The 42,919-nt window shown below is 43.7% G+C and carries 36 protein-coding genes, 1 rRNA gene and 1 pseudogene; 19 read left to right on the forward strand and 19 right to left on the reverse strand.

Features of this window, described 5'->3' with window-relative positions; all coding sequences use genetic code 11:
• The first annotated feature begins 457 nt into the window (after positions 1 to 457).
• Complete coding sequence (locus tag O9324_RS04730; RefSeq protein ID WP_288139583.1) at positions 458 to 838, forward strand: DUF1830 domain-containing protein; 381 nt, start codon at positions 458 to 460, stop codon at positions 836 to 838.
• A gap of 8 nt (positions 839 to 846) precedes the next feature.
• On the opposite strand, the gene O9324_RS04735 is transcribed toward O9324_RS04730, so the two are convergent.
• A complete protein-coding gene (locus tag O9324_RS04735; RefSeq protein ID WP_288139584.1) occupies positions 847 to 3,474 on the reverse strand; it encodes a chloride channel protein in 2,628 nt (875 codons plus the stop codon).
• A gap of 236 nt (positions 3,475 to 3,710) precedes the next feature.
• On the opposite strand from O9324_RS04735, the gene O9324_RS04740 reads away from it, so the two are divergent.
• Positions 3,711 to 4,280, forward strand: a complete 570-nt coding sequence (locus O9324_RS04740; RefSeq protein WP_288139585.1) for an IS607 family transposase — start codon at positions 3,711 to 3,713, stop codon at positions 4,278 to 4,280.
• A 157-nt stretch (positions 4,281 to 4,437) separates the two neighbouring features.
• On the opposite strand, the gene O9324_RS04745 is transcribed toward O9324_RS04740, so the two are convergent.
• On the reverse strand, positions 4,438 to 5,028 hold the full coding sequence (locus O9324_RS04745; protein ID WP_288139586.1) for a Uma2 family endonuclease: 591 nt from the start codon (positions 5,026 to 5,028) through the stop codon (positions 4,438 to 4,440).
• A gap of 175 nt (positions 5,029 to 5,203) precedes the next feature.
• On the opposite strand from O9324_RS04745, the gene O9324_RS04750 reads away from it, so the two are divergent.
• Entirely contained in the window at positions 5,204 to 5,488 is a 285-nt protein-coding gene (locus O9324_RS04750) for a hypothetical protein (protein WP_288139587.1), read from the forward strand.
• Positions 5,489 to 5,558: 70 nt separating this feature from the next.
• On the forward strand, positions 5,559 to 7,115 hold the full coding sequence (locus O9324_RS04755) for an AAA-like domain-containing protein (protein WP_288139588.1): 1,557 nt from the start codon (positions 5,559 to 5,561) through the stop codon (positions 7,113 to 7,115).
• Positions 7,116 to 7,244: 129 nt separating this feature from the next.
• Here the strand turns inward: O9324_RS04755 and O9324_RS04760 are convergent, their stop codons facing one another.
• The 11 genes from O9324_RS04760 to O9324_RS04810 all read right to left on the reverse strand — a co-directional run bounded on the left by O9324_RS04760 (position 7,245) and on the right by O9324_RS04810 (position 17,253).
• The gene (locus O9324_RS04760) at positions 7,245 to 7,529 is read right to left on the reverse strand and encodes a hypothetical protein (RefSeq protein WP_002764782.1); all 285 of its coding nucleotides are present in this window, start codon (positions 7,527 to 7,529) and stop codon (positions 7,245 to 7,247) included.
• An 83-nt stretch (positions 7,530 to 7,612) separates the two neighbouring features.
• On the reverse strand, positions 7,613 to 7,909 hold the full coding sequence (locus O9324_RS04765; RefSeq protein ID WP_288139589.1) for a DUF4164 family protein: 297 nt from the start codon (positions 7,907 to 7,909) through the stop codon (positions 7,613 to 7,615).
• Between the two features lie 85 nt (positions 7,910 to 7,994).
• Positions 7,995 to 8,294 (reverse strand): DUF4164 domain-containing protein, encoded by a 300-nt coding sequence (locus O9324_RS04770; protein ID WP_271991946.1) that lies wholly within the window; start codon positions 8,292 to 8,294, stop codon positions 7,995 to 7,997.
• A gap of 67 nt (positions 8,295 to 8,361) precedes the next feature.
• Positions 8,362 to 9,426, reverse strand: a complete 1,065-nt coding sequence (locus O9324_RS04775) for a glycosyltransferase family 4 protein (RefSeq protein ID WP_002744764.1) — start codon at positions 9,424 to 9,426, stop codon at positions 8,362 to 8,364.
• A gap of 78 nt (positions 9,427 to 9,504) precedes the next feature.
• Positions 9,505 to 10,788, reverse strand: a complete 1,284-nt coding sequence (glyA, locus tag O9324_RS04780; protein WP_288139601.1) for a serine hydroxymethyltransferase — start codon at positions 10,786 to 10,788, stop codon at positions 9,505 to 9,507.
• 426 nt (positions 10,789 to 11,214) lie between these two features.
• Entirely contained in the window at positions 11,215 to 14,271 is a 3,057-nt protein-coding gene (gene ppc / locus O9324_RS04785) for a phosphoenolpyruvate carboxylase (protein ID WP_288139590.1), read from the reverse strand.
• Between the two features lie 287 nt (positions 14,272 to 14,558).
• Positions 14,559 to 14,747, reverse strand: coding sequence for a hypothetical protein (locus O9324_RS04790; RefSeq protein WP_002764790.1), 189 nt, complete (start codon positions 14,745 to 14,747; stop codon positions 14,559 to 14,561).
• Positions 14,744 to 15,031 (reverse strand): cell division topological specificity factor MinE, encoded by a 288-nt coding sequence (gene minE, locus O9324_RS04795; protein ID WP_002764792.1) that lies wholly within the window; start codon positions 15,029 to 15,031, stop codon positions 14,744 to 14,746. Before minE ends, O9324_RS04790 begins: the two co-directional genes overlap by 4 nt.
• A gap of 29 nt (positions 15,032 to 15,060) precedes the next feature.
• Complete coding sequence (gene minD / locus O9324_RS04800; RefSeq protein ID WP_002764793.1) at positions 15,061 to 15,861, reverse strand: septum site-determining protein MinD; 801 nt, start codon at positions 15,859 to 15,861, stop codon at positions 15,061 to 15,063.
• Between the two features lie 201 nt (positions 15,862 to 16,062).
• Positions 16,063 to 16,890, reverse strand: a complete 828-nt coding sequence (gene minC, locus O9324_RS04805) for a septum site-determining protein MinC (protein WP_002764794.1) — start codon at positions 16,888 to 16,890, stop codon at positions 16,063 to 16,065.
• 12 nt (positions 16,891 to 16,902) lie between these two features.
• Positions 16,903 to 17,253, reverse strand: a complete 351-nt coding sequence (locus O9324_RS04810) for a hypothetical protein (RefSeq protein ID WP_287630398.1) — start codon at positions 17,251 to 17,253, stop codon at positions 16,903 to 16,905.
• 177 nt (positions 17,254 to 17,430) lie between these two features.
• Here O9324_RS04810 and O9324_RS04815 point away from each other — a divergent pair, with 177 nt between their 5' ends.
• The 3 genes and pseudogenes from O9324_RS04815 (at position 17,431) to O9324_RS04825 (ending at position 18,225) form a co-directional block, all read left to right on the forward strand.
• Positions 17,431 to 17,589, forward strand: a complete 159-nt coding sequence (locus tag O9324_RS04815; RefSeq protein ID WP_002744779.1) for a hypothetical protein — start codon at positions 17,431 to 17,433, stop codon at positions 17,587 to 17,589.
• A 30-nt stretch (positions 17,590 to 17,619) separates the two neighbouring features.
• A pseudogene (locus O9324_RS04820) lies at positions 17,620 to 17,894 on the forward strand (type II toxin-antitoxin system RelE/ParE family toxin).
• Positions 17,895 to 17,910: 16 nt separating this feature from the next.
• Positions 17,911 to 18,225 carry a HigA family addiction module antitoxin gene (locus O9324_RS04825; RefSeq protein ID WP_002733868.1) on the forward strand — a complete coding sequence of 105 codons (315 nt, stop codon included), beginning with the start codon at positions 17,911 to 17,913 and terminating at the stop codon, positions 18,223 to 18,225.
• A gap of 181 nt (positions 18,226 to 18,406) precedes the next feature.
• Here the strand turns inward: O9324_RS04825 and O9324_RS04830 are convergent, their stop codons facing one another.
• Complete coding sequence (locus tag O9324_RS04830; protein ID WP_288139591.1) at positions 18,407 to 19,726, reverse strand: four-carbon acid sugar kinase family protein; 1,320 nt, start codon at positions 19,724 to 19,726, stop codon at positions 18,407 to 18,409.
• A gap of 150 nt (positions 19,727 to 19,876) precedes the next feature.
• Here O9324_RS04830 and lpxA point away from each other — a divergent pair, with 150 nt between their 5' ends.
• Positions 19,877 to 20,713 carry an acyl-ACP--UDP-N-acetylglucosamine O-acyltransferase gene (gene lpxA, locus O9324_RS04835; RefSeq protein WP_002764806.1) on the forward strand — a complete coding sequence of 279 codons (837 nt, stop codon included), beginning with the start codon at positions 19,877 to 19,879 and terminating at the stop codon, positions 20,711 to 20,713.
• A 194-nt stretch (positions 20,714 to 20,907) separates the two neighbouring features.
• The gene (gene lpxB / locus O9324_RS04840) at positions 20,908 to 22,110 is read left to right on the forward strand and encodes a lipid-A-disaccharide synthase (RefSeq protein WP_288139592.1); all 1,203 of its coding nucleotides are present in this window, start codon (positions 20,908 to 20,910) and stop codon (positions 22,108 to 22,110) included.
• A gap of 225 nt (positions 22,111 to 22,335) precedes the next feature.
• Here lpxB and gcvP read toward each other — a convergent pair whose 3' ends face one another.
• Both gcvP and O9324_RS04850 read right to left on the reverse strand, forming a co-directional pair.
• Positions 22,336 to 25,323 carry an aminomethyl-transferring glycine dehydrogenase gene (gcvP, locus tag O9324_RS04845; RefSeq protein ID WP_288139593.1) on the reverse strand — a complete coding sequence of 996 codons (2,988 nt, stop codon included), beginning with the start codon at positions 25,321 to 25,323 and terminating at the stop codon, positions 22,336 to 22,338.
• 108 nt (positions 25,324 to 25,431) lie between these two features.
• The gene (locus tag O9324_RS04850; RefSeq protein ID WP_288139594.1) at positions 25,432 to 27,057 is read right to left on the reverse strand and encodes an ArnT family glycosyltransferase; all 1,626 of its coding nucleotides are present in this window, start codon (positions 27,055 to 27,057) and stop codon (positions 25,432 to 25,434) included.
• A gap of 456 nt (positions 27,058 to 27,513) precedes the next feature.
• Between O9324_RS04850 and O9324_RS04855 the strand changes: the two genes are divergently transcribed.
• The gene (locus O9324_RS04855) at positions 27,514 to 28,323 is read left to right on the forward strand and encodes an aminotransferase class IV (RefSeq protein WP_002764810.1); all 810 of its coding nucleotides are present in this window, start codon (positions 27,514 to 27,516) and stop codon (positions 28,321 to 28,323) included.
• A 55-nt stretch (positions 28,324 to 28,378) separates the two neighbouring features.
• Here O9324_RS04855 and O9324_RS04860 read toward each other — a convergent pair whose 3' ends face one another.
• Positions 28,379 to 28,729, reverse strand: coding sequence for a single-stranded DNA-binding protein (locus O9324_RS04860; RefSeq protein WP_002731888.1), 351 nt, complete (start codon positions 28,727 to 28,729; stop codon positions 28,379 to 28,381).
• Positions 28,730 to 28,952: 223 nt separating this feature from the next.
• On the opposite strand from O9324_RS04860, the gene O9324_RS04865 reads away from it, so the two are divergent.
• The 3 genes from O9324_RS04865 (at position 28,953) to mreD (ending at position 31,378) form a co-directional block, all read left to right on the forward strand.
• Positions 28,953 to 29,990: a rod shape-determining protein gene (locus O9324_RS04865; protein WP_002764811.1), complete on the forward strand. Its 1,038-nt coding sequence runs from the start codon at positions 28,953 to 28,955 to the stop codon at positions 29,988 to 29,990.
• A 90-nt stretch (positions 29,991 to 30,080) separates the two neighbouring features.
• Entirely contained in the window at positions 30,081 to 30,830 is a 750-nt protein-coding gene (gene mreC, locus O9324_RS04870; protein WP_288139595.1) for a rod shape-determining protein MreC, read from the forward strand.
• Positions 30,797 to 31,378, forward strand: coding sequence for a rod shape-determining protein MreD (gene mreD / locus O9324_RS04875; protein ID WP_288139596.1), 582 nt, complete (start codon positions 30,797 to 30,799; stop codon positions 31,376 to 31,378). Before mreC ends, mreD begins: the two co-directional genes overlap by 34 nt.
• Here mreD and O9324_RS04880 read toward each other — a convergent pair.
• Positions 31,375 to 31,539 (reverse strand): hypothetical protein, encoded by a 165-nt coding sequence (locus tag O9324_RS04880; RefSeq protein ID WP_288139597.1) that lies wholly within the window; start codon positions 31,537 to 31,539, stop codon positions 31,375 to 31,377. The genes mreD and O9324_RS04880 overlap by 4 nt on opposite strands.
• A 29-nt stretch (positions 31,540 to 31,568) precedes the next feature.
• Between O9324_RS04880 and O9324_RS04885 the strand changes: the two genes are divergently transcribed.
• The 6 genes from O9324_RS04885 to O9324_RS04910 all read left to right on the forward strand — a co-directional run bounded on the left by O9324_RS04885 (position 31,569) and on the right by O9324_RS04910 (position 42,740).
• Entirely contained in the window at positions 31,569 to 34,019 is a 2,451-nt protein-coding gene (locus O9324_RS04885) for a transglycosylase domain-containing protein (protein ID WP_288139598.1), read from the forward strand.
• Positions 34,020 to 34,475: 456 nt separating this feature from the next.
• Positions 34,476 to 36,236, forward strand: coding sequence for a M61 family metallopeptidase (locus O9324_RS04890; RefSeq protein ID WP_288139599.1), 1,761 nt, complete (start codon positions 34,476 to 34,478; stop codon positions 36,234 to 36,236).
• A gap of 23 nt (positions 36,237 to 36,259) precedes the next feature.
• On the forward strand, positions 36,260 to 37,186 hold the full coding sequence (locus O9324_RS04895) for a branched-chain amino acid transaminase (protein ID WP_288139600.1): 927 nt from the start codon (positions 36,260 to 36,262) through the stop codon (positions 37,184 to 37,186).
• A gap of 420 nt (positions 37,187 to 37,606) precedes the next feature.
• On the forward strand, positions 37,607 to 39,127 hold the full coding sequence (kaiC, locus tag O9324_RS04900; RefSeq protein ID WP_002744832.1) for a circadian clock protein KaiC: 1,521 nt from the start codon (positions 37,607 to 37,609) through the stop codon (positions 39,125 to 39,127).
• Between the two features lie 73 nt (positions 39,128 to 39,200).
• On the forward strand, positions 39,201 to 40,031 hold the full coding sequence (locus tag O9324_RS04905) for an amino acid ABC transporter substrate-binding protein (protein ID WP_287630408.1): 831 nt from the start codon (positions 39,201 to 39,203) through the stop codon (positions 40,029 to 40,031).
• An 84-nt stretch (positions 40,032 to 40,115) separates the two neighbouring features.
• The gene (locus tag O9324_RS04910) at positions 40,116 to 42,740 is read left to right on the forward strand and encodes a DNA polymerase III subunit alpha (protein ID WP_287630409.1); all 2,625 of its coding nucleotides are present in this window, start codon (positions 40,116 to 40,118) and stop codon (positions 42,738 to 42,740) included.
• Between the two features lie 47 nt (positions 42,741 to 42,787).
• Here O9324_RS04910 and rrf read toward each other — a convergent pair.
• A 5S ribosomal RNA gene (gene rrf, locus O9324_RS04915) occupies positions 42,788 to 42,905 on the reverse strand.
• Positions 42,906 to 42,919 lie beyond the last annotated feature (14 nt).

Consider the following 42,919-nt stretch of genomic DNA (forward strand, 5'->3'; position numbering starts at 1 on the left):
TGAAATGGGGCGAAAGTCTGTGGACTCTGTGTAAGACAGTACATGGTTTTTTAACTGTGGTATGCGACGGTGGTGGAAGCAGAAACTTAAATCGTGAGGTTTAGGAATCGCCGCACTTTTAGGGCGGCGAGGATGTCAACAGCAAGAGGTATCTAACTTGACAAAAATTACCGCAGTTTCTATAATCCTGAAACCTTCAACAAAATTGAGCGATAAATAGCTGGGCAAAAAATCAAGAAAAACAGCAAAAAAACGTAGTTTCCCCCTTGACAAATAGCCAAAACTAGGCATTAGTTAAATTTAATGATTTTTTAATAAAAACCGCTTTCTATCACCAGAAAAAGCTATCGGTAGATTTTTATCAGAGTAATGTAATCATCTTTACAACTATCGGGGATCAAAGGATGTTACGGTGAAGGAGCGATGACAAACCCACTTTAAGATCACCCCAATTGCTATGGCACAGATTCTCGATCCCCTCCCCAACGGCAAGAAAAATAGTATTCTTTGTTGCTATGTCAATGCGACCAGTCATATTCAAATTGTTCGCATCACCAATATTGCTAACTGGTATTTTGAAAGGGTGGTTTTCCCCGGGCAGCGTTTAGTATTTGAGGCCCTATCGGAAGCTTTCTTAGAGATTCATACGGGGATGATGGCCAGCGCCATCCTTTCCGATAACATCCCCTGTGAGCGCCTTTATATCAGCGATGGGGATGACGATGACTCCGACGGTCAACTAGACGGGGAAATATTTTATCCCCATTCCCTAGAGGAAAGTCAAGGGGCGAAAATTGACAACACCGTACCCTTCGGTTTAACTTTAGCTTCCGCCTAGCTCATAACCTAATCTGATAATTCCCCTCGCACGAGAATCACAGTGCAATTAACCGCACGGGCAATCGTCGAGGGGATATTGCCATTTAAGAACTGATTGAGCAAACTTTCCCTAGATGCACCCAAAAGCACCAAAGAACAATCCTCCGATTCTACCAGATTAATTATTGCCTCGGCCGGAGAGGCCGAAGGAATCGGTAAAGGCACAATCGGCTGTGCGATCGCTTTTGGTAAAGATGCTTGTAAAACTTCCAAAATAGACAGATCTGGCAGTAACTCCGTCGGAGAATAGATTTTACATAACCAAATTTCGGGATGATCCGAAGACTCGGACAAAGACAGCAAACTAGGCAATAATGCTAAAGCTCGTTGGGCATTGGGACCGCCGGCGGTGGGAATCAGCCAAATCCTTTCCCGATTAAGATCGTTGGGAAAACAATCCTTTGTTCCCAATTTTACCAAGATAGTTTCACAGGGAGCTTGGGCGATCAAAGTATCGACTAAAAACCCAAAAATCGCCCCAGTAGTCGATTTTTCCCCCGTCCAACCCATAATTAATAAATTGCTGTGTCGTTCGCGAATCGTGGCCAAAATCCCGTCGGCGATATCCTGAGCCACAGAAATTTGTGTATGAACAGAGATATTCTGCTGTCGGGCTAATCTTTCCAGACGATGAAGTAATTTGCGTCCTTCCCGCGTATCTACCTTTACTTCCGCCGGAGAACTAAGACGAGGCACGGTAATCACATAGAGACAATCTATCTCATAATTGCGTTCACGGGCGATTGCGGCGGCAATTTTAAACAAAGCGGTAGCGGTGTCGGGATTGGCAATAGGTAACAAAATCCGGCCTATTCCCACAGCCGGGGAACGAGTTTGATAAACCACATAGGAAGGAGTACTGGGTTGGGGCAGTTGACAAACCCCCCCCAATTGATCAGCTTCCACCCGGATAATATCGGTGCGGGTGATGATCCCCACCAGTTTTTGACCGTCGGTAACGGGTAAACGGGAAAGCTGATAGCGATTTAAGAGAAATAAAACATCGCTTAAAGCTGCCTGGGGGGCCACCGTAATCGGATTGGGAGTCATGATCTCCCGCAGGACGGTTTGACTGTTTTTTGATCGCCATTTATCCAGATCACTTTGGGTAAAAATCCCCAATAGTCGCCCCTGTTCCACCACGGGAAAACCGCGATGATGGGAACGGGACATAATTTTCACCACTTCCCCCAGGGGTAAATCCGCCGGCAGAATTTCCACCTGGGATTGCATCACATCTATAGCCGACAGATGGGCCAGCACATCATTAGCAGGGGTTTCCTCGTTGAGAATAATACCACTAGCGGAAAGTAAATGCTGATAGAGAGAACCGGGTAGAATGCTTTCGGCAGTGATATAAGAAACGGCACAGGTCAACATCAGGGGCAGCACAACATTAAAATTGTGATGCAGTTCAAAGACAATCACGATCGCCGTTACTGGAACCCTGACTACTCCCGTAAAAAAGGCCCCCATACCGGCTAAAGCATAACTAGGTTCGCTGCCGAAACCCATCATTTTCGTCTCGATTCCCCCCACCAGAAACCCCAAACAGGATCCCAACACCAAAGCGGGGGCGAGGAGTCCTCCCGGTGCGCCAGAACTATAGGAGATCATCGTCAGGAAAAAATAGACCACAAAAGCGAGGGCGGTATTCTGCCAACTTAATTCCCCTGCCAGCAAAAATTCGCGTAAACCCGTATTATCTCGAAAAAAGTCGGGTAAAAAAGCCACTACCGTTCCCGATAAGCAACTGACCAGACCGATGCGCCAAGCTAAAGATAACCGCCAACGCCGCTGCATCTGACTACAAAAAAGGATGCCTTGATTGAATAAAGCCCCCAATAAGCCCGCTAAAGCCCCCAAAAGGCAATAAATGGGTATTTCTTGGGCAGAGAAGCTAATATTGGCATATTCAGTGATAATCGAGGGGGTATTCTGCAGCATCATCGAAACCACGGCCCCGGTAAAGGAAGCCACGATCGCCGTTTCTAGGGTCATACTGGAAACATCGCGCATTAATTCCTCGATCACAAAGAGGACGCCGGCGATGGGAGTAGTAAAACCGGCCGCTAACCCAGCAGCTGCCCCGGCTGCGATCATCTGACGACGGTGATCGGGACTGGTGGGCAGCCAGACGCTTAATTGGGCTGCTAGGGCTGCTCCGATGTGTACCGTGGGGGCCCGACGACCAAGGGTTAAACCACCGCCAAGGATCAGGATCGCCCCGATCATTTTTACTAGGGCGACGCGCCAAGACAGGGGCAAAGGATATTTAGCTAAGGCCGCTTTTACTTGGGGAATACCACCCCCGGCGGCCGCGGGGGAGAAGTGTTCGACAATCCAGCCGGCGCTGTAACCAAGCAGAAAACCGCCGAGGGGCAAAACTAGGAAAGGAGAGGAATTGGCTACTAGATGCACCCGCCAACCACCTAACCAACCGATGCCCAATTTCAGAATAATAGCGGCAAGGGCGGAGAGAATTCCGATTAAACAGGCTACCAGTAAAGCATAACGACTATCGGTCGCGCTACGTCCGAAGTGTTGGGATTTAAACCACTGATGGAGGTTTTGGTGACGGGCAAAAAGTCCCATAATTATCAGGGAGAATCAAGGCAAGCGAGGATTTATTTAGGGTTCTGATTCCTCGTTTCTTTAATCATAGGCCGTTAAGTTCTGTCACCGTTCACCTTGTTGCTACCAGTGGCCCTAATAGTAGTTTTTCTATCGATGGGCTAGGATCAAAGGTTGTCCCTGTCTTTGAGCGGAGGGTATTGTAAAGTTTCAAGACAAATATTGTCAGATATAGTCAAGCATGGTAATACATAGACATGAAACTATCAGACTATGCAAAAAAAGCAGGAATAAGTTATCGAACGGCTTGGAGATGGTGGAAACAAGGGAATCTAACAGGTTATCAATTGCCTTCTGGTACAATTATCATAACGGATGACAACCCTTCAAAACCCGACTTGATAGCTTGCATTTATGCAAGAGTTTCCAGTGCTGAAAATAAAGACAATCTAGATAGACAAGCTGACCGATTAAAAGATTATGCTGTTGCCAGAGGCTACAAAATCTACAAAGTTGTCAAAGAAGTAGGCAGTGGATTAAACGATAATCGCCAACAATTAGCCAAAATTCTAGTTGACCCCAATTATAATGTTTTAATTGTTGAACACAAAGACCGTCTAGCCAGATTTGGGACTAATTATCTAGAAATCTTGTTAAAAGAACTAGATAAAAAATTGGAGATTGTCAATGAAAGTGAGGATAACCCAGATGAGTTGATGTCAGATTTAATAGCCATTATTACCTCTTTTTGTTCTCGAATTTACGGATTAAGAAGGTCGAAAACAAAGACAGAAAAGATTATAGCTGAGTTAAAAGACAACGAATAATAATGTTAGTAGCAGAAAGACACATTATCAAGAAAGGACATCCATTTTGGACTGAGATAGATAATTTATCTTGGCAGTCTAAAAATCTTGACAACTCAGCCAATTATTTAATCCGACATAATCTTTAGATAGGCGGGAAAACCACCATTTTATATTGTTATGTTGGTTCAATAATTTTTATCCCGGCTCTAAATTCTCGCAGGGCTTGAGCATGATTTTCTATATTAATACAACGCAGCAATAAACCTACATCTAAACTTGGTAAAAGTTGCGATTTACTAACAGCATCATAACCATCATTTCCTAAGCTATAAAACAATAACTCATCATTCATCCAAAACCAAACTTCGGGAATTTGTAACCGTTTGTATGCTTCCAGTTTATTAATTCCTCCACTACTAACAACCACCTCAATCACTAAATCAGGATGTTTTCTATTTGCTCCCAACTCATAGGATTTATCACCTTCTTTTTTAACCTTTTCAAATTCATTTTCTAAGGTGACAGAACCAGTAGGAGTAAAATCTAATCCCAAAAATTCCAAATAAATTTCTACTAAAGAAGCAATACGTTTTTTGATAGTTTCGTGTTTTTTCCTTGGCATTTTTCTAATCTCCAAAACTCCATCTAAAAAAGATAACCTTAACCATGGGCGCTCAATTAGCTGTTCAACAGCTTTAAATTCTCTCCAGGTTAAGTCACTAATTAAAATTGGTTCTGCTTCCCGTTCAATTAGTGTAGTTATCATAATTTAAACCCAAATTTAGAGAGTGAATTTTGATCAATATGATATCATCTAAAAATAGATTATCATAAAAACAGGACTTACGCAAAAAAGACCGAAAGTAGGGGTAATTCATGAATTACCCCTACGCAAGAATAAGGCGTTCAGCCACGTCTTGCGTAAGTCCTAAAAAAACATCATGCAAGCATACAAACTCAAAGGAAAAATTGATCAATCTGGTAAGTTGCTGATTACCGAACCCCTGAATTTACCCCCCAGAAACGTGGAAATTGTAGTTTGGGCAGCCACAGACACCCTTGATCATACCACAACCCCAACCACTGAACCAGCACCAGAAACACCAAAAAGAAAATCTAGGATCAAAGCATTTCAGGGTTTATTTGAAAATGCCCCTGCCATTCCAGCAGACTTTGATCCAGAACCAGCTAAATATGAATATTTAAGGGAGAAACATAACCTATGAAAATCTTGCTTGATACCAACATAATTATAGATAGTGTAAACTTAAAGAGTTCACCTATTACCAAAATTCTATGACTCGCTGGTTTAATATTGCCGGTCCCTGTTCCAACGATATCCACTATATGCTCTCTCCCGCAGTCAGATTACCAGATTTAGAGGAGCTAATTCAACAACGTAGTTATTTTGTCCTTCACGCACCACGACAAACGGGGAAAACCACAGCCATGTTATCCCTAGCAAAACAACTTACCGACATCGGAAATTATGCCGCAGTCATGGTATCCGTAGAAGTAGGAAGTGCATTTAATCATGATCCTAGTGCCGCAGAATTGGCAATTTTAGGAACTTGGTATAATACAATTCAAGATAGTTTACCTGAAGATTTCCAACCACCTGTTAAACAATGGCAACAGGAAGAACCAGGAAGCAGAATAAAGGCTTTTTTAAGAGGTTGGGCAAAAGCTATCAATCGTCCCATAGTATTATTTATAGATGAAATTGACTCTTTACAAGACCAAACATTAATATCAGTTTTACGACAGTTAAGAGATGGTTTTCCTAACCGTCCAGAAAATTTTCCCTCATCAGTAGGATTAATTGGTTTACGAGATGTGCGAGATTATAAAGTAGCATCGGGAGGTAGTGATAGATTAAATACATCTAGTCCTTTTAATATAAAAGTTGCTTCTCTTACTATGCGAAATTTTAATCTTGCAGAAGTGGGAGAATTATATCAACAACATACAGCAGCAACTGGACAAATTTTCACACCAGAAGCAATAGAAACAGCTTATGATTTAACCCAAGGACAACCTTGGTTAGTCAATGCTTTAGCTAAAGAAATTGTAGAAAAAATGGTAAAAGATAGAAGTATTGCTATTACTAAAGAACACATTTTAACAGCCAAAGAAATATTAATAGATCGTCAAGATACTCATTTAGATAGTTTAGCGGAAAGACTCAGGGAAAAACGAGTTAAAAACATTATTGAACCGATTTTAGCAGGGCAAACATTACCCGATACCCTAGCAGATGATCGCCAATATTTAATAGATTTAGGATTATTAAGACGTGATCCGATGGGGGGATTAGTTATTTCTAACCCCATATATCGTGAAGTTATTCCCCGCGTTTTAGTCCAAGGAACTCAGGACAGTTTACCTTTAATTATTCCTAGTTGGTTGACTACAACAGGTGAATTAAATATAGATGGTTTATTAACAGCATTTATCAAGTTTTGGCGACAACAGGTCGAACCATTATTAAGTAGTGCTGCTTACCATGAAATTGCCCCCCATATTGTATTAATGGCTTTTTTACATCGTGTGGTTAATGGTGGGGGGGTTTTAGAAAGGGAATATGCAATTGGTAGTGATAGAATGGATTTATGTTTGCAGTATAAAGATGTAATTTTAGGGATTGAATTAAAAGTATGGCGGGATAAAAAACGCAATCCCCAAGCTGATGGAATTGAACAATTAGAATCTTATTTAGCACGTTTGGGTTTAGATTTTGGTTGGTTATTTATCTTTGATAGACGGAAAAATGCCTTACCAATGGAAGAAAGGTTATCAACTGAAGTTGTGGTGACAGAAAATCAATATAGAATTACTGTGATTAGGGCATGAGTTTTATATTTTTTGTTTGACGCAGAGGCGCTACAGTCGCAGAGAGGAGAACGGAAAGAGGGATTTTTGCAGATCATTTTTCTCTGTATCCTTGAAAATTGTAGAGTAAACAAAGACTAAGGACAACTTTTAGGGATTAGGGAAAAAGACGATTTTTCCCAGAATGCCTAGTATTCCTGTCACCAAAATTCCGACAATGCCAAGAAATCCATTAGTGGTAATATTCACCCGTGCATTCAGGTCATCAATACGCTTTTCTATTTCCATAACTTTAGAATCTAGGGCTTTAATATCCCCTCTTATTTCTGATTGTCCTATCTCTAGCTTATTAACATCTCTTTGTAAAGAGTCGATTTTTCCCTCAATCCTTGTCAGGACTGCTTCTAGGGAATAAGTTACGGTTTCGTTAGACATTGTGCTAAACTCCTACTTTTGCTGATTTTTTCTCTAATCGACAAGGCATCAAAATTGCCGATATGCAAGACTAAGGATAACTTTTAGGGATTAGGAAAAAAGACGATTTTTCCCAGAATGCCTAGTATTCCTGTCACCAAAATTCCGACAATGCCAAGAAACCCATTATTGGTAATATTCACCCGTGCATTCAGGTCATCAATACGCTTTTCTATTTCCATAACTTTAGAATCTAGGGCTTTAATATCCCCTCTTATTTCTGATTGTCCTATCTCTAGCTTAGTGAGACGCTCATTAACATCTCTTTGTAAAGAGTCGATTTTTCCCTCAATCCTTGTCAGGACCGTTTCAAGGGAATAAGTTACGGTTTCGTTAGACATTTGCTAAACTGCTACTTTTGATAACTTTAATTAGGGTTTGCTGAAAAAATAAGATAGGAAAAATTTATGATGCTAAGGGCAACTTCTAGGGGTTGCCAATAAACCCAAAAAGTTTAGCTGCTCCTCCTAAAATAGCAACAACAAGGGCGATCAAAATGCCTCGATTAGTAAACTCTTGATAGGCAACTCTAGCGGTCAATCCGTCAATTTTTGTGCTTAGTCGCTCATCTAAAGCTTTAATTTCTCCTTTAAGTTCTGCCTGTCCGATTTCTAATTTTGTCAGACGTTGATCGATTCTATCAGCTTTGTGGTTGACTTCCTTGATGCTGTCTTTGATTTCCTTGAGGACCGTTTCAAGGGAATAAGTTACGGTTTCGTTAGACATTTGCTAAACTCCCAGAGTTATCCTGCCGCTATCTTAATTATTAATCTTTTTTCTAGTTTAAGATGGCTTACGGTTCACTGCCACGATTGCGCCAGACTTGCCAACCGACGTAACCGAGGAGGAGAGTCGCACCAAAGGCAAAACCCCAACCACTGGGAACATTGGAAAAACCGAGGGCTAAACTGCCCACCCAGAGAGTTAGGGCGTAGATAAATAACACTGTCAGACGGTGAGAGATACCAGCTTTCAGTAAACGATGGTGTAAATGACGTTTATCAGCCACAAAAGGGGATTTTCCGCGTTTGAGACGGGAAATAATCACCGTGGACATATCGAGGAGAGGAACCGCGAGGATGAGATAGGGTAGTAAGACGGCGGTAACGGCAACAGTAGTCACAGCAGTGGTTTTAGCCAATCCAATCACCGCCACACCCGCCAGGGTAAAACCCATAAAATAGGCCCCACCATCCCCCATAAAAATTTGAGCGGGGTTAAAATTGTAACGCAGAAAACCCAAGGCCCCACCCGCTAAAGCGGCGGCGATAATAGCGGCGGCCGGTTGTCCCATCACCAAAGTTACAATCAAAATAACCACGGCAGATATACCCGAAACTCCCGCCGCTAATCCATCTAAACCGTCAATCCAGTTAATCGCATTAGCCATCCCCACTAACCAGAGGAGAGTAATCGGTAAACTTAGCCAATGAATTTGTAATAAATCGCCGAAGGGAATAGAGAGAAAATCGATCCTAACGCCGGCTTGCCAAGCTAGAAAAGCGACGCTAAACTGCATTACCAGACGATTGAGGGGCGAAAGATTAAAAAGATCATCCGCTAAACCGATGAGGAAAAAACCCAAACCGCCTAGGGTTACGCCCCACACTTCCCATTCTCGATCGCTGTTTAAACCAGCAAACCCTCCCAACCACCAAACGATCAGGAGGGCAGTTAAAGCGCCGACAAAAATCGAAACTCCCCCCAGTCGAACCATAGGCCTTTCATGGACCTTCCTTTCGTTGGGTTTATCGACGTAACCGCTTTTCAGTCCGACGGTTCTGACGAGGGGCGTACTCCAAAGTACCACGGTATGGGCGATCAGAAAAGCAATTAGATAGTATAAATCTCCGGACATGGGAATTGGGGGGCGATTTAATTCACAATTGGCCACTGACAGGCAATCGCCAATTATGAATTTTTATTATCTCTCGTTTTAGGCCAAGGCGGGGACGGAAATATGGAGATGGGGATAGAGGGGGAAGCTTTCACAGAGTTTCCCTACCCGTTGACGGCAAGCAGTTCTCAGGGCTTCATCACCGGGATTAAGGAGAATATCGGCGATAATGTTGCCAATCTCGATAAATTCCGTTTCTCCTAGTCCTCTGGTGGTCATAGCCGGGGAACCCAAGCGCAGACCACTGGTAACAAAGGGAGACTCGGGATCGAAGGGAACAGTGTTTTTATTAGCGGTAATATTGATCGTACTCACCAAGCGATCGGCTTCTTTTCCGGTCATGCCCACGGATCTTAAATCGAGTAACATCAAGTGATTATCCGTACCATCAGTGACAATTTTAATCCCTCTAGCCTTCAACTGACCTGCCAAAGCTTGGGCATTAGCGATTACTTGGCCCGAATAGATTTTAAACTCCGGTTTCAGGGCCTCCCCAAAAGCCACCGCTTTCGCCGCAATCACGTGTTCTAGGGGTCCGCCTTGGCTACCGGGGAAGACGGATTTATCGAATTTTTTGCCTAATTCCTCGTCTTTGGTCATAATTAACCCCCCCCTAGGGCCGCGCAGGGTTTTGTGAGTGGTGGTAGTGACCACATCACAGTGGGGTAGGGGATTAGGATGATGACCAGTGGCCACTAAACCGGCAATATGGGCGATATCTGCCATCAGGTAGGCCCCCACTTCGTCAGCGATGGCGCGGAATTTCTCGAAATCAATCCGGCGCGAGTAGGCAGAATAACCGCAGATAATTAGTTTGGGTTTTTCCTTGCGGGCGATGTCAAGGATGAGATCGTAGTCAAGGCGTTCGCTTTCGGGACTTACTCCGTACTGTACTACTCGGAACCATTTCCCAGAAACGTTAACGGGGGAACCGTGGGTAAGATGACCACCGTGGGAGAGATCCATGCCCATAATCGTATCGCCGGGCTGCAAGAGGGTCAGGAAAACGGCGAAATTAGCTTGGGCCCCGGAGTGGGGTTGTACGTTAGCGTGGTTTGCCCCAAATAGTCTTTTAACCCGATCGATCGCTAATTGTTCCGCTTCGTCAATGTATTCGCAACCGCCATAGTAGCGTTTTTTTGGCAGTCCTTCCGCGTATTTGTTGGTTAAAACCGAACCCTGGGCGGCCATGACCGCAGCCGAGGTAAAGTTTTCACTAGCGATTAATTCTAGGTGATCTCTTTGACGTTGCAGTTCTTTTTGCAAAATCCCTGCGATCGCTGGATCCGTCAGGGATAGTATATCTAAGTTCGTATCAGTCACGGTTACTCGATCCTTTTTTAAACAATTTACCTGTAATCCTTGGGTCACTTTCTCCATTTTGGCACAATCTCTAATCTTCCGACACACCAGTGAGCTTAATTGCTTCTCTTCGGGGTCGATGATCAATTGTCAACTGTTAGCGGTAAAATCTTTATTTTTAGTCAATAAGTGATAGTAATATTAGCCAATAGAACCCCCCAAAAGCTTGGATTGAGTGATAAAATCGGAAGTAATACTAAATCTGGTTATTAAAGACTGATTATTTATTCCCCTTTTTGCATGAGTGCATGAGTAGAAAACGGGTTTCTCCGAGAAACCCGTTTTCTGTGCGTTACTCAGAAGTTCTACAAAAAGTTGACAAATCACAAAAATAGGGTGGATTACCTTCAAGATAACCACCCGAAAACTACCATTAACTATCTGTAATCAACCGGTATTTCTCATCCCTGCGGCAATACCATTAATCGTCATTAAAGCGCCCCTTAACAACTCCTCTTTAGAATAGCGGAAATGAATCACACCGGATTGAGCTTGACTATTGTATTGACGTAAACGTTTCAGGAGAGACACCTGTAGGAAACCGAGGGGAACGATCGAACCGTTGCGTAACTGCACCGAGCGCTGTAAACTCGGATCATTATCTAATAAATGTTTCTCGCCGGTGATCTGGAGAACAATCTCGCTGGTGCGATTATATTCCTCTTTGATCCTTTCAAACAGACGTTGAAAACGTTCTCGATCTTCCTGTTTAGAAAGTTCACTGACGTAGTGATAGGCCATCTGTAGGTCCACCTTCGATAGAGTCATTTCTGCCTTAGAAATCACCATCTGGAAGAAAGGCCACTTGTGATAAAAATGGCGTAACAATTCCAAATTTCTGCTAGGAGAATCATCGAGAAACATCTGTAAAGCTGTCCCTAAACCATACCAAGCTGGTAAAAGAAAACGGGTTTGGGTCCAACTAAATACCCAGGGAATTGCCCGCAGGGTACTTAAATCCTGTTGACCACTTTTCCGGCGCGCTGGTCGGGAACTAATCTGTAAAAGACTAATTTCAGGAATGGGAGTTACGGACAGAAAGAAGTCTAAAAAGTCCGGTTCTTCATAAATCAAACTGCGATAGGTTTGCCGTGAACGGGTGGCCAACTCCTCCATGATGCGATTCCAGGGTTCGAGATCATCAAAACCACTGCCCAGTAAACTTGCCTGTATGACTGCCGTTACGGCCGTTTCGAGGTTATACAAGGCCAATTCTGGTAAAGAGTATTTCGAGGCTAAAACCTCGCCTTGTTCGGTGATTTTAATGCGACCGTTAATCGTTCCCCGGGGTTGGGCGAGGATAGCGGCGTAGGCCGGTCCACCACCCCGACCGACGGAACCGCCCCGGCCATGAAAAAGACGTAGATCCAAGGCGTATTGTTTAGCGGTTTTTTGTAAAGCTTTCTGGGCTTTATGAATTTCCCAATTACTGCTTAAAAAGCCGGAATCCTTATTACTATCGGAGTAACCCACCATAATCTCCTGTAAATTACCCGGTTCGAGGATGGCCGGTTCCGGGGTCACTTCCTCCCCGTTTAAAGCCCCTAAATGGTCGTAACCGCCGGCTAGGGCTGCCCGGTAGAGAGGCAATTCAAACAAAGTCTGCATGATGCCGGGGGCGTGTTTGAGGTCATCGACGGTTTCAAAGAGGGGAACAATGCGGAGGGAACTGCGGCTAGTGGCGGGGTCGTATAAACCGGCTTCTTGGGCTAATAACAGCACTTCTAGCACATCGCTGGCCTCGTTGGTCATGCTGATAATGTAGGTTTGGCAGATTTCCAGACCAAATTCCCCTTGCAGACTTCTTAAAACTCGCAGGGTTTCAATGGTTTCGCAGGTTCTTTCCGAGAAGGGCATTTCCCGGGGAATTAGCGGCCGACGGGTTTTTAATTCCGCCACTAACCAGGCGATTTTTTCTGATTCGCTTAATTGGCCGTAGGGTTTGGGTAAAACTCCGAGATAGGCGGCGATTTCTTCGATACATTCGGCGTGACGGGTGGATTCTTGCCGAAAATCTAACTGAGTCAGGACAAAGCCAAAAATCTCCACTTGGGCGATCAGTCGATCGAGTTCTTGACAGGAAAGACCGGTTTGCAAGAGACTGCGCTGTAATAGCTGTAATTCGGCTAAAAACTCGGAACCGGAGCGATAGATGTTGGTTTCGTTGAGTTTAGTTAATAATTGTCGTTCTTCCGGGTCATTGAGGCGATTATTGCGATCGCGTGTATTTTCCAGACGTTTTTGAATAAAGGCCAATTTGAGGCGATAGGGTTCCTGACGGTAGCGGATTGCTAACTGGCTATAGATTTCGGGCATTTGCTGTTTATCTCTGTCCAGGGAGTCCAGCAACTCCGGCAAGACGTGACACCAGTGCAGGGAGGCACTTAAAATACTGGTCAGGTCGCGAATAGCATCAAGATATTTTTTAATAACCAGATTGCGCTGATAACAGCAGGTTTTCCAGGTGACTTCGGGGGTAACGGAGGGATTGCCATCCCGATCCCCCCCCACCCAAGAACCGAAGCGACAGAAGTTATTTTTCGGCGCTTGTAAACGGGGAAAGGAGGATTGTAGGCTTTGCTGCAGACGCAGGGTTAACTGGGGTAGGGAATCGAAGAGAACTTCATCGAAGTAGTGGAGGGCATAATCCACCTCATCGACGACAGTGGGTTTAAATTGATGTAGTTCATCTGTTCGCCACCAGAAACGTATTTCTTCTTTTAACTGTTTGGTGACTGTTTGTGCTTCTCTGGAGTTAGTTAACCCCATACTGCGAAAGATTTCTTCTGCTTGGTCGAGTTTTTCGAGAATGCCCGAGATGCGGCGCTGTTTAATGCGAATGGTGTGACGGACAATTTCTGTGGGGTGGGCCGTGAAAACCAGACGAATATCTAACTGATCGAGAAGACGCTGGATTTCCTGGGGGGGGACGTTCACCTGTTTGAGATAGGGAAATAACCAGTGAAATAGTCCCGATTTTGGGCCGGAGTGATCGGACTCGTTCAGGGTTTTTTCTAGCCAATCAGCCCCAACAATGGTGGCTAAAAGGCTTTTTTGCGGTGGGTCTGTCTTGGGACTTTCGTTTTCTTCCCCGATCACCGTCCGTCGCAGTAGTTGCTGATCCCTTTGTTCGTAGTGTTGTTCGATTATATTTATTAACTGGAAATAGAGGGCAAAAGCGCGGGTAACTTTGATCGCTTCCCCTAGTTCCAAGTCTTCGATCATTTTGGCGATCATTGCTTCCGGACTATCATCGGTCACTTGTCCTTCCTCAGAACAGAGATGGCGCAGTAATTCCAGTAAATCGACTAATTCTTGACCACATTCGGAGACTAAGACTTCTTTCCATAAATCTTCGATTAATTTCAGTCTTTGCTGCAGAAACAGGTTGGAAGTGCTGAAAATATCCTGTTCGGTTTCGGTTGAGGGGACAAGGACGCTCATAATTTCAGTAATCAGTAATCAGTAAACAGTAAACAGTAATCAGTAATCAGTAATCAGTAAACAGTAATCAGTAAACAGTAATCAGTGAAAATAGGGATTAACTGCCTTGAAATGAAAAACTCTATCAAACCAATAACTGATCACTGATCACTGATAGATCGGGATTAGTTCTTTAGGGTTGGTCAAAAATGAGATTATATGCCAAAGAATCACATTTTTTCCGATTTTTAACAAAAATTTCACTATTATTGCCTCTTTTCAGGGGGCAAAAGGATTTTTTTCTTGGATTATTGGTCACTGTTGACCGGTAACTGATCGGGAATATTGAGAAGGGGCAAGCGATCGCCGCGAAACAATTCCTCACTTTCCCGGCCCAATTCAATTAACCAATGATTGAGGGAACCCAGGGTCAGATAGGATAAAAGAAAGGGACTGACCGCTAGACTAAGCCAAAGCTCGATCGGTTGAGTTTTCATGGCAATTTCTCGGTTAAAGGACGGCGTTTGATGCGACGAATCGGAAAATTAGCAATCAGGGCTGTAGTTCGTTGGTCACTTTCTAGGAGCAACTCGGTTTCCTCGGTGTCGATATCAAGATAACGACTGACCACTTCTAAGATTTCTTGACGCATCATATTGAGAATTTCGGGACTAAGATCGGCGCGATCATGGGCCAGAATAAGTTTTAAGCGTTTTTTAGCTTGGTCGCCACTTTTGCCCGAACCGCGCCATGCTAGAAGTTTATCGATCAGGTCATTCATAGTAGGTTAAGGGATTGAGATGAGAGAGTTTAAGGCCCAAACAAGCGACGACGCAGACGAGTAAGAAAACCTTCTTGACCGGCCATTAAATCTAGAAACGGCACATCGCGACCCTGTAAACGCTGGGCAATGTTTCTAAAGGCCATGGAGGGGAGAGAAGTCTTCTCCTCTAATACTAATGGTTCCCCTTTATTAGTGGAAATAATAATTCTTTGATCGTCGGGAATAATCCCTAACAGGGGAATTACCAATAAGTCGAGAATGTCCTCGACGCTGATCATCTGGTTAAGTTGGATCATTTCTGGCCGCAGCCGGTTGACAATCAGACGGATACTCTTAATATCCTCGCTTTCTAGTAATCCCACCACGCGATCAGCATCTCTCACCGCCGACATTTCTGGGGTAGTAACGATGATCGCTTCCTGGGCAGCAGCGATCGCATTGCGAAAACCCATTTCAATTCCCGCTGGGCAATCAATCAATACATAGTCGTAACTTTTTGACAATTGGGCGACTAAATCCTTCATTTGATCGGCAGTAATCGCCTCTTTAGTGCGATTTTGTGCTGCTGGTAATAAAACCAGATTTTCCTGTCTTTTATCCTTAACTAAAGCTTTGTCAAGGCTACAATCTCCCGCCACCACATCGAGGGCAGTATAAACGATACGCTGTTCTAATCCTAACAATAAATCGAGATTTCTTAGTCCGAAATCGGCATCGACAAGGGCGACTCGACAGCCTAATTGAGATAAAGCTGAACCTAAGTTCGCCGTTACCGTCGTTTTACCGACTCCTCCCTTTCCCGATGTCACCACAATTACACGAGCCATAATTTATATCAGTTATCAGTTATCAGTTATCAGTTATCAGCTATCAGTTATCAGTTATCAGCTATCAGTTATCAGTTATCAGTTATCAGTTATTGGTTTGATAGAGTTTTTCATTTCAACGCAGTTAATCGCCATTTTTACCAGTCACTGAATCACTGTTTACTGATCACTGGTCACTGATCACTGTTTACTGGTCACTGGTCACTTTTTTTCGACCCATCCCACTTGATCTTTAAAGGTGTAGGTTCTGGAAAAATTATAAGCCCCAATGATGCGGATTCCTCCTTCGCTGATACAGGCGATTTCTGGTTCCATGCGATCGCTTTTTAAAGCCGGGGCCCGTGCCACTAATTCCGCGATCCTCAGTTGAGTTAAATCGATTCGCAGGGCCATAATTACCGCTGCTCGATCGCCGCGGAATCCCGCATGGGCCACACCGCGTAAACTCCCCCAAACTAATATATCGCCATCAGCGACGATCGATCCGCCGGGGTTGATATCGCCCATGACTATAACTGTACCCGGGTGACGGATTTCTACACCCGATCGCAGGGTGGTTTTTAAGTACAAAGGTTCGGCGAGGAGGGATGGCAGCGGTTGCTCGTCCCCGAAAACCGTGGCATTCGCTCGCATTTGTTCGACGTTGTAACCCATAGTTGCCGCTGCCACTGCGGTTTGTCTTCTTTGGGTTTGGATGGTATGTAGGGGTAATTCGGCGCTGTCTAAAATTGTGGCGATCGCTTGTAGTTGCCGGGTATCCATCAGGCGATCGCTCGCCCGTAGGTGTACTGGTGTTCTAGCTGGGCAGTTTTGACCGCTATTACGGAGATAATATTTCAATCCTGTCAAGATATCTGTCCAATCCTGACTTGTCTCCCCGGCGCCAGTTTTGGGTAAAATTAGCACCAATTTCTCGCCCTCACTTTTTAAGTGAATTTGGGCGTATCTTTCCATGACCGAGGCTGATGGCTCAATTTTTTCGGTTTCTAGGTCGATTTCTTGATTTATTTCGGTTTTAGTTTCATCCATAAAGATAATTTTTTACTTAAAAAAGACAAAGCGCAAAATAGCGATCAGCAAACCGACGGAAGCGGTAATCAGTGAACCGCCTAAAATGGTTATTAATGCCCAAATTTGATTTTTTTGACTGCCCTCCACTATTTTGAGGCGATTATCCATCCCTTCGACTCTTTCGGTTAATTTTGCCTGTCCTATCTCTAGGGATTTAACATCTTGCTTGATTTCCTTAATATCAGCTTTAATTTCGCCAATATCAGCTTTAATTTCGACGATACTATTCTCGATCGCCGTGAAACGAGTTTCGATCGCTTTTTGTCCGTTGATAATTAAGTCTTCTAGCCTTTTCAAGTCCTTATCGGCAACAGTTTTCATAAAAATTAACTGGCTATCAGTATAGATGTTTCTTTAATTATGAACCTTGAGCAGCCAGCAGCAGTGGGAATTATGAATTATGAATTAGGAATTGCGGCTGATGTGAGATAGAGAGGTTTGTAAAATCAAAGGGAGGCGTCACGATAAAGGTAATCACTCCAAAGCATGAGGCCTCCCATGAATAGGATAGATGCTCCCACCCTCTTGACTATTATTTATGTCCTGGTGGATGACTGGTATCAAGAACAGGGATATCGCTTGACTCCCATGCTGCCTGGACCTGAGCCTAGTTTCAGTGATAACGTTAGCATGAGATCGATGATCGCACTAAGATGATATGATAGTAGTGCATTTTGCTAATTATTGATGATTAAGAGTTTTGCATCTAAGGAGACAGAGCAAGTATTCAAACGTAAATTTTCACGAAAATTACCTCAAGATATTCAACGAAATGCTCGGAGAAAGCTAGAAGTTTTAGACGCGGCCGAAACTTTACAGGATTTATACATTCCTCCATCTAATCGGTTGGAAAAACTCTCAGGAGATAGAAAAAATCAGCATAGTATCCGAATTAACGATCAGTGGCGGATCTGTTTTATTTGGAAAAATGGCAACGCCTAGAAATAGTCGATTATCATTAATTGTTACTCAATAATCATGACTGAGAAAAAATTATTAGCCCCCATTCATCCTGGTGAGATTCTGTTAGAAGAATTTCTCAAACCGATGGAAATTAGCCAAGAACGTTTGGCAGAAGATCTTAATGTACCAATAGAGCAAATCAAGGAAATTATCGAGGAAAAGCGAGGAATTACTGCTGATATTGCCTTAAGGCTTTCCCGTTATTTTGGTATGTCTGAAAGGTTCTGGATGAATCTTCAAACAAGGTATGATATTGAAGTAGAAAAAGATAGGCTCAGAGAACGTTTAGAGAAGGAAGTAAAAGTCTATGCTGCTTCACAAGCATTGTAGCATAACCGAAGAAATAGGGGAAGAATAATAATTTTAACCCCCCGTAGGGTGGATTAGCGCAGCGTAATCCACCATTAAATCAATTATTGAATAACCATAGATTAGGTGCGTTACACTTCGTTAACGCACCCTACAAGAACCTACAAGAACTCATATCTGCTCACTGATCACTGATTGCCTCCTATTGACACAAACGTTGATAAACTGTGGCTAAAGCTTGGACATCACCAACGTTACCCGGGAAAAGAACCACAGGTAAATTAGGAAAGAGGGGATGATCAGCTGCTGTGCGGACCATGGAGACACCGGGGAGAATCTGACCGAGTAAACGGGCCGATTGCAGGCTTAAACCCGTACTTAAGACATCATTAGAGGTAATTCCGCCTTTACTGATTAAAAAACTGATATCACTGGGTAAACCCTTAACAATGTCCATTAACAGGGTGGAGACGGCAACCCCAAAATCAAGACGTTTCTGCACAGAAGCAAAGGTTAACTCTTGCCGACTGGTATAGATAACGGGGGTTTGTTTATTTTTGTGAATAAGCTTGACTTTTTCCAGAGCTTGTGCTAGGAGTTGATCTCGTTGATCGGGACGATCGCGCAATGCCGTCACATCGATTTCGACTCCGACGGTGTTGGGTTGTTGAAGCAGTTCATCTAATTGTTGGCTAGTTTTTTTGACGTGGGAACCGACGATAATTGCCCCGGCTTCCCCCGTGGGCTTATACTTACCCATAGATTCGGGTGCGATCGGTTGAGTTCCTAAATTAGCCAAAGAAGTTAGAATACTGGCGGCACTACGGAATAAAAATTTTTTTCCCTCCCCTGCGGCGGTTAAAATATCTTCAGCAAAGCGATCGAGATCCGCTTGAGTTTCCCCATCTACCACCCCACATTGATTATTTTTGAGCTTTTGCAGTCGTTCTAAACTACCTTGACGGATATCTGCCAGTAAAAATTTCTCTACATCATCTGCTTTAATTTTCCCTTGCGTTTTCTCCTCCACATAATCCGGCAGATAACTATAGTGGTAGGCAAAAACCGAATCCCGAGCAAATTCCGTCTCGTGGACGGGAGTGGGAACGCCATCGATGATTAAATAGTGAATACTATCGCGAGTGATTCTACCCCCCTCAAAAAAGGCTGGAATCAGGAAATGTGCATCAAAACCGCCCAATTCTTCGGCAATAACATCAGTTTCGATCGGATAATGCCCGCGCAGGGTAGAATCGGAACGACTAACCACCAAAAAATCCTCGATTCCCTCTTTAGTTAAGGCAGTTTTCAGGTTATGACAGACTTCTCTGGTGACAGACTCGGCTTTTTCGGGGGTTAAAGCGCGAGTATTGGTCAAAACAAAGAAAATTGGCGCATTATCTGCCAATCCCAAGCGGAGAGTATCTTCATCCCACCGCATCAATAACAGACAACTATGGACTGTTTGGGAACCTGTCGGGTCATCATCTAAGACTATAATTTTAGGTCTATTATTGCTCATATATTTTTTATCAGGATGGGAGGGACGAAGGAATCAAGAGAATCTGGTTAATAGTTTAACGGGTTCTGGTTCCCCATTAAAGTCGTCCCCTCCCTAAGCAACCGCTATCAATCTTGATCACAATCTGTCCAATATAGGATAAGCTATACCATGATTCATACAGTGACGAAGTTGAGCGCGGGAGACTTCCCTTTGAATACGTTAATCCACCCCACTGCGGTTATCCATCCGTCGGCAAAACTTGATCCCAAGGTTAAAGTTGGTCCCTATGCTGTGATCGGGGCCAATGTGGAAATTGAAGCTGATACAATTATTGATGCCCATGTGGTCATTGAAGGTCCGACCAAAATTGGCAAGGGTAATCATATTTTTTCCGGGGCTGTTATTGGTAATGAACCACAGGATTTAAAGTATAAAGGGGGCGAAAGTAGCGTAGAAATTGGTGATCATAACCAAATTCGCGAGTTTGTCACGATTAATCGCGCCACAGATACGGGAGAAGTTACCCAAATTGGCAATAATAATTTATTAATGGCCTATGTTCACGTTGCCCATAATTGTATTTTGCAAGATAACATTATTATCGCTAATAGTGTCGCCTTGGCCGGTCATGTCCAGATCGAATCAAAAGCAGTTATCGGGGGGGTTTTAGGAGTACATCAATTTGTTCATATTGGCAAAATGGCCATGTTAGGAGGAATGAGTCGTATTGATCGCGATGTTCCCCCTTTTACTTTAGTGGAAGGCAATCCCTGTCGCGTGCGAACTCTTAATTTAGTCGGTTTACAAAGGGCCGGTTTTACCGATGAAGATCTAGCTTTACTGAAAAAAGCTTTTCGGATTATCTATCGTTCTAATATAAATCTTCAGGAGGCTTTAGAACAAGTTTCTCTCCTAACCGATAACCCCCATGTTCAACATCTCTGTCAATTTTTACAATCCTCTACCACAGGAGAAAAACGTCGCGGTTTAATTCCAGGGAAATAATTTCTTGATTGAGGAACAGTCTGTGGGGTGTGGGGTGTGGGGAAGTGGGGAAGTTGGGAAGTGGGGAAGTTGGGAAGTGGGGAAGTGGGGAAGTGGGAAGAATAAATAAAAATAATCTCCTGTCTCCTGAATCCTGACTCCTGACTCCAGCAATCCTATCTCCTGAAGTCTTTTATTATCAAATAATTATCCAAATGCGTATATTTATTAGTACGGGTGAGGTATCGGGTGATTTACAGGCAGCGATGCTGATTGAATCCCTTTTTAAACTAGCTAAAATTCAGGAAATTGAGTTAGAAATTTTCGCACTAGGTGGCGATCGCATGGAGATAGCTGGGGCAAAAATGTTGGGTAAAACCACTCGACTGGCTGCCATGGGATTAATTGAATCTATCCCCTTTATTTGGCCAACTTTACAACTACAAAAACGAGCAAAAGAGTTTTTTAGAGATCATCCCCCTGATATCATTATTTTAATTGATTATGTGGGGGCAAATGTGGCGATCGGTCAATCAGCTAAAAAAATTATTCCCCAAGTGCCAATAATTTATTATATTGCCCCACAGGTGTGGATTTGGTCAGAAGAAAATATCCCCTCAGCTAAACTCAGGGCCACAGCAGAAAAGTTATTTAATACGGAAAAATTAATCGCCATCACTGATAAATTATTGGCAATTTTTCCTGCCGAAGCTCGTTTTTTTGAAACAAAAGGTTTACCAGTAACTTGGGTGGGACATCCTTTAGTTGATCGTATGGCTAATGCTCCCAATCGGCAAGAAATGCGGCAAAAATGGGCAATAAAACCCGAAGAAACGGTTATCGCTTTGTTACCTGCTTCCCGTCAACAGGAGTTTAAATATCTCGTGCCGACGGTGTGCGCTGCTGCCCAAAAATTACAGGAAAAAATACCCGATATTAAGTTTTTAATTCCCGTTCCCCTAGCTTTATACGAACCAAAAATGCGAGAATTAGTCAAGGAATATGGATTAAATGCCGTGATTATGGAACGAGATCAGACTTTAGAAGCAATTGCCGCGGCAGATCTGGCTGTGGCTAAGTCTGGTACAGTTAATCTCGAAATTGCTTTATTAAATGTGCCGCAGGTGGTAGTTTACCGTTTAAGTGCAGTTACTGCTTGGATTGCCCGCAATATTATGAAGTTTTCTGTACCATTTGTCTCACCGGTAAATTTAGTTTTAATGCGAGAAATTGTTCCCGAATTATTACAAGAGGAAGCTAACCCGGAGAGAATTATGCAGGAATGTCTAGATTTATTATTAAATCAGCAACGTCGCCAAAAAATGTTAGATGAATACGCAGAAACCACAGCCGGTTTAGGAACAGTAGGAAGTTGCGATCGAGTGGCACAAGAGGTGTTTAAAATAGGCCTTTGTTAGGGTTAGGAGCCAGTCGTCAGGAGTCAGGAGATAGGAGATAGGAGATAGGAGATAGGATTCAGGATTGCTGGAGATAGGAGATAGGAGTCAGGAGACAGGAGATTATTTTTATTTATTCTCCCCACACCCCACACCCCACACCCTACACCCTACCTGCCCCCCCGATGTCGGGGGGGTTGGGGGGGGTCACACCCTACACCCAGGAAAAACTCTTTGCCGCAAACCCTACTTATAAGCGTCCATCCCCTCACAGGAACAAACCAGATTTCTGTCCCCGTAGGCATTATCAACCCGTCCCACTACCGGCCAGAATTTATAATCTTTTAGCCAAGAAAGCGGGTAAGCTGCCTGTTGACGGGAATAGGGACGACTCCAATCATCGGCAGTTAAAACTGCAGCTGTGTGGGGGGCATTTTTTAAGGGATTATCGTGGATATCCATGCTGCCATTAGCGATCGCTTGTACTTCTTGATAGATAGTTAACAAAGCTTCACAAAAACGGTCTAATTCCCCCAAAGATTCGCTTTCCGTGGGTTCCACCATCATTGTACCCGCCACAGGCCAAGAAACCGTCGGCGCGTGGAAACCGAAATCCATCAAGCGTTTTGCCACATCTTCCACCTCGATGCCGGCCTGTTTTTTCAGGGGACGTAAATCAATCACGCACTCGTGGGCAACCGTTCCCGCGCTACCCTTAAATAACACTGGATAGGCCGACTCCAGACGAAAAGCCAGATAATTAGCGTTCAAAATTGCCACTTCTGTCGCTTTTTTCAAGCCGGCTGCCCCCATCATAGCGATATACATCCAAGAAATCACCAAAATGCTGGCACTACCCCAAGGCGCGGCCGAAATTGCGCCAATTGAGTCCTGATGCTTACCGTTAGCGGTTTCTGGGGATAATTTCGCCAAAACTAGGGAAACATCGGGCAGAAAAGGCACTAAATGGGATTTTACTCCGATTGGTCCCATACCGGGTCCGCCACCACCGTGGGGAATACAGAAAGTTTTATGGAGATTCAAGTGACAGACATCAGCGCCAAAATCCGCCGGACGACATAAACCCACCTGAGCATTCATATTCGCGCCATCCATATACACTTGACCACCGTATTGATGAATCAAGGCGCAAATTTCGCTAATTCCCTGTTCAAAAACGCCGTGAGTGGAAGGATACGTCACCATCAAAGCCGCTAGATTATCCTGATGCTTCTGGGCCTTAGTTTTCAGGTCATCAATATCAATATTGCCCCGAGAATCGCAATTAACCGCCACTACTTTCATACCACACATAACGGCACTGGCAGGATTAGTCCCGTGAGCGGACTCAGGAATTAAGCAAATCTGACGATGACCTTGACCGCGACTTTCATGATAGGCTCGGATCACCTGTAAACCGGCATACTCTCCCTGAGAACCGGCGTTCGGTTGTAGGGAAATGCCATCAAACCCGGTAATTTCCCCTAACCACGTCTCTAACTGTTGAAAGAGCAGTTGATAGCCTTCTGCTTGGTCAATCGGAGCAAAAGGGTGTAATTTGCCGAATTCTGGCCAAGTTACCGGAATCATCTCCGCTACGGCATTGAGTTTCATCGTACAGGAACCGAGGGGAATCATGGAAGTATTTAAGGCTAGATCCTTTGTTTCCAGACGGTGCAGATATCTGAGTAATTCCGTTTCCGAGTGGTAACGATTGAACACCGGTTCGGTAAGATAGGCACTGGTACGGGTTAGATTAGCGGGTAATTCTAGACTAATTTTCTCGACTAATTCCGCCGTGGTAAAGGGTAATTCCTCCGTTGCGGCAAAAATTTGCCATAAATCCCACACATCCCTGAGAGTGGTGGTTTCATCGACACTAATTCCTAGATTATTCTCATCAAAATAACGCAGATTAATCTTATGGGTTTTTGCCTTCCCAAGGATGTCCTTAACTCCCGTGGATACCGTAACTTTGAGCGTATCGAAGTGCGGTTCTTTCCCCACCTGATAACCCAACTGTTTTAAGCCAGTTGCCAATAAAGCGGTTAATTTCTGCACTCTTTGGGCGATTTTCTTGATTCCTTCTGGTCCGTGATAGACCGCGTACATGGAAGCAATCACCGCTAGTAACACCTGTGCGGTACAAATATTACTGGTGGCTTTATCCCGGCGGATATGTTGTTCCCTGGTTTGCAAAGCTAAACGCAGTGCGGGTTTACCCTGACTATCCTTCGATACCCCGACAATGCGCCCCGGAATACTGCGTTTATAGACATCTTTGGTGGCAAAATAGGCGGCATGGGGACCCCCATAACCCAAGGGAACCCCAAAGCGTTGACTGCTACCCACAGCAATATCAGCCCCCAATTCGCCGGGGGGAGTCAACAGGGCTAAACTGAGAATATCGGCGGCAACGGTGACTAAAGCCCCATTTTCCTGCGCTTTGCTGATAAATTCCCGATAGTCATAAATTACGCCATCGGTGGCTGGATATTGTAATAATGCGCCAAAAATCGGCGTTTGGAAGTCAAAGAGACGATGATCCTCGATAATAATGTCAATACCTAAAGGAATCGCTCTGGTTTTAACAACTTCAATCGTTTGGGGATGGCAACTACTGGAGATAAAGAAAGCATTGGCTTTAGTTTTACACAGTCCGTAACTCATACTCATCCCTTCCGCGGCTGCTGTTCCTTCATCGAGGAGGGAAGCGTTAGCAATTTCCAGACCGGTTAAGCTAGTGATGAGAGTTTGGAAGTTTAAGAGAGCTTCTAAGCGTCCTTGGGCGATTTCCGCTTGATAGGGAGTATAGGCGGTGTACCAACCCGGATTTTCTAAGATGTTGCGGAGAATTACCGGCGGGGTGATACAGTCATGGTAGCCCAGGCCAATAAAGGAGCGAAATACCTGATTTTTCGAGGCAATCGCTTTTAATTGGGCAAGAGCGGCGTATTCACTCAAGGCAGGTGGTAGATTAAGGCTTTTTTGTAAACGAATTCCTGACGGGACAGTTTTAGCGATTAATTCCTCCACGGTAGCAACACCCAAAACCGCCAGCATTTTCTCGATTTCCGTCTCCGTCGGCCCAATATGACGGTTAACAAAGCTATCGGTACAGTCTAGCAGGTCTTGCAGGTCAGCAGGAGCGAATTCCTCGGTTTTCTCGGCCGTAATTGACCTATTTAGCATATTAATCTCGGTTTCAACAATTACAAAAGTGCTGCGTTTCATCGCTAGGGGTGATTTTAACGCAACTGGTAAAATTTTTGTAATATTTCAAGTCAGCAAGATCAAGCCTAAGCTAATTTGCTATCGAAAGTATGCACAAAATTAACCCCACTACTGCTTTGTCACCAAAAACCAACCGGAATTCGTAGATCCGATCGCCTTTAATCCTTCTAAATCAGTAGCTTCTTTGGTTTGACGATCGATAATTAGGTAAGGTTGCTTGTGACTTTGCCAGTGATTGATTAATTCTTCAGTAGCAAGGGGAAAAACCCGACGACCACTATAAAAATTTAACGAGGGGCGCTCGTAGGCAAAAGCAATATAAACAGGGTGATCGGCTGGCACATATTTCTGTACTAAACTCGCCACCGGTTTGACGGGGAAATTCTCATTTAATTCCCAGATCCACAGGGGAGAATTAACAAAAATAAACAAAGAAATAAACATTCCCCAGAGTAAAACCACGATGAATTGTTGCGAGCGCCGGGCTAACAAAATCGCCGTTGTCACCATGGTCAAGGACAGTGACAATAAGGTTAAAAGAATTAAGGGATGGAGAGGTTCAATAGCGGCAAAATTACCCGGAAAATAGGCTATTAAAGCTAATAAACCCGCCCCAACGCCGATAATACCCAGAATAATTGACCAGATTGGATTATAGGGGCGATCGATGGGAAGATTACCCACTTGCGCCAAGGCATAACCGGCCGCTAAAGCCAAGGCCGGGTAGATCGGCAGAATATACCAAGGCAACTTCGTCGCCATTACCGAAACCATGAACAGATAAACACCCGTCCAAACTAACAGTAACTTCGCCCAACTGTAGAGATATTCCTGACGAGCTAAACGTAAACCCCAAACCGAGAAAATTAACCAAGGCCAACTATATTTAAGAATTTCCAGCAGATAATACCAAAACGGTCCGCGATGATTGTCCAGATCGTCACTAACTCGCTTTAACTGTTGAACAAAAAGGGAATCGAGAAATTCCCGCTCGTAGTGCCAAAATTGGGCGGCATACCAAGCAAGAGCGGGAGTTGCTCCCAATAACCAACCCGACCAAAAATAGGCAGAAGTTAATAACCGGGGGGTATCCCAGAGCAGAAAAATCAAGCCGATACCCGCCAATAATAGCCCCATAATCCCCTTCGTCAGACAAAGGAGGGCAAATCCTAACCCCGCCCCCAGAGACCAGCGTAAATCGCGTCGTGAGCGCAGTAAACCAACAAACATCAGGATTTCAAAACATAATACCGCTCCATCCAACATGGCTAAACGGCCATGACGCACCACCGGCAAAAGAGTTAAATAAATCAAGGCCGACAGTAAAGCTGGCAAACGAGCCGGAAAAATTTCTCGACCGAGAAGGTAGAGGAGCGGCACCGATAAAGCTGTAAAAAAAGCGGGAATTAGTCTAGTATTGGCCTCATTGATGCCCCAGAAATGGTAGGTTAGACCAATTAAACTATGAATCAACGGCGGTTTATTCAGGTAGGGATCACCCCAAAGACTAGGAAATAACCAGCGCAATTGTTCCAGTGGGGTTTGGCTAATTTCCTTGGCCACCTGAGCGATTGTTGCCTCATCCCAATCCCGCAAGGGTAAATTCCCTAATCCCACTAGATAGATAATTAAGGCCGCTATTAATAATCCCAGTAAACACAGAAATTCTTTAAAATTTTCTCTCTGACGCAATTTATAACTAGAATATCCCCAGGTAAATTTTTGACGGTTCATAAGCTAGATCAGTTATCAGTAAACAGTTATCAGTAAACAGTTATCACTGGACTTATATCTAATATTATCTCAAGAATAAAATTTTGTCTATACAAGCAAATTAACCAAATAAAATAATTTTAATGTTCCCAGATTTTTTCGGTTAAATTGAATTAGCAACGACAGATAAGTAGGGAGGCACAATTATTTGTAGGATGGGTTAGCGGTAGCGTAACATAATCGGGCGTTGGGTTTCATGCTTCAACCCAACCTACGTTCATCTTATATTTAATTCCACCCACCTACTTATATATTTCAACATCGAACTATTCATTAGTACAGGGCAGCAAAGCAAGCTCTGATTGAGTTATAATTTTTGGATATGTCTAATCAACTGAAAACTCACATCTGAAAACTCACATCTGATAACTGATAACTGATAACTGATAACTGATAACTGATAACTGATAACTGATTATGTATTGGTATAATGGCGAATTAATCGAGAATGAGCGAATAAGTCTGGGTATTGATGATATTGGGCTGCTTTATGGAGCGACAATATTTACTACCCTGCGTGTCTATCAACAAAGCTTAGATCATCCCCTGACCCATTGGCAAGAACATCTCAAACGTCTGCACTCTAGTTTACAAGTTTTCCACTGGTCCGCTCCCGATTGGCGGCGAATTCGCCAAGGAGCCGAAAAATTATCCCGATTCTATCCTGTCCTGAGAATCACAATTTTTCCCGATGGTAGGGAGTGGATTAAAGGCAGATTTCTCCCCGAAGATTTAAACCTGAGACAAGAGCAAGGAATTATTGGCTGGGTAATAGATAATCCCGCTTGGCAACGGGTTTTAGGAGAGCATAAAACTGGTAATTATTTAACCCCTTGGTTAGCGTCACAAACTGCTCAAAAAAAAGGGGCAAAAGAAGCGATATTAGTTGATAGATTGGGGAATTGGTTAGAAACTAGCACGGGTAATTTATGGGGATGGAAAGATAATTGCTGGTACAGTCCCCTGCTGACTGCTGATATTTTACCTGGGATCGGGCGCTCGGCTTTGATCGGCTGGTTAAAAAAACAAAATATTTCCCTGCAAGAAAATCTCTGGACTCCTGAATTTGTCAGGACTTTACAAGCGATCGCCTATAGTAATTCCCTGGTGGAAATTATCCCTTTTAATTCTATTCTTGGCTGTAATCTAGAGATAAATACAGCTATTTATAGAGAAGTTTTACCAGATTTACAGCAATATTTTTCCAGTCAATTAGAGAATAAATAAGGGTGTGTACTAGAGGCTAACACACCCAAAATCCAGAAATAATGCAGCTCAAGCTTTAAAATTCTCGCTCGGAATTAGCCTCACTATCGCGTTTAGAACCGAGTAAATCTAATTGATCGACGAGAATCACCGGTTTAGAACGAGCTAATCCCGTGTTTTTATCATTCCAGGTATCCATTTTTAAAGACCCTTTAATCCCGATTAAACCGCCTTTTTTCACATAATTAGCGGCCACTTCCGCCGTTTTGCCCCAAATTTCCAGATCGAACCAATCCGGCTGATCGCTATTTTTAGAGCGACGATTAACCGCTAAAGTTAAAGTACATAAAACCTTACCCGACTCGAAATACTTGGTTTCTGGGTCTCTCCCCGCTCGTCCCACCAAATGAACCAGATTTACACTCATGGTCTTAAATCCTCAATTTAGTACAATAGTATGTTTATTTTAGCCCGAAACCTCGGCCTTGACCGGTGGGCAGCCAGAAAATTAGGGCAAAGACCTGCGTAAATCTGGAGAGAAAGAAGCGATAATTAACTAGACTTGAGAAACAAAACGTAATAAAATCCAAGTCGATTCGATCGAAAGTCTAGCTATAGCAACGTTGTTATCAGAACAGGAGTGAAAACAAGTGGGTTTTTTTAGAGGACTAGGCTTATCAAGGGACATAGGTATAGACTTGGGTACAGCAAACACCCTCGTCTATGTGTCAGGAAAAGGCATCGTTTTAGAGGAACCATCGGTAGTGGCGATCGATCAAGATCGTAACCCGGTCGCTGTCGGGGAGGAGGCCAAAAAAATGCTCGGTCGCACTCCAGGCCATGTCACCGCGCTGCGACCCCTGCGCGATGGGGTAATCGCCGATTTTTACAGTTGCGAGATCATGTTAGCGGAATTCATCAAACGAGCGCTCGATGGCACGATTGGCAATCCCCGCATGGTAATCGGTGTTCCCAGCGGGATTACCGGAGTAGAAAGACGCGCGGTGGTGGATGCGGCCAAAAATGCCGGCTCCCGAGAAGTGGGGTTAATTGATGAACCGGTTGCGGCAGCCTTGGGTGCCGGTTTACCCGTCTCGGAAGCGACGGGAAATATGATCATCGATATCGGTGGTGGCACCACGGAAGTGGCGATTCTCAGTCTTGATGGGACCGTGATCAGCGAATCGGTGCGCGTCGCTGGGGATGAACTCACGGAAGCAATTATCGCCTATCTGAAAAAAGTCCATAACCTGATTATCGGGGAACGTACGGCCGAAGATATTAAAATTCGCCTTGCTTCCGCTTATCCCACCCCCGGAGATGAATTTCCTCCTCTGGAAGTGCGGGGATTGCATCTCATGTCCGGTTTACCCCGCACCGTGACCATCAAAGCGGAAGAAGTGCGGGAAAGTATGGATGAGCCACTTTCCGTGATCGTTGATGCGATCAAACGTACCCTAGAAAAAACTCCCCCCGAATTAGCTGCCGATATTATCGATCGCGGCATCATGTTAGCGGGAGGAGGTGCTTTATTACGGGGACTCGATCGCCTAGTCAGTCACGAAACCGGTATCGTTACCCATGTCGCTGAAGATCCCCTGCGCTGTGTGGTCAAAGGCACGGGAGAAGTGTTAAAAAATCAGAAACTCTTTGAGCGGATCGTTAATGAAACAACTCGCAATGTCTAAAGGTCACTAGGATCGGTTAGCCGTTAGCCATCAGCAGCGGAAAAATGGACGGATTCTCACTCTACACAGTCAAGAGGTTTTTAATCGCTCATGTATTCAGCACGACGAAAATGGACACAGCAGGGATGGCGACTTTTGCTGCTCGCTGCCGCTTTGGGGGGAGCTTGGTACATTCGCACCTATCAAAGTGGGGCGATTTTAGAATTGTATGGTTTATTAACTCGTCCTTTTCAGGGAGAGGAAACTAATCTGCAAGAGCAACTTCTGGCCGATCAACGGGTGCGAGAATTACAAAATCGTTTAAGTGAAGTCGAATATCAAAATCAACAATTAAAAAAACAGCTTGGTTATTATCAAACCCAGAAAAAACCCCTGATTTCTGCCCCAATTATTGGCCGCAGCGCCGATGATTGGTGGCAACAGGTAATTATCGGTCGGGGTAGCGCCGATGGTGTGGAAGTGGGTGCTTCGGTGACGGGAATTGGGGGTTTAGTGGGACGGATTACGGAAGTTACTCCCCACACCAGCAAAGTTTTATTGGTCAGTAATTCCCAAAGTCGCATCGGAGCAACGGTGAATCGTAGTCGGGCCATGGGTTTAATTCAAGGTCAGAATTCCCAAGTCGCCACCCTGCGCTTTTTTGAAAAAGCTCCCGATGTCAAACCGGGAGATGTGGTGACAACTTCGGCTTTTAGTAGTCTTTTTTCGCCAGGGTTGCCCATCGGTCGCATAATTTCCCTTAATTTACAGGAAAATCCCGCCCCCACCGCCAAAATTGAATTTACCGCCACCGTGGACAATCTCGAATGGGTGTTCGTTCACCCGCAACTCCAGCGGTGAGAGGGGGAATTATGCTGAAATTAAGCCGTTTATCAGCCCGTTCTCGTTTTATCCTGAATATTTTAGTCACTGTCGCTTCGCTGCTTCTCTGTACCTTTCTTTCCTTAATGCGGCTACCTGGGATGGAGATTTTAGGCATCGCTCCCAACTGGTTACTGATTTGGTTGGTTAGTTGGAGTCTCAATCGCTCTTGTCTCGATAGTGTGGTGGTCGGATTAGCGATCGGCGCTATTCAAGATAGTTTAACCTCTAATTATCCTTCCCATATCATGGTTTTTGGTCTGATCGGCTTCCTCACTTCCCGTTTACACCGACAACGTTATCTCAAAGAAGAATTGATCGCCGTGGTCTTAATTGTCTTTGTTATGACTTTAATCGCCAATGGTGCGATCGCTTTTCAATACTATCTACAAGGAGGCAAAAATCTCGCCGATCTTTGGCTCGATTATCAACGCATTGGCCTCACTTCTGCTCTGCTTAGTAGTCTCTGGACTCCCCTCGTCTATTATCCTCTCCAGCAATGGTGGCGACAATTTAGCGATCTTTAGGGAAATAGGGATTTAGGGAAATAGGGAGATGGGGAAATTTCAGCTAAATTCCCCACTTCCCCACTTCCCCACTTCCCCCCCGATGTCGGGGGGGTTGGGGGGGTCACACCCCACACCCCACTTCCCCACTTCCCCACTTCCCTACTTCCCCACTTCCCCACTTCCCCACTCCCTCACCCGCTCAATTAACATGAAATACAAACAAAAACTTAGTCAATTTTTTCATAATCTTGCTAATAAATTAGAAAATTCCGAGCAACCACCTAAAGTCGATTCTATCGACTCTAAATCTGCGCCAGTTGCGGGTGAAAAGCCAGTAGAAACCGCTTCCGAAGAAAAAAAGGTTAATTTAGTCTCCCAAACCAGTAGCAAGGCTCTAGAGACGTTAAAACCCCTAAAGAACAAATTTACTACCCTGATTGATAATTCCCCCTTACCGCAATGGCGACAACATCCCCGCTTTGGCTTGTACTTGGGATTGGGATTAGGGGTGACAGGGGGCTTTTTGGGGGTAGGTTGGGGCATTTATCGCCTTGAAACCTCTTTACCGCAAAATATCGCCGATATACAAACCTATACTCGTCCTGGCACCCTAACCATTCAAGCCGCTAATGGGGAAATCCTCAAACAAAATGGCCCTAGTACCTACGAAACCGTAAAGATTGCTCAAGTTCCCCAACTGGTACAGGAGGCCTTTATCGCTAGTGAAGACCGCCGTTTTCGTGAACACGGGGGAGTGGATGGCCAGGGTATTGCTCGCGCTCTCTTTTCTAACCTGAGAGCCGGGGGAGTGGTGGAAGGAGGCAGCACCATCACCCAACAATTGGCCCGGATTGTCTTTTTATCCCAAGAAAGGAGTTTTGATCGCAAATTACGGGAAATGCGTATCGCTCAGAAAATAGAAGATAAATATACAAAAGACCAGATTTTAGAGCGTTATTTTCACCTAGTTTATCTCGGTTCCGGGGCCTACGGTCTTGCCGATGCCGCTTGGTTATATTTCAGTAAACCCGTCGATAAATTAACTCTAGCCGAAGCTGCCACCCTTGCAGGCATTGTTCCCGCTCCTAGTCTCTATTCTCCCCTCGAAAACCCTAAATCTGCCCTAGAACGGCGTAATATCGTCCTCAAAACTATGGCCGAGGTGGGATTTATTACTAACGCTCAAGCCGAACTGGCGATCGCATCTCCCCTAGGCCTTAAAACCAGTCCCCTAAAACGTCTGCAACGGCAAGCGGCCTATTTTACCGATTATGTGGAAAAAGAACTGCCGCAACTGGTTCCCGCTAAAACCCTAGAAGCGGGGGGATTGGTGGTAAAAACCACCCTTAATCCTCGTTGGCAAAGCGAAGCGGAGGAAGTGGTAGAAAGAGCGGTTTCTCGTTATGGCCAGTGGCAGAACTTCCAACAGGCGGCTTTAGTGGCAATTGACCCCAAAAATGGGCAAATTAAGGCTATGGTTGGAGGAATTGACCACGATAAGAATCAATTCAATCGGGTGACACAGGCAAAACGTCAGCCGGGATCTACTTTTAAACCTTTTGTCTATGCGACGGCGATTGCGGCGGGGAAATCCCCCTATTCTAGTTATAAAGATGCTCAGTATGTGGTGGATGGTTATAAACCGGAAAACTACGGTGATAGGTATAGCGGCCGCCAGGTGTCCATGCGCGATGCTTTGACTTCTTCCCTGAATGTGGTGGCAGTTCAGGTGTTAGTGGCTGTGGGTTGGAATCCGGTGATTAAATTAGCTCAAGATATGGGTATCCAGTCGAAACTTTTACCCACTTATTCTTTGGCTTTGGGTGCTTCGGAAGTCAATCTTTTAGAATTGACCAGTGCCTACGGGACTTTTGCTAATAATGGTGTGCATCAACCAGTTTACGGTATTAATCAGGTACTCGATCGCCATGGTAAAGTAATTTATCAAGCCAATTTTAAACCGAAAACTGCTCTCAATCAAAACACGGCAGCGACGATGACTTGGATGCTAGAGGATGTGGTTAATTCGGGAACGGGAACCCCCGCACAAATTGGTCGTCCGGTGGCAGGAAAAACCGGCACTTCTGATAAAGCTCGCGACCTTTGGTTTGTCGGTTATATTCCCCAATTAGTCACGGGAATTTGGCTCGGTAATGACAATAATCAACCCACCAATGGAGCCAGTACCATGTCCGCTTGGATGTGGCGACAATTTATGTTAGAAGCAATTAAGGATATTCCCTATCAAGGTTTCCCAGAACCGAATTTAGGCAAACGTCCAGTGACATTAAAAGCGGAACCAATTAAACCCCGACGTACCTACTTTACCCAAACTACTAACAATCGTTTAGCCAGCAGCGATGAGGGTTCCCCCACCGAAGGACCCATCCGCAGACGGCGACGGGTTCGGGTAAGTCGTGAGCAAACTATCGTTCGTTCTAATACTAGCGAACCGGGCCAACGCCGTTCTAGTCGTCGGCGTACTACCGTCGCTCCTACCAGTGCCGCTGCTCCTAGTCCTCAAAATACGGCCCCCGCAGCAGCCGAACCGATTACCGTTCCCGTCACTGTGGCAGCTCCCGAAACTCGTTCGGTTCCCCTACCGGTAACTCCTCCCCCCGATGTGGCTCCTCCCGCACCCCCAGCAGAAAGACGCTGAATCGGCAAAAAACCGTAGGATTTGCGGGGGTTACAGTTCCAAAACTGCTCGGCCAAATCTTGGAAAACCATCGGATTTTTCGCACCGCTATAATACGGCCATCCGTTGAGTATAGGCTACAACATATCAGGAGAGGCACTCCCGCAAGTGCAGTGACTCTTAAATTATTACAGATATATCAGCAGCCGTCCCCCAACGGGGGGTTTGGGTAGGGTTGATTCATGAATCAACCCGACTATCAATCAACCCGACTATCAATCAACCCGACTATCAATCAACCCTAGGGGTTTGGGGGGTTCTACCCCCCAAAGGCTTGGATTGAGTGATAAAATCGCAAGTAATACGGCCATCCGTTGAGTATAGGCTACATATCAGGAGAGGCACTCATGCAAAAGGGGGAATAAATAATCAGTTTTTAATAACCGGACTCAGTAGAATAACTAAAAAGCTTGTTTAATGCCGATGACCAGTCTTATTTCCCCCGCTACCATCTCCTCAACTCGTTTAAATCTCAGCTATCAAGTGGCTATGTCGGAACCGACTTCACACCTCTTTGAAGTCACTCTACAGATTACCGGTTGGCAAGCTCCGATTTTAAACCTAAAAATGCCTGTTTGGACTCCCGGTTCCTATCTGGTGCGGGAATACTCCCGTTTAGTCCAAGATTTTCAAGCTGTTAACCTCAACAGTCGCAAAGTTGCTAAAAATCACTGGCAGATTGACAATGGTGACAGTTCCGAAATAACGGTCAAATATCGCGTTTTTGCCCACGATTTAACCGTCAGAACCAACCATCTTGATGATACTCACGGTTACTTCAACGGGGCTGCTTTATTCTTCTATATCCCCGATTATCAAAAACATCCCCTCACCCTGACAATTATCCCCCCCCATGGCGATTGGCGCGTTACCACTGCCTTAAAATCTTTACCCGGACAGAAAAACACCTTTCAGGTTCCCGATTTTGATACCCTAGTGGACAGTCCCGTGGAAGTGGGGATTCATCAGTTATACGATTTTGTCGTCGAGGGAAAACCCCATCAATTAGCTATCTGGGGACGGGGAAACGCCAATCCTAGTCAAATTATCGCCGATACCACTAAAATTATTCAAACCGAGTCGGCTATGTTCGGTGGACTCCCCTATGATAATTATCTCTTTTTGCTACATCTTTCGGCGGCTGGTTACGGGGGACTAGAACATAAAAATTCCTGTACCCTTAACTATGCGCGTTTGGGATTGCGAGATAAGGATAAATATCATCGTTTTTTGCAATTAGTCGCCCATGAGTTCTTTCATCTCTGGAATATCAAGCGTATTCGCCCAAAAGCTTTAGAAAGCTTCGATTATGATGCAGAAAATTATACTTCTTCCCTCTGGTTTGCCGAAGGAACCACCAGTTATTACGATATGATAATCCCTCTACGGGCGGGAATATACGATAGTAAGACTTTTTTAGAGCTTTTAAGCAAGGAAATCAGCCGTTATCTCAATATACCCGGTCGTCTTGTCCAACCGCTAGGCGAATCGAGTTTCGATGCTTGGATAAAACTCTATCGACGGGATAGCAATAGTGATAATAGTCAAATTTCCTACTATCTCAAGGGGGAATTATTGTCGCTGCTTCTGGATTTACTAATTCGCACCCACACCGATAACCGTCGTTCCCTCGATGATGTTTTACGCTCGATGTGGCAACATTTCGGTAAAGAGGAGATTGGTTATACCGATGGGGAATTGCAGGCAATTCTCGAATCGGCTGCAGGGGTGGATTTAAGCGACTTCTACCAGCGTTATATCGACGGTTTGGCAGAATTACCCTTTAATCAATATCTTGAACCTTTTGGACTCTATCTGCGGGGTGTTGACAATGGGGAGACGATACCTTATCTGGGAATGCGGGTACAGAGTGAAGCGGGTAAAGAAATAATTAAATTTGTCGAGATGGGTTCCCCTTGCCAAAAAGCGGGAATTAATGCTGATGATGAATTATTGGCTATCGATGGATTGCGGGTGACGGCGGAACAGTTAAACGAAAGATTAAAAGACTACCGCGCAGGTGATATTATTCAGATAACAGTCTTTCATCTCGATGAATTGCGAACCCTTGCTGTTCCACTGGCCACCCCGCAGACGATTCGCTATGAAATTATCAGGGTAGAAAATCCTTCTAATAGCCAGAAACAAAATTTTTCTGCATGGGTAAATCCCGTTTAGTTCTTGGTTCAATCAACAAAAAAATGTCTATTACCGCCGAAATTCCTTTCCTTCCTCTCGCCTATTTTGAGAATAAATTTATCCCCTTTAGTGAGGCAAAATTATCCGTTGCTACCCACGCACTACACTACGGAACTGCCGCTTTTGGGGGTTTAAGAGGTACTCCCGACCCTAACAATCCAGGACAGATATTATTATTTAGATTAGAACGTCATTGTCAGCGTTTAAGTCAAAGTGCTAAGTTTCTTAATTACGAGATTCCTGCCGATAAAATCTATCAAATAATTATCGATTTTGTTAAAAAGAATCAGTGTAATCGACCTTTTTATATTCGTCCCCTTGTCTATAGTTCCGGGTTGGGAATTGCCCCGCGATTGCATGGTATCGAGAAGGATTTTCTGGTCTATGGTCTAGAAATGGATGATTATTTAGCAGCCGATGGGGTTAACTGTCGGATTAGTTCTTGGTATCGTCAAGAGGATAGAAGTTTCCCGTTGCGAGGTAAAATTAGCGCCGCTTATATCACTTCTGCTTTAGCAAAAACGGAAGCGGTAGAATCCGGGTTTGATGAGGCAATTTTAATGAACTCTCAGGGTAAAGTCTGTGAAGCGACGGGAATGAATATTTTTATCATCAGAAATGGTCAGCTAATTACTCCTAGTTTTGACCAAGATATTCTAGAAGGGATTACTAGAGATAGTGTTTTAACTATCGCGCGGGATTTGGGTATTCCGGTGATTGAAAGACCTGTAGATAAGACGGAGTTATTTATCGCTGATGAGGTGTTTTTAAGTGGCACTGCCGCAAAAATTACTCCGATTAAAAAGATTGAAACTTTTTCTTTACCTGATGCTAAACCGATTACTTATCAGTTAAAAGAAAAGTTAAGTTCTATCGTTCTCAATCAGGAACCAAAGTATCAAGATTGGATTACTAAAGTTCCTTTATAGTTAGAGAAATTTACTTGATTTTTCCTTGAGATACGCCATCATTTGACGCATCTCAAGGAACCCTGAAATAAACAGAATTTATCTATTTTTCGGTTTGGCTCCTTCCTGTGTTAATTGTGGCGGAGATTTACCTGCTTATACTAAATCCAGTTATTAAAAACTGATTATTTATTCTCCGTTTTGCCTTTTTCATGAGTAGAAAACGGGTTTCTCCGAGAAACCCGTTTTCTGTGCGTTACTCAACGGATTTAGTATTATCTAGTTTCCATTTATTCTTGGGTTAAGCTGTCCGGCATTTAAACTATGTCTTGGAAATTTTATTACCAATGCTGAAACTCTCAAACTAGGGATGAATTTCTGGTATCACTGGTCACTGAAATAGGTACAATAAACAGTGGCTCGTTTTCATAGAGAACTTAAATGACGCAAAATAATCCCCTAGAGTTGATTGAGAAGTTAGAAACAGGAATCCCCGGCTTTGATTTTCTTTCGGAAGGGGGATTACCGAAAGGAAGAGCAACTTTGATAGCGGGGACGGCAGGAAGTGCTAAAACGGTCTTTGCCTGTCAATTTCTCGCAGAAGGCATCAAAAATGGAGAAAATGGCGTTTTTGTCACCTTTGAGGAGCCACCCCACGCACTCAGAAAAAATATGGGTGGTTTTGGTTGGAATATCCGGCAGTGGGAGGAGAATCGTCAGTGGGCCTTTGTCGATGCTTCCCCCCAACCGGAAGAAAAGCCGATGGTGACAGGAGAATACGACCTAGGCGCATTAATCGCTCGCATTGAATTTGCTATCCGCAAAAATAAAGCTAAACGGGTGTCTATGGATTCTTTAGGCGCAATTTTTAGCCATTTAAGTGATAGCGCTCAAGTGAGAAGTGATCTTTTTCGTCTGGCAACCGCTTTGCGAGAATTGGAAGTAACAGCGATTATGACCGCAGAAAGAACCCAAGAATACGGCGAAATCAGTCGTTATGGGGTGGAGGAGTTTGTGGCCGATAATGTGGTGATTTTACGCAACGTTTTAACCGATGAGAAAAGAAGAAGGACGATCGAAATTTTAAAATATCGCGGAACCGATCACCAAAAAGGAGAATTTCCTTTTACAATTATTCCCAATAAAGGGGCCGTGATTATTCCTTTATCAGCTATTGAATTAGAACAAAAATCCTCTAATATTCGTATTACTTCTGGCAGCCTCGAACTCGATAGAATGTGTGGTGGTGGTTTCTTCCGCGATTCGGTTATTTTGGTTTCAGGAGCCACGGGAACGGGAAAAACCCTGATGGTGACAGAATTTATGGCCGGGGGAGTAACCAATGGGGAAAGATGTTTAATTTTTGCCTTCGAGGAAAGTCGCGAACAGTTATTTAGAAATGCTACCGGTTGGGGGGTGGATTATGACCGCATGGAAAAGGAAGGTAAATTAAAGGTAGTCTGTCGTTATCCCGAAACTACGGGTTTAGAAAATCATTTAATTATGATGAAGGAAATTATCGAGGAGTTTCAACCGAATCGAGTGGCAGTAGATAGTTTATCTGCTTTAGAAAGGGTTTCTAATCTGAAAGGATTTCGGGAATTTATTATCGGGTTGACTTCTTTTATTAAGCAAAAAGAGGTGGGAGGATTATTTACTTCCACCACTCCCACTTTATTAGGAGGTTCTTCAATTACAGAAGCACATATTTCTACAATTACTGATTCAATTATTCTGCTGCGTTATGTGGAAATGTACGGAGAAATGCGCCGCGGTATCACTGTTTTAAAAATGCGCGGTTCTATGCACGATAAGGATATTCGTGAGTTTTCGATCGATCATCAAGGTATGCACATTGGTCAACCTTTCCGCAATGTTACTGGAATTCTGGCCGGAACTCCTATGTACACAGCACAAACAGAAGTAGAACGTTTGAGTGGATTATTCGAGGATCGTAGTTAAAATATAGCGGCACTTGCTAATCGCACGTCGGTGGTTAGCTTTTTTCTCCCTATCTCCTTCTTGGTTTCTTGATATGTCTAAAAACTTTGGGTTGATTTTTCTAGGTCTTTTACTGATAAATAACCTACATTTATCAGTCTTAGCAGAAACAGTTTTACAAAGAATTGCTCGCACGGGAGAATTAAAAGCGGCAGCCAGAAAAGACGCTACTCCCTTTAGTTATATCGATGAGAAAACGGGACAATGGACAGGTTACGGAGTGGAATTAATGCGCTTAGTCCAACGTCGATTAGAACAAGAATTAGGTAAACCGATTACAATAAACTTTACAGAAGCGACGACTAATAATCGTTTTCAGCAAGTGGAACAGGGCCAAGTAGATTTATCCTGTAATGTGGCAACAATTACGGAAGAAAGACTAGAAAAGGTTAATTTTTCTATTCCCTATTTTATGACAGGAGCGCAATTTTTAACTAAAAGGGAAAATGTTGATAAAATAGATATTAATAACACTTTAGCGGCAGTTGCGATCGCCTATATTCCCCACACCACCACCGATAATATTATTCGTTATATCTATCCTCTGGCTAATTGGCAAGCTGTCAGCGATCGAAGTGAGGCAGTGGCAAAATTACAAAGGGGAGAAGTAAACGCAGTGGTTAGTGATGGAATTCTTCTGCTGGGGGAAATCGTTAAACAAGGACATGATCTGCGACAATTTGTGCTACTACCCCGTCAACCGATTACCACCGAACTTTATGGCTGTATTTTACCCAAAAACGATCCCGAATGGAAAAAATTTGTTGATACTGTTGTCGGCAGCAATGATAACCGGAAACTGCGAGAACAATGGTTTAATTTAGAACAAGGTTTTTTCCCCTATACGATTCTCAATCAACCCTAAAAATAGACTGTAATTGCTGAAAATTCAAAGTAAGTAAATTCTAGTTTTTTTCTTTTTCCTTGTCACTTTTTTCTGAAAAAAATTATGTCTTTTGTCGGTTTACATATTCACAGTGATTATAGCTTACTTGATGGTGCTTCCCAATTACCGTCACTAATTGATCGAGCGATCGAATTGGGACAACCAGCGATCGCTTTAACCGATCATGGAGTCATGTATGGTGCGATCGAATTAATTAAAACCTGTCGTAATCAGGGAATAAAACCAATTATTGGCAACGAAATGTATGTAGTTAATGGCGATATTGAAGTCAATCTTCGCCACCGAAAATATCATCAAGTTGTTTTAGCCAAAAACACCCAAGGCTATAAAAATCTGGTTAAATTAACTACTATTTCTAATCTGAAAGGTATTCAAGGTAAAGGCATTTTTGCTCGTCCTTGTATTAATAAAGAGTTACTCCAACAATACCACGAAGGATTAATAGTTACCAGTGCTTGCTTGGGTGGAGAGATTCCCCAAGCAATTTTAGCTAATAATAGAAAATTGGCTAAGGAAACTGCTAAATGGTATAAAAAACTTTTTGGTGATGATTTTTATTTAGAAATTCAAGACCACGGTTCTAAAGAAGATCGGATTGTTAATGTAGAAATAGTTAAAATTGCTAAAGAATTAGGAATTAAAGTAGTCGCTACTAACGATTCTCACTTTATTTCCTGTTACGATGTAGAGGCACACGATGCCTTACTTTGTATTCAAACTGGCAAGTTAATTACTGAAGACAAACGCCTCCGTTATAGCGGCACAGAATACTTAAAATCTGCTGATGAAATGCGTTTACTTTTTCGTGATCATCTGCCAGAAAATGTGATTGAAGAAGCGATTAATAATACCTTAGAAGTAGCAGAAAAAGTTGAACCCTATAACATATTTAATGAACCAAGACTCCCCAATTATCCAGTTCCTGCGGGACATACTGCTGATAGTTATGTAGAAGAAATTGCTTGGTTAGGATTACTAGAAAGATTAAAATGTCCTTCTCGTCACGAGATTGAAACTGTTTACAAAGAAAGGCTTGAATACGAATTAAAAATGTTACAGAAAATGGGATTTTCTACCTATTTTCTCGTGGTTTGGGACTATATAAAATATGCTAGAGATCATGATATTCCCGTCGGTCCAGGACGCGGTTCTGCGGCGGGTTCTTTGGTAGCATATTCTTTAAAAATAACTAATATTGATCCCGTTCATCACGGTTTATTATTTGAGCGTTTTCTCAATCCTGAACGAAAATCTATGCCTGATATTGATACGGATTTTTGTATCGAGAGACGGGATGAAATGATCCAATACGTCACGGAAAAATACGGGGAGGCTAATGTTGCCCAAATCATTACTTTTAACCGTATGACATCAAAAGCTGTCCTAAAAGATGTGGCGCGGGTGTTAGATATTCCCTACGCCGAATCGGATAAAATGGCGAAAATGATTCCCGTTTCTCGCGGTAAACCCACACCTTTAAAAGTGATGATTTCCGATGAAACTCCCGAACCAGCATTTAAAGAAAGATACGATACGGAACCCCATGTGCGTCATTGGTTAGATATGGCAATTCGTATCGAAGGTACTAACAAAACCTTCGGAGTTCATGCCGCAGGAGTCGTCATTTCTTCCCAACCTTTAGATGAAGTGGTTCCCCTCCAGAAAAATAATGATGGGGCGGTAATTACCCAATATTTTATGGAGGATTTAGAATCATTGGGATTGTTAAAAATGGACTTTTTAGGGTTAAGAAATTTAACCACTTTGAAAAAAACCGCCGATTTAATTAAACAAAATCAGGGCATAGATATCGATCTTGATCAATTGCCTTTAGATGAAAGAAAAGCCCTGCAAATTCGGGCTAAAGGGGAACATAAAAAACTACCTCCTGATATTCTCAAAACCCACGGATTACTAGAAGAAGGGGATTTAGAAGGTATTTTCCAGTTAGAATCATCGGGGATGAAACAGATCGTTAAAGAGTTAAAACCATCGGGTATTGAGGACATATCTTCAATCCTAGCACTCTATCGCCCCGGTCCTTTAGATGCGGGATTAATTCCCCTCTTTATTGGTAGAAAACACGGTAGAGAACCCATTCGTTATGATCATCCTTTATTGGAACCAATTCTTAAGGAAACCTACGCAGTTTTAGTCTATCAAGAACAGATTATGAAAATGGCGCAGGATTTAGCCGGTTATTCCCTAGGAGAAGCGGATCTATTGCGTCGAGCAATGGGTAAGAAAAAAGCCTCCGAAATGCAGAAACAAAGGGAGATGTTTATCGATGGTGCTGCTAAAAATGGTGTGGAAAAAAGAATCGCTGAAAATCTCTTTGAACAGATGGTAAATTTTGCCGAATATTGTCTGGGAGGTGAGACGTTAATTTTAACTGAGGAATACGGATTATTACCAATTGCTAAAATTGTGAGCGAAGAAATTAACTGCACTGTTTATAGTGTAGATAAAAATGGCTTTATCTATAGTCAACCAATCTCTCAATGGCACGAGCGAGGTTTACAAGAAGTCTTTGAATATACCCTAGAAAATGGGCAAACTATCCAAGCAACCAAAGATCATAAATTTATGACTAGCGATGGAGAAATGTTAGCCATAGATACAATATTTGAGCGAGGTTTAGATTTAAAATCCTCTGATTTTTCCTAAAAACCAAACCCCCCAATCTTGAGAGATTGAGGGGTGGGAAAGAATAATCCTGGCATCGAGCTATTGTCCCGGTCGGCAACCCGACAAGTATCTTGGCCACGGTGAAGTTTCACAACCGAGTTCGGGATGGAATCGGAGTGGTGCCATCACGTTAAAGACACCAGGAAGGGTAGAACCCT

Origin of the sequence: Microcystis sp. LE19-84.1B (assembly GCF_027531875.1) — a bacterium.
Classification (GTDB): domain Bacteria; phylum Cyanobacteriota; class Cyanobacteriia; order Cyanobacteriales; family Microcystaceae; genus Microcystis; species Microcystis panniformis.

Excerpts from the sequence above, each read along its gene's own strand:
- O9324_RS04775 (WP_002744764.1), bottom strand. The coding sequence starts at position 9,426 with ATGTCCGGAGATTTATACTATCTAATTGCTTTTCTGATCGCCCATACC.
- O9324_RS04895 (WP_288139600.1), top strand. The coding sequence starts at position 36,260 with ATGTCTATTACCGCCGAAATTCCTTTCCTTCCTCTCGCCTATTTTGAG.
- lpxB (WP_288139592.1), top strand. The coding sequence starts at position 20,908 with ATGCGTATATTTATTAGTACGGGTGAGGTATCGGGTGATTTACAGGCA.
- ppc (WP_288139590.1), bottom strand. The coding sequence starts at position 14,271 with ATGAGCGTCCTTGTCCCCTCAACCGAAACCGAACAGGATATTTTCAGC.
- O9324_RS04745 (WP_288139586.1), bottom strand. The coding sequence starts at position 5,028 with ATGATAACTACACTAATTGAACGGGAAGCAGAACCAATTTTAATTAGT.
- O9324_RS04860 (WP_002731888.1), bottom strand. The coding sequence starts at position 28,729 with ATGAGTGTAAATCTGGTTCATTTGGTGGGACGAGCGGGGAGAGACCCA.
- O9324_RS04750 (WP_288139587.1), top strand. The coding sequence starts at position 5,204 with ATGCAAGCATACAAACTCAAAGGAAAAATTGATCAATCTGGTAAGTTG.
- O9324_RS04740 (WP_288139585.1), top strand. The coding sequence starts at position 3,711 with ATGAAACTATCAGACTATGCAAAAAAAGCAGGAATAAGTTATCGAACG.
- O9324_RS04890 (WP_288139599.1), top strand. The coding sequence starts at position 34,476 with ATGCCGATGACCAGTCTTATTTCCCCCGCTACCATCTCCTCAACTCGT.
- O9324_RS04790 (WP_002764790.1), bottom strand. The coding sequence starts at position 14,747 with ATGAAAACTCAACCGATCGAGCTTTGGCTTAGTCTAGCGGTCAGTCCC.
- O9324_RS04830 (WP_288139591.1), bottom strand. The coding sequence starts at position 19,726 with ATGAGCAATAATAGACCTAAAATTATAGTCTTAGATGATGACCCGACA.
- O9324_RS04765 (WP_288139589.1), bottom strand. The coding sequence starts at position 7,909 with ATGTCTAACGAAACCGTAACTTATTCCCTTGAAACGGTCCTGACAAGG.
- kaiC (WP_002744832.1), top strand. The coding sequence starts at position 37,607 with ATGACGCAAAATAATCCCCTAGAGTTGATTGAGAAGTTAGAAACAGGA.
- O9324_RS04905 (WP_287630408.1), top strand. The coding sequence starts at position 39,201 with ATGTCTAAAAACTTTGGGTTGATTTTTCTAGGTCTTTTACTGATAAAT.
- O9324_RS04730 (WP_288139583.1), top strand. The coding sequence starts at position 458 with ATGGCACAGATTCTCGATCCCCTCCCCAACGGCAAGAAAAATAGTATT.
- O9324_RS04850 (WP_288139594.1), bottom strand. The coding sequence starts at position 27,057 with ATGAACCGTCAAAAATTTACCTGGGGATATTCTAGTTATAAATTGCGT.
- minE (WP_002764792.1), bottom strand. The coding sequence starts at position 15,031 with ATGAATGACCTGATCGATAAACTTCTAGCATGGCGCGGTTCGGGCAAA.
- O9324_RS04810 (WP_287630398.1), bottom strand. The coding sequence starts at position 17,253 with ATGAAAACTGTTGCCGATAAGGACTTGAAAAGGCTAGAAGACTTAATT.
- O9324_RS04855 (WP_002764810.1), top strand. The coding sequence starts at position 27,514 with ATGTATTGGTATAATGGCGAATTAATCGAGAATGAGCGAATAAGTCTG.
- O9324_RS04815 (WP_002744779.1), top strand. The coding sequence starts at position 17,431 with ATGAATAGGATAGATGCTCCCACCCTCTTGACTATTATTTATGTCCTG.
- O9324_RS04910 (WP_287630409.1), top strand. The coding sequence starts at position 40,116 with ATGTCTTTTGTCGGTTTACATATTCACAGTGATTATAGCTTACTTGAT.
- O9324_RS04760 (WP_002764782.1), bottom strand. The coding sequence starts at position 7,529 with ATGTCTAACGAAACCGTAACTTATTCCCTAGAAGCAGTCCTGACAAGG.
- mreC (WP_288139595.1), top strand. The coding sequence starts at position 30,081 with ATGTATTCAGCACGACGAAAATGGACACAGCAGGGATGGCGACTTTTG.
- O9324_RS04755 (WP_288139588.1), top strand. The coding sequence starts at position 5,559 with ATGACTCGCTGGTTTAATATTGCCGGTCCCTGTTCCAACGATATCCAC.
- O9324_RS04770 (WP_271991946.1), bottom strand. The coding sequence starts at position 8,294 with ATGTCTAACGAAACCGTAACTTATTCCCTTGAAACGGTCCTCAAGGAA.
- lpxA (WP_002764806.1), top strand. The coding sequence starts at position 19,877 with ATGATTCATACAGTGACGAAGTTGAGCGCGGGAGACTTCCCTTTGAAT.
- minC (WP_002764794.1), bottom strand. The coding sequence starts at position 16,890 with ATGGATGAAACTAAAACCGAAATAAATCAAGAAATCGACCTAGAAACC.
- gcvP (WP_288139593.1), bottom strand. The coding sequence starts at position 25,323 with ATGAAACGCAGCACTTTTGTAATTGTTGAAACCGAGATTAATATGCTA.
- O9324_RS04885 (WP_288139598.1), top strand. The coding sequence starts at position 31,569 with ATGAAATACAAACAAAAACTTAGTCAATTTTTTCATAATCTTGCTAAT.
- O9324_RS04735 (WP_288139584.1), bottom strand. The coding sequence starts at position 3,474 with ATGGGACTTTTTGCCCGTCACCAAAACCTCCATCAGTGGTTTAAATCC.
- O9324_RS04825 (WP_002733868.1), top strand. The coding sequence starts at position 17,911 with ATGACTGAGAAAAAATTATTAGCCCCCATTCATCCTGGTGAGATTCTG.
- minD (WP_002764793.1), bottom strand. The coding sequence starts at position 15,861 with ATGGCTCGTGTAATTGTGGTGACATCGGGAAAGGGAGGAGTCGGTAAA.
- mreD (WP_288139596.1), top strand. The coding sequence starts at position 30,797 with ATGGGTGTTCGTTCACCCGCAACTCCAGCGGTGAGAGGGGGAATTATG.